Origin of the sequence: Alcaligenes sp. SORT26 (assembly GCF_017377875.1) — a bacterium.
GTDB lineage: Bacteria > Pseudomonadota > Gammaproteobacteria > Burkholderiales > Burkholderiaceae_B > Alcaligenes > Alcaligenes parafaecalis.
Map to the genome: position 1 here is coordinate 576,716 of NZ_CP070975.1, position 55,681 is coordinate 632,396.

Below are 55,681 nucleotides of genomic sequence, written 5' to 3' on the forward strand. Positions count from 1 at the left end.
GATCTGATTGAACTGATTCGTGGCAAGAAAGTGATGGTTGGCGCGATTGATGTGGCGACCAATACGGTTGAAACGGCGGACGAAGTAGCCAACACGCTGCGTAAAGCACTGAAGTTTGTGGATGCTGACAAGCTGTATCCGTCCACCAACTGCGGCATGGCACCTTTGCCACGCGCAGTGGCACGCGGCAAGCTGCATGCCTTGAGCGCCGGTGCTGAGATTGTTCGTAAAGAATTGTTGGGCTAAGACGCCTTAGGGCATCGTTTAGTCTCGTAGTTCAAGCTGCCCCCAGCAACAGTGATGGCCTTGCCATCACTGTTGCTGGGGGCAGTTCTATTTGGGCTGCGGATAGCTAGTGTGATGCGTCACGGCTAGAGTCACGTCGACTCGTTTTCCAGGACCCTTCAAAGCATATTAAATACGGGCTTCCTGGATACTCCGTTCAACGAGCTCCGCATAAATCGCTTCTTGCCCTGCTGGATACACTGGCAGCAAGGTTTCCCGCCGTTTCTGCGCATCGAAAAGTGATTCCACCAGCCAGCCCACAAGGTATAGAGAAGCCAGGCATCCGCCTGCGTTGGCAAGCTTGCCGTAACAGACCAAGGCTTGATCGACGGGTTCCAGATCCACATCCTGCAATAAAGCGCGCGCATCGGGGTGGGTGGTTGCCCTGCGTTGGGGTAGCAAGCCCAGGCGCTCCAGAAAAAACACACCTGCACAAATCGAGCCTATGAATTGACGCTCGGGGTTCAGGTGCAGATTGGGTAGAAAGTCAGGATTGCTCATGGCCGCTGGCACTCCCTTTTTACCGCTGCTGAACAAGACCGCATCGGCTTGGCTGGCTTCGGATAGAGGTCCCTGTGTCTGTATTTCCAAACCATGCGCAGATCGTAAAATAGGTGCCGCACCCAGTATCCTGACGCGCCAGTCTCGTGTGTTTCGACCTAGCAGGTCCCACATCAGAAACAGATCTATGTCCGTGAATTGGTCGAAGGCAATCAGTGCTATTTCTTTCATTACAAGCTCCATGAAAAAGCCGCAATCCCTGTTCTTGCGGCGGTCACCGTGAAGCTTCGTAGTCTATTTATTCACTAATCACCCTACACAGGCTGTATGTTCCCGTGATGCGCAAGTTGACGAGAGGCGATTGGATTGAGGCAGGTTTGAAAACCCTGGATCTGGAAGGCTATATCGGCGTTTCAGGGGAGCGGGTTGCTCGCCGCTTGAATGTGACGCGCGGATCGTTCTATCACCATTTCCGCAATCGCGAGGACTTTGTGCGGGCACTGCTCTCGACCTGGGAGCATGACTACACCGCTTGCATGTTGGAGTATGCGGCGCAGGGGCAGGGGGCGGTGGAGGTTTTGAAGCGCTACATTCATATCGCTGCCGATAAGCAGCCTAATCGAGAAGTGGCCATTCGTGCATGGGCTTTGCACGATCCTTTGGTGGCGGAGTATCAGTCGCGTGTCGATGCCACGCGTCTGGCCTTTGCGATCAAGACCTCAAAAAGTGCTTTTCTACTACCCAGGCATTCAGAGATTGTGGGGGAGATGGCGCATCTGTTTTTTATAGGTGGGCAGCAATCTGGGGTGCGTCACAATGCGGCTCGCTTCGGGAGTCTGCTGGGTGGGGCTCTGGAAATCTTTCGCAACCGCTCCAGGGTTTAGGGCGGATCAAGCGAGGAGGGCGGGGCCGGGGAATGGCTTGAGCAATGAAGGGTTTTTACAGTCTACGCACATCAAAAATTTGATGTTTTCAGTCTGCCCGCGATGGTGAAAGACGAGCCCCCTCAATACTTGCGATTAAAGAAATCTTGTCCGCCGTAAAGAAATGAACTAGGATTCACTCATGTAATGAATACGAGTTCACTTCTTTATGGCTTACCGTCAAACCCCCGCTGTTGAAGCCCGCCTGCAAGATAATCGCAGCCGTATCCTGGAAGCCGCTCGTGCTTTGGTGAGCGAAGGCGGTTGGCAGGAGGCGCAGGTTGCCAGTGTGGCGGCCGCTGCCGGTATCGCGACGGGAACGGTCTACCGTTACTTCCCGTCCAAGGCGGAACTGTTTGCAGAAGTCTTGTCGCTAGTGTCTCAGCGCGAGGTGGATGTGCTGACAGACATCGCCCAGGCTGACGGTTCCTCTACCTTGCGCCTGCATTCGGCCGTCTCCACCTTCGTCAAACGCGCCATGCGCAATCCCCGTCTTGCCTATGCCTTGATCGCGGAGCCGTGTGACAAGGAGATTGACGCTGCGCGCCTGGTTTACCGCGCGGCGATCAGCCAAGTGATTCATTCCATTGTTTCCATGGGTCAGGACGCCGAAGAAATGCGTCGTGATGTGCAGCCTGATATTGCGGCCACTGTCATTGTGGGCGGCTTTATGGAAGGCCTGATTGGCCCACTTTCTCCCTTGAGCCGTCAGCAGCACGATGGCACGGACAGTTACCAGCGCCAAGTGGCGGCGCTGGCTGACCAGATTGCCCAGATGGCTTGTGCCAGCGTGGCAGTCCTTTCTGCCACGCCTTAGAAAAACAGATCGGAGACAGACATGAATCAGCCCCTTGCCAGCAGTATTTTGAATGCTCCAGCGGATCGTTACAGCACACATCAGGTTCTGAACCAGGCCTTGCCTGCCAGTGGCTTTAACGCTTTTACGGGCGATGCGATATTGCAGGCGGCCATAGCACGGGAAGCGCCGTGGGCCGCGTCGCGTTGTCAGGCTTTGGGGGCGGTGGCCGGTGATGAAAGCGTGCAGGAACTGGCTCGTTTGGCTAACCGTCATTTGCCTGAATTAAAAACGCACGACCGTTTTGGCAATCGAATTGATTGGCTGGAGTTTCACCCAAGCTGGCACGAGCTGATGGGGCTGGCTTGGCAGCATGAAGTCCCGAATTTGAGCTGGCGCACGCAAGAGAAAAACGGTCACTTTGCGCGTGCGGTGTTGTCGTATCTGTGGAATCAGGTGGAGCACGGCACAGGCTGTCCGACCGGTATGGCGTATGCAGCCTATGCAGGTTTCGAGGCCGAGCCCGCTTTGGCCGTGTGGGCGGACAAGCTCAAAGGCACTCGCTATGAATACAGCCGTCGGGAAGTGGGGGAGAAGCCCTCTGTGGTGATTGGCTATGCCATGACAGAAAAGCAGGGCGGGTCTGATTTGCGCGAGACACAGACCACGGCGCGTTTTTCCCATAGCGCGGATTATCACGGTGCCACGGCACATTGGTATGAGCTGACCGGGCATAAATGGTTTTGCTCCGTGCCGCAGTCGGATGGCTTTTTTACGCTGGCCAAAGTCAATGGTGGCGTGACATGCTTTTTCTTGCCGCGCACCTTGCCAGATGGCAGCTATAACCGCTTTTTCGTGCAGCGCCTGAAGGACAAGGCCGGGAATAAATCGAATGCTTCCAGCGAGGTTGAATATGCAGGAACGCTGGCAATTCGGGTGGGGGAAGAAGGGCGCGGTATTCGGGAAATCCTGTCGCATTCGCATCTGACAAGATTGGATTTTGCGATTGGTTCAGCAGGCTTGATGAGGCAGGCACTGACCTTGGCCTTGCGCCACACCACATCACGCAAGGCATTTGGAACCTCCATTGCCGACCGCCCCATGATGAGCAATGTGCTGGCCGATATGGCGGTGGAAGTGGAGGCGGCGACCTTGATGGCATTGCGGGTGGCCAAGGCAACGGATCAGATACCAAGCAGCGAACACGAGAAATTCCTGGCCCGTGTAGCGACACCCGCCGCGAAATACTTCAATTGCTCGCGAGCGCCTTCCATTGCGAACGAGGCTTTGCAGTGCCATGGCGGGAACGGCTTCATCGAAGAAAACCCGATGGCGCGTGTGTACCGCGAAGCCCCCTTGAACAGTGTCTGGGAAGGGACGGCCAATATGATGTGCATGGATGTACGCCGTGCCATGATCAAGGACCCGCGCACGGTGGAGGCGGTATTCAATGAGCTCAAACCCTTGGCCGGGCAAGATCGGCGGTTTGATGCACTGGTGCAGCATACCGAACGCATCGTGCATGCGGCGATCCAGGATGAGTTCCTGGCCCGTCCCATGACTGAAGCTGTCGCCCGTGTGTTGCAGGCGGCAGAGCTGATGCGATATAGCTCTCAAGAGGTTGTGGATGTATTTTTAAGTACGCGTAGTCCAGGGCAAGTAGGTGCCTGGGGGGCGCATTACGGCACCTTGGCGATGACAGTGTCGCCTGCGACAGCGCAGAAGATTGTGCTTCGGGCTAGCGTGTCGGATTGAGCCGCAATGGCTAAACAGGCCGAGGCGCTTCGTGAGGGCTCGGCCTGTTTCTGACCCTTAGCCTGCGGTACACACTCGCAGCCGATGCCCGTCCAGATCCAGTGCCACAAAGGTACGTCCGAACACAGCCGTTGCAGGCTCTTGCTCGATCTGTATGCCCGTAGCGACCCAGTCCTGATAAAGCTGATCCACGGCTGCGTCATCATCGGCTAGAAACGCGAGTTCGGATCGATGCCCTGTCCCGGACGATACAAAGCTGGCAGCCTGGGTAGACCATAAGCCCAGCGTCAGTCCTGTGTTCAGTTCAAAAGCGACATAGGTGGGAAAAGACTCGGTGGGGGCTTTCTTGAGCAGTTTTTCATAAAAAATGCGGCTGGCTGCTGGATCTTCAACATAGAGAAGCAGCAGGTTTGGGTGTTTCATCGTCAGTCCTTTGTGTGATTGATCCGATGATTATGGGTGACCATGCTGCCAAAAAATGGCAGTATCCAGCATGGCCCGAGCAGAACGACTTCTTTCTCTTTTACAAGTACTACGCCGACACAAGCGTCCGGTCAGCGGTGCGCGGCTGGCGGAGGAGTTGGGTATCAGCATTCGTACCTTGTATCGGGATATCGCTTCTTTGCAGGCGCAGGGGGCAGATATAGAAGGCGAACCGGGGGTGGGCTATGTCTTGCGTCCCAGCTTTATGTTGCCGCCTTTGATGTTTTCTCAGGCAGAGCTGGAAGCCTTGCTGCTGGGGTTTCGCTGGGTAGAAAAGTTCGCAGACGAGCCTGTCACCAAAGCTGCTGCGGATGCGATGGCCAAGATTTCGGCTGTGCTGCCTGATAGCCTGAAAGACAGCCTGGAGAGCACGGCCCTGCGGGTCGGGCCCAGATTGATTCAGGATGCAGAAGTCGTTGACCTAGGTATCGCACGTACAGCAATTCGCCTGCAACGCAAATTGCACATCAGGTATGTGGATGGGGCAGGCCAGAGCTCGGAGAGGGTAATCTGGCCCTTCGCCTTGGGCTACTTCCAACAAGTTCGGATTTTAGTAGGCTGGTGTGAGCGTAAAGAGGATTTCCGTCATTTTCAGACGGACCGGATACAGGTTTTGTTGAGCCTGGAAGAGCCATATCCCCGGCATCGAGCGGACTTGTTTGCACAGTGGCGAGCAACACAAAGCGATCTACGTGGCTTGCCTGACATCTGACGCTCAGGATTTGCTCTTCAAGTTCTATATTGTTCGTTTATTGCTTCAAGCCCTCCTGACAAGAGGGTTTTTTCTTGGTCAATTATTGTTATGTTATAACATCTCAAAAAATTGGCGAGAAATCCTCTGGAACGGATCGCCCACTGATGCATTAAGGACGAAGAGAAATGACGATAAGCCCCGACAACAGCACGGCTGATCACACAGCCCGAATTCCCGTAACGGTCTTGTCCGGTTTTCTGGGGGCGGGCAAGACGACTTTGCTGAATCACATCCTGAACAATCGCGAAGGCCGCCGCGTCGCCGTCATCGTGAACGATATGAGTGAGGTCAATATTGATGCTGCTCTGGTTCGCGACGGCGGTGCTGAACTATCGCGCACGGATGAAAAGCTGGTGGAAATGAGCAACGGCTGTATTTGCTGCACCTTGCGGGAGGACTTGCTGCTGGAGGTCGACCGTCTGGCCAAGGAAGGACGGTTTGATCAGTTGGTGATTGAATCCACTGGCATTTCAGAGCCACTGCCCGTAGCCGAAACCTTTACCTTTGAAGGCGAAGATGGCCGTTGTCTGGGTGAAGTCGCTCGGCTGGACACCATGGTCACGGTGGTGGATGCCTTTAATTTTCTGCGTGACTACCGTTCGCAAGACAGCATCCAGTCTCGTGGAGAATCCTTGGGTGAAGAAGACGCGCGTACCGTTGTGGACTTGTTGATTGAGCAGATCGAGTTCTGTGATGTGTTGGTTCTGAACAAGATCGATTTGATCAGCGAACCAGAACGTGAGCGCCTGATGGCGATTCTGAATAGCCTGAATCCCCGCGCTCGTATTGAAACGGCCGAGTTCGGCAAGGTGCCCTTGGACCGCGTACTCAACACCGGTTTGTTCGATTTTGAAGAGGCTTCCAGAGCCCCAGGCTGGTTGCAGGAATTGCGCGGCACTCACACCCCGGAAACGGAAGAGTACGGCATAGGCAACTTTGTTTACCGCGCCCGCCGCCCGTTCCACCCGCAGCGTTTTCTGGAGTTGGTCGAAAGCGAATGGCTGGGCGTGGTGCGCTCCAAAGGCTTTTTCTGGTTGGCGAATTTCCCTACCTTGGCGGGCTCCTGGTCACAGGCCGGGGCCGTTGCCCGCTACCACGTGGCGGGTTACTGGTGGGCCTCCATGCCGCCCGAGCGTTGGCCGGAAGATCCCGAAGCGCTAGCCCTGATCAAGGAGAAATGGGATGAGCAAGTAGGGGACGCACGTCAGGAACTGGTGCTGATTGGCATGGATATGGACGAGGCTGCATTACGAGCCCGTTTCGATGCCTGCTTGTTAAGCGATGCAGAAATGGCCAGTGGTCCCAGTACCTGGACAACATGGGCGAATCCGTTTTCAGACTGGCCTTGATGGGATTGAGGTCTTGCCAGCCCTTTGAACCCTTGGCGCTCAGGCCTGCGCAGCCCCCGCCAGTCGCGTAGAACGATGCTCCCGATATGCCGCCGCCAAGGTCCTCAAGGCTTCCCGCGAACGCTGATCTGTCAGTGTCGAATGCAGCACAATCCGGGAAGGGGGCAGGGCAGGCAGTCCCAGACGCTGGCCCACATCAATCGCATCTGGCGGTGCCAGGCGGCACGAAAATGCTGCCACCGCCAAACCCGCCGAGACTGCCGCCATCACGGCGGCATGGCCTCCACCTACAAATACTTCATTCCATTCAATCCCGGCAGTGCTTAAGGCGTGTGTCGCAATATCCCGCACGCCACAGCAGGGGGCCAGGGCGGCCAAGCGTAATGGCTTGCCTTCTTGCTGATGAAAGCAGGGTGCCGCAAACCAGGCAAAGTGTTCAGGCCCCAGGTCCTCTCCATCACGGCGATGATCTTCTTGCCGCACGATGACGGCGTCCAGTTCGCCCTTGTCAAAATCCTCCAGCAAGCGATGCGAGCTTTCCAGACGGACTTCAATCGTCAGGGCGGGGTCTCGCTCATTCAAACGGGACAGCAAGGTAGGAACTTCCGGCCCGGCAACGTGCTGGGCAATCCCCAAGCGGAAGCGGCGGCAATCGCAGAGTAGGGCGGCTCTGGCGCGGTCATGCGCGGCAATGAATTCACGTGCGGGATTAATGAACACCGTACCTTGGGCAGAGAGCCGCACCAGTCTTGGAGTGCGTTCGATCAGTTTGTAGCCCAGGCGTTCTTCCAGGCGTTTCAGCTTCACGCTGATCGCGCCTTGTGTGGTGCCCAAGGCTTCGGCGGCTTTGGTAAAGCTTTGGAACTCGGCAATGCTCACAAAAGCCTGTACGGACTCCACATCCAGAATGGGGCGGCTCATGATCTATCCATATTTGTTGTTTCTGATATACCCAATCATAGCATTGATGAATGGCTGTCCCGTCCCTACTATCTCTCCTGACTGAGCGGTGCCGGGCTGCTTGGTTTTGGCATCTACGCCGTGGTTCGCCGGGACGGCGACGTGTATTGACGACTTTTTGGAAAGATAACGATGACTCCCTCTATCCCGTGTCAGGGCCGCTATGCCTTGGCCGCTGTGTGCTTGTCGGCCTTGATGCTGGGCCTGGAAATCTCCAGCGTTCCGCCGATCTTATCCACCATTGAACAGGTCATGGGGGCCAGCTTTCGGCAACTGCAATGGGTGATGGCCGCCTACACCATTGCCATGACGACCATTCTGATGGGCGTGGGTACTTTGGCGGACCGCTATGGCCGCAAGCGCATTTTTACGATCGGGATTGTGGCGTTCGGAATCACCTCCCTGGTATGCGGGCTGACGGAAAGTGCCGCTGTTCTGATTGGCGCTCGTTTCCTGCAAGGCTTGAGCGCCGCCATGATGCTGATCTGTCAGATTGCTATCTTGTCGAATCAGTTTCGAGACGGGCAGCAGCGTGGCAAAGCCTTTGCATGGTGGGGTGTGGTCTTTGGGGCAGGACTGGGTTTTGGTCCGATAGTGGGTGGTCTGATTCTGTCTTTGGCCAGTTGGGAATGGGTGTTTTTGATTCATGCTGTGTTGGCTATTGTGACCTTGTTGTTGGCGCGGGCCGGTGTCCAGGAATCACGTGACCCCCAGGCCAGCAGCCTGGATGTAGCGGGAATCACGACCCTGTCGCTGGCCGTATTTTGTCTGGTGCTCTTTGTGACTCAAGGCCCCGTGTTGGGTTTTGCCAGTGTGCAGGCTTTGAGCATTATTGCCCTGTCCGTTTTGAGCCTGATCGCCTTTGTTTTCGCAGAGCGCAGAAGTGCGCGTCCCATGCTGGAGTTTTCCGTATTTCGCATCCGTCGTTTTTCCGGCGCCTTGCTGGGCTCAATGGGAATGAACTTCAGCTTCTGGCCTTTTATCATCTATCTGCCTATCTACTTTCACGTGGGGCTGGGGTATGACAGCGTGCAGACCGGGCTGGCTCTGCTGGCCTATACCTTGCCGACCCTGTTTGTCCCACCTTTTGCAGAACGGCTGGCACAGCGTTGGCAAGCGGGTGGCGTCATCACGTTGGGTCTGGCCTTGATCGGCCTGGGTTTTGTAGTGATGAAAATAGGCAGTGTTTCCGATCAGCCGGGCTGGCTGATTCTGCCAGGCTGCGTGCTGGCCGGGATTGGTCTGGGTATGGCCAATACGACGACCACCAATGTGATTACCGCCTCGGTGTCGGCTGAGCGAGCCGGTATGGCCTCGGGGGCAGATACCAGTGCCCGCATGATCTCCTTGGCCTTCAATATTGCTGTGATGGGCTTTGTATTGGTGCAAGGCATCATGAGCGATCTGCGTAGTCGATTGGGTCTGTCTGCCGACAGTGAGCTGCGTTATCTGGCCGAAAAAGTAGCCTCGGGCGATGTTAGCGCTGTGTCGCAAAGCAGTGTCTTGCTGGTTCAGGCCGCCGATCCTGTAGAGGCGGCCCATACTGCCCTGATTGCCGGGTTTGGCTGGGTCATGGTGTACGGCGCATTGGCCGCGTTTACCTTGGCAGCCTTGAGCTTTATGGTCTTTGGGCCTGCCAAGAAGGTCGCTCGGATGGACTGCAAGGCGAAGTGCGAAGCGGCTTAGCTCAGTGCAGGGTTGGGGCGTGTATCTGGCCAGCAAGACGCGATCTGTTCTGTCGCGGTTTACCCTTGATCAAGCCATCCATCACCTGTGCTACCATCGCCGGGCATTCTGGCTCGGGCATGGTGCCCGTCCGGGAATTTGCCTGTCCGCGTTTGCCGGACAGTGTTCATTGCATGGCTTATGAGCTCTCCTCTTTGCGTTGCAACATCGGATTCTTCGGCTTTGCGTCAGGTCGTCATCCTGGTTTTTGAAGGGGTGACCTTAACGGACGTCTCTGGCATCAGCGACGTCTTTTATATTGCCTCGACACATTTTCCAGCGGTGACCTTGCCAGGCTATCAGGTGCTTGTGGCGTCCTTGCACGGTGGACCGGTACGGACATCCTGTGGGGTGGTGATTGCGACTGAGCCTATCGCCCAATGTGCAGCGCAGTGCATTGATACCTTGGTTGTTCCCGGTGGTGGGCCGCCGGAACAGCCGCCCATACCGCCGGATCTGGTGGCCTGGTTACGTCAGTATGGGCACCTGGCTCGTCGTGTTTGCGCCGTGTGCACGGGAGCGTTTTTAGTGGCTGAAGCGGGTCTGGCAGACCAACGTCGTTTGACGACGCATTGGCAGGCGGCGCAAGTGCTGGCGGCTCGTTATCCGGCGGTTCGGGTGGAGCCCGAGCCTGTGTTTGTCCGCGATGAAAGCCTATGGAGTACCGCCGGGTTCAGCGCCGGTGTGGATATGGCTTTGGCTTTGTTGGAAGAAGATCGAGGTTATGACGCCGCCATGGATCTGGCGCGTTTGCTGGTGGTGTTTTTAAAGCGCTCGTCGGCACAGTCTCAGCATTCCGATACCCTGTCCAGCCAATGTGGTGTGCTGGCCGACTTTGGGCGTTTGCATGCCTGGATGGCCGACAACCTGGGAGCAGATTTAAGCATCGAAGCTCTGGCCGAGCGTGTCACGATGAGTCCACGCACCTTTGCGCGGCGCTATGTAGAAAGCGTGGGCCGGACCCCCGCTAAAACCGTAGAACTCTTTCGGGTGCAGGCAGCGCAACGCTATCTGCAGGAAGCCCGTTTGTCCTTGAAGCAAGTGGCCGCTCTGTGTGGCTTTAGCAGTGCGCAGCATTTGCGCAGAGCCTTTGCTCGTCACGTGGGCTATACCCCCGATTAAGTGCATCAGCAGCACTCGCTAGCGCTGTTTGGCAGAATCTGACTGCTTTTTGTCCGTGATGAGGAGTGCGAGCCAAGTACAGTCCTCATCAGATAAAAAGAAATGGAGACAGTCAGATGAGTAGTACGCTGAGGACACAGGGGGCAATGGCGTTTGATGTGACTGCTAGCTTGCATGGCAGGCAGGCATCGCGTGATCGTGAGCCATCCGGCTTGAGGCAGTCGCTGTGGGCGCTGGCGGATAGCAATTCAAACAGTGATGGGCGTTTGCGACCCTGGCCGCATGTCCGTTGTGCCTGTCATATGGGCGGGGCTGATTTTCTGGGCATGCTCGATGCCCATGCCAGCTTGCCGCAACGACAGCAAGGCCAGTCCTGGACCCAGCCGGGCCGTTTGACCCAGCCCTTTCATTGGACCTGTGGGGCACTGTTCTGGCAGCGCCTTCTGGCTGGGCAGACTACGTTTTCAATGAAACAAGCTGGCTTGGCGGAGGCGGTACGAGCTGCCTTGTTGCAGGAGTCAGAGGCCCCAACAGGCCAGCAGTCGGTACAGGCCAGCGCTCCTGCCTCGTCCGGTGCTGAACACCGAGATCCCGTTACTGGCCAGGGCCCCAAGCAAAAGGGGCAGTCTGGTTTGGCTGATACCGTTCTGGTGCATGGACGCATTTTTACGGGTGACACCGATTTGCCGTGGTGCGAGGCGCTGGCTATCGCAGATGGCCGTGTGCTGCTGGCGGGTAGCGTGTCGCAGGTACGGCAGCGAGTCGGGCCGACTACCGAGGTGATCGACCTGCAGGGCAAGCTGGTCATTCCGGGCTTGAACGACGCACATATGCATCACACACCGGACCCAGTCGGGATTCGTTTGCCTATCGACCTGGAGGCCGATCCTTCGCTGGATGTGCTGGTTTCCTTGTTGCAGACCGCCGTGGCGCAGTCTCCGGCAGGGACATGGATTTATGCAACGCTGGGTGCGCAGTTGATTAACGAGCCCCAACTTGCCCGACTGCTCCTGGATGAATTGGCTCCCCTGCATCCGGTGCTGTTTCTGGGCATGACCAATCACACCAATGTAGTGAACAGCGCTGCCATGACTCGTCTGGGTCTGGACGATGACGCGCCAGATCCCGTGGGTGGGGTGTATGAGCGCGTGCCTGGCTCTCGTCGTTTGTCGGGCCGTATCCATGAGTACGCCTCCTGGTCCCCGCAACGCTGTTTTGCGTCCATGGCCACTGTGGAGGAGGGCGTCGCCAGTTTGCAGACCTTGGCAGAGGATTGTCTGCGCTGGGGGATCACCACGATCCAGAACATGACCTGGACTCCCCCCGAGCGCTATATCGCGATGCTGCAAGCGGCTGCCTTGCCGATTCGAGTCCGGGTGATTCGTTTTCCACCGTCCGGACATGCGGGTCGTTTAGCCAGTGATGGGCAAGGCTTGCCACGACACCCCGGTGAGCGGATTGAATTTCATGGAAGCAAATGGATTCTGGATGGCACCCCGATTGAAGGGGGCGCGGCGGTAACGCAGGCTTATACAGGCTCGGTCGCGGCCAAGGCTACTGAGGCTTTGCATGGGGTCGAGAACTTCTCTCGCCAGGAAATTGCTCGCATGTTGCAAGAGAGTCTGCAAGCCGGGGAGCAGTTGCTCTTGCATGCGATTGGAGATCGAACGCTGGAGAGTGTCTTGTGTGTGCTGGAGGAGTTTGAGCCTCAGGTCGATTGGCGTGCACGTGCCTTGCGTATCGAACATGCAGATGGTCTGACCCCAGCGCAATTGACGCGTTTGTCGCAGACGGGGGCGATGGTGGTGCAGAACCCGACTCACTTCTGGTTCTATGCCGGTGACACAGGGTTCTCAGGTTTTAGCGGTGCGTTTCAGAGCCTGGAGCAGGCCGGAGTACCGGTAGCGATTGGGTCGGATGGGCCATTGAATCCCTTTTTGAGCTTGTTCGCGGCGGTTGACCATCCCGCTCGACCGGGCGAAGCCATGACGATGGAACAAGCTGTGCGTGCCTATACCTATGGCAGCGCGATAGCCGAGGGGCGTGGAGCGGATAAAGGCCGTTTGTTGCCCGGCTGCATCGCGGATCTGGCCGTACTGTCGCAAGACATTTTTAGCGTGTCCCCTGACACCTTGCCGCAAACCTGCAGCCTGCTCACGATGGTAGATGGGCAGACCGTCTACCGCAGCGCCGCATTCTAAATCTATTTTTCAAGGAGAAATTCATGACCGATCAAGCACAATTGCAGCGCGCCATTCAAGCGGCAGAAGATCAATTGGCCCAGGCTCTGGCCAGCCGTAATGTTGCGACCTTGCTGACCCGCTATACCGATGACATTCATCTGATGCCTCATGGCACGCCTACCCTGGTGGGCAAGGCGGCGGTGGGAGCCTATTTTGAAGAAGTCTTTCGCCTGGGGATTTGCGGCGCGCAATTTGAGAGCGTATCGGTGGAAGGAGCGGGAGATGAGGCGCGTGAGATTGGGCGCTACACCTTGTACGCCGGGCCTTCGCAAGATGAGCGAGTGGTGGCACAACAAGGTCGCTACCTGGTGATCTGGCGCAAGGTCGAAGGGGAATGGTTGCTGCATTGGGATATGTTCAATGCGGAGCAAGTGGAAACCCAGGTTTGATGCGCAACAATCAGGCCGAAGCCGAAGCCGAAGCCGAAGCCGAAGCCGAAGCCGAAGCCGAAGCCGAAGCCAAGGGTAAGAATTAGAACAGTATACGAGTGGGGATGACTCCCCACTCGTATTGGGCTCAGAACGAAGCCACTATTCCGTGGCTTCGTTTTTTGTAGGGCTATTTGCCGCAAGCAAGGCAACCAGAATCAGCAGCACGCAAACCAGTACATAAGGGACACCGGGGGAAACTTCATACAGCAAGCTTCCAACTAAAGGACCCAACACAATGCCCAAGCCTTGTGCGGCCCCAATGGACCCGGCTGCGGCACCTTGTTCATGGGGTTCGACGGCATTGGCCGCCAGGGCCGAGAAGGCCGGGAATATCCAGCCCATGCCGCCTGCTGCAAAGAAGTAGCAAAGCATCAGTGTCCATTGGCTATCGACCAAGGCCACGGCACCAAAACCAGCGGCGCTGATCAGTCCTCCGACACGAATCAAGCGCTGTGGTGTCCAGGACAGTCTGCGCACAATAAGCTGCGAGGTAATCAGGCCCACACCCACCAAGGTCAAGGCAAAACCAGCGGCTTGGGCCGCGGCTTCCGGCTCCAGCCCCAGGCGGTCAATCGCAAAGAACCCGACCGCAATTTGGCCGACCGCCACACTGAACATGGCAGCAAAGGCAACCAGCATGGCTTGCCGTAGTCGAGGATCACCCAAGCGCAGGTCTACCGGTTTGATATCGGTGCTGGCCTTGTTGTGGGGCAATCGTTTCCACAAGATGCCTAGCGCCAGCAAGGGCAATAAGGCGGTGAGGTATAGCGGCAGATCCAAACCGTATTGAGCCAGCATGGCCGCCATGGCGGGGCCAGCGACCAGGCCAATCCCATTGGCGGCGCCTAAGGAGGCCATGACATTGGCTCGCCGTTCGGGGGCAACGTGATCAGCAATCAGGGCTTGGCTGGTGGTGGGAATCGCTGCGAAGAAACCACCGACGGCTCCTCGGCTAAGTAAAAGCCCAATAAAAACCAGCCAGGGGGAGGCTCGCCAGTGCAGGGACAAAATCAGGACGGCGCACATGGCCCAGTACGCCAGCATGAAGCCGCCTACGCCGGTGAGTAAAACGGGTCGTCGTCCACGCTTGTCACTGAGTGCGCCCCAGGGTCGGGATAGCAGCATCCACAAAACGCCACCGACGGTAACGACGGCCCCGGCCTGCCATGGGGGCAGATGCAGAGAGCGGGCAATGGGCCCGACCAGGGACACAAAAGCCATCATGGCCATGGTGCAGCTCATGTAGGCCAGCATCAGGGGCGTTAAAGGGAGGGGAGCAGAGGGTTCGGGCTGGGGGTGGGTATCCGCAGGGGCGGATAGGGGCTGATCCTGGGGCATGGGAGGTGTGGTGCTGCTTATGTTGAGGGCTAAAAACCGTCTCAAATGATATTGAGATTCAATATCATTACCTAAGACGTGGAATTACACCAGCAGTTTATGAAAAAAGTTGGGCCAGGGCGGGCACGCTGCGGGGAGCAACACTGGATATCAGTGCGTGATGAGGTCCAGGAACGAGAGGCCACAAACAAAACACCCCAAACCCGGGAGGGTTTGGGGTGAGGATCAACAAGGCCAGGTCATCGTTCGGGATTGCAGCAGTTATGCCTAAACCCAGCAGCCTGGACTGGTAGCAGAAGCATCGATCATGCCTTCGCCAGGTCTCCCAGTTTCTTCTGACTATTAGAGCGCCAGAAGGAGTAGGTCAGCCCCAGCATCAGCAGTACGCAGGCAATGATAAAGACCATGCTGATCGGGCGTTCCAGGAAGATCATTGGATCACCCCGGGACAGCAGCAGGGCACGGCGGAAGTTCTCTTCGACCATCGGCCCCAATACAAAGCCCAGCAGCAAGGGTGCCGCTTCAAAACGCAAGCGCATGAAGAAGTAACCCAGCACACCAAACAACAGCACGATGTTCACATCGAACAGGTTGTTGTTGGTGCTGTAAACGCCTACGCAGACAAAGAACAGGGCGGCAGGGTACAGGTACTTGAAGGGCACGGACAGCAGGCGGACCCACATGCCGATCAAGGGCAGGTTCAGCACCAGCAGCAGGATATTGCCTACCCAGAAGCTGGCGATCAAGCCCCAGAACATATCGGCATGCTCGACCACCATTTGCGGGCCGGGCTGGATACCGTGAATGATCAGCGCACCCAGCATCAAGGCCATGACCGGGTCGCCGGGAATGCCCAGGCTCAAGGTAGGAATGAAGCTGGTTTGAGTGGATGCGCTGGTGGCGGCTTCCGGGGAAGCAATGCCTTCAATCGCACCACGCCCAAAACGCTCGGGGTTTTTAGCCACTTTCTTTTCAGTTGCGTAAGCAATGAAAGAGGCAATGGTGGGGCCGGTGCCAGGCAAGATTCCGAAGGCAGCGCCAATGGCTGTCCCGCGAACCAGAGCCCCTCTGGATTGCTTGATGTCGCCTTTTTCTGGACGCAAGGAGCGGCCTGAGACTTTACCGATGGTTTTGGTGTGGCCGCTATTGATGCGGTTAATGTTCTTCAGAAAGTCAGCAATCCCGAACAGCCCCATGGCCAGCGCCACAATCTGCAAGCCGTCCTGCAGTTCGGGGATGTTGAAGTCAAAGCGCGACACACCGCTGTTCACGTCCGTGCCCACCACGCCAAAGATCAGACCCATCACCACCATGGCGACGCCCTTGATGGCCGAACCTTTTGCCAGCGTGGCACCGGCCAGCAGGCCCAGCATCATCATGGAAAAGTATTCGGCGGGGCCGAATTTGAAGGCCACATTGACCAGGACAGGCGAGAACAGAATCATGGCCAGAATGCCGATGGTGGCTCCAAAAAAGGAGGACAACATCAGCATGAACAGCGCCGATCCCGCCTTGCCGTTGCGGGCCATGGGGTTGCCGTCCAGACACGCCACTGCATGCGATGCCGTGCCGGGCAGATTCAGCATGATGGAGGTAATGCCACCACCGTACTGGGAACCATAATAAATACCGGCCAGCATGATCAAGGCAGCGGTAGGCGTCATGGCGTAGGTCAGGGGCAGCAAAATCGAGATCGCGGCCAGCACACCCATGCCGGGCAACACCCCGATCAGGTTGCCCATAAAGACACCAAACACGGCCCACATCAGGTTGTCCAACTGGAAGGCAACGCTAAAGCCGTGCATCAGGTTAGATAATATTTCCATGCCTTAACCCCAGGTGAACAGGGGGAACTGCAGCTCTAGCCCCCAAGAGAAAATAATCACACCCAGCAGCGTCACGAAGATGGACAGCAAGAAGGCGGTGATCCAGGAGTGTTCTTTGTCGCCCATAGCGGAGATGAACACCAGGGCAAGGGTGGCAGGCACCAGACCGCCGTAGCGACCCAGAATAATGAAGGCAATGATGCCGCCCACAATGGCCAGCCAGCCACGCCATTGCGGCGGGCCGTAGTCTTCTTCCTGCTCGTCGTCGTGTGCGGCGGTCTCTACAAACAAGTACAGAGCGCCCAGCACGATCATCACAATGCCCAGCAGAAACGGAAAGTAGCCCGGACCCATGCGGGCCATGCTGCCCAGAGAGTATTTCTGGCCCATCAGGACGGTGAAGACACCCACCCCCACCATGAGGCCTGCTGAATAATATTTTTGTCTGCTCATGAATCTCCTCATTCCCTTAAAGCAAGCATGATTTTTATAAAACCCAGAAAGAGCGTTTAAAAATCAGGCTAGCTTAGCGGAGGGGGCGAGGAGCTAGGGTGACAGTTTCATTACCTTTTGGTCATGTTTGAAATGAGCGGCAAGCATCAGGAAGAAAGCAAAACTGTCACCCGTAAACCGGGTTTGGCGTCAGAGAAAATCATTTCGCCACGATGCAATTCGATAATGGCAGCGACACTAGTTAATCCCAAACCAAAGCCTTCGCTTTCATGATTGAAGCGATAAAAATATTTGCCCACATTGTCATATTCGCTTTCAGGTACTCCCGGGCCATCATCTTCCACAGAAATGGCGATTTTATTATCAGCCAATTTTTTGATTTCTACGCTGGCATGGGAATGAGCATATTTCACTGCATTATCCACCAGGTTGGCTAAAGCGCTGGCCAATAAATTGCTATCACCATTAATAGTGACTTTATCGATTTTCTTTTTTTGAAGTGTGATGCCTTTTTCTTCAGCAAAAAAGCTGTACAGATCCAGGACGTCTTCTGCAATCACTTCCAGATCGCAGGCCTTGAAGTTTTGCCTTTGCACGCCTGCATTCAGCTCGGCAATCTGCAAGAGCTTGCCCAGCAACACGCTCAGATTCTCCACCTCTTCAATGGCTTCTTGCTGTGCATCCTGCACGTTTTGGGGCAGGCCGGGCAGTTTCTGTGTCTCGCGCAGCTTGCCTACGATACGGGTCAAGGGCGTGCGGATATTGTGGGCCACCGTGTCGGAGATATGCCGAGCGCCTTGCATCAGGCTCTCGATCTTGTCCAGCATACGGTTGATGTCGTGGTGGATCAGGCCAAAGACGTCCTCGCTCTCGGAGGTGATGCGCTTGGAAATATCACCGGCGCCCACTTGTTCGGTCAGCAAGCGGATGCGGCCCACGCGATATTTCAGTTCGCTGCTAAATACATAGGCTCCCAGAATCACCAGCATCAGAGCCAGAATCATGGACGTCACAATAATGCGGCTGAGCATGGCACGCAGCTCGTTCAAGTTGCCCAGCTCATGCCCGACGACCAGAGTTTCGCCACCGGACAACTTGGTAACGCGGACATTGCCCTCGGACAAGGCATCGATATGCTTGATCTGGACCTCCACCACCTGCCGCTCGGGCAGATTGTCCAGCCCTGGAATCTCGCTGATATTGCCGACCAGTGTGTGGTTGTATTCATCCAGCAGCAGGTAAATTTCCTGGCCCGAATCAATGCGGTCGGACAGGGTCAGCTCGATCATGCGCAGGATCTCTTCGCGCCCGCCCACTTCGTAGGCAATGCTGAGCCGCTGGACGGCAACATTGATTTGCCGCAGATGCTCGTCACGCAAGGCCCCAAAGACCTGGACGTAGAAAAAACCGATTAGAAACAGCGTGGTAAAGATGGCCAGGATGCTGTAATTCAAGGTCAGCCGGAAGGAGGTGGACTCCCACAGCCGTTTTATGAAATCAATCATCACAGCGTTTCAGTTTGAGGCCATCGATGCTTTCTTTATCACTCAGCACATAGCCCCGGCCGCGTACGGTATGGATTAAGGGTGTGGCGCCTTCTTTATCCACCTTGCGCCGCAAACGGCTGACCAGCACGTCAATCACATTGGATTGGGGGTCGAAGTTATAGCCCCACACGACCTCCAGCAACATGGTGCGGGTGACAATCTTGTGGCTGTTCATCAGCAGATAGGAGAGCAGCTTGATTTCGCGCGGCTGCAGCTCCAGAACTTCCTCGCCACGGGAGATTTTCTGGTTGCGGATATTCATTACCAGATCATCAACCTGCAGGCTCTTGATTTCGGCGCTGTCGCTACTGCGCCGTATCAAAGCGTGTAATCGAGCCGCCAATTCCTGGAAGGAAAAAGGTTTGATTAAATAATCATCGCCACCCGCTTTCAAACCATCGACTTTATCGTCTACGCCCGATAAGGCACTTAATACCAATACGGGGACTTTTTTGCCTAAAGATCGCAAGGTAAAAAGAATAGAAAGACCATCGACATTATTGGGTAACATGCGATCAAGAATAATCACATCCCAAACGTCTTTCATGGCATTTTCCAAACCAGAAACGCCATCGTAACTGGTCACTACCGAATAGCCAAGTTCGGATAAGCCATTTACTAAATAGCGGGCATTTTCTCGGTCGTCTTCAATCAGTAAACAATTCCACATTGGGCTTCCAGGCGATGTATGAACAGGCTAGTCCATCTATTAAATGAATGGATTGATAATAAATGGTGATGTGTAGAAATAGGAAAACATGACCAAACGGTAATGTTTGATGTCAGATAGCAGGAAATTCTGTTCATCTGATTAGGATTGGAAAATACCTTGGCCTGTATGGGTAATTAGTCAGCACATCATTCTAGTTAAAATTTTAGTGGTGTCGGGCTGAAAAGCTGAAATGATGGCCAGAAATGGATTGTAGGCGCTTGTAGAGTCCAGGAGGCCCGAGGTGCAATCTGAGTCTGGGATGACGCGCATGTGCCCTTGGAGATGGCCGGAAGGTGGAGCCTGGCTGAGGCTTGCTGTCCAGCATCAGGGGCTTTGTATGTTAGAGGTCCGGCTAGCGCCTACCTGTTTTTCCTGCCAAAAAAAATACGTGCCCAGCCAAACTTGGCATGGGCACGTATTTCGATGCGAATCAATTTCTGATGTTTACCGCGATCAGGGCGGGGTTGAGGCTTTAAAAGCTCAAGCGCACCAGGCCTTCTTTTGTACCTTTGGCGGCATCTTCCCCATTTTTAATCGTGACGTAGACATCCCCAGTGCTGGGGTTCAGGGCCAGGCTATTCGGGTGGGCGGGCAATTCGATGCTGTGTAATTGCTGGCGGGTTTTGTTGTCATAGACTTCAACCGTGCCTGCCTCTCGGGTGGTGACGTACAGGCGTTGGCGCTGTTCATCCAGCAGCAGGTCCAGAGGGGCTTTGCCGGTGGGGATGCTGTGCTCTACCTGCCCGTTATCCGGGTTGATCACAAGCACGCGATTGCCTTCGCCGCGCACGCTGTATTCCAGTTTGCCTGCATTTTTACGCATGGTGTTGGTGCGTTCGTCCCCCACATCGGTGGCCAGCACGCGGTGGTTTTTCTGGTCGAACTCCAGGTTGATCAGTTGGTCTGCCGCGACTTCGGCCTTTTTGCTGACGGCCAGGCTGCCGGTGTCCACCGTAAAGAGCTGGCCCTGGAAGTTGGACACGTAAAGTGTGTTTTCGGCTTCATTCAACACTGCGCCACGGGCTACATAGCCAAAGCCGGGAATCTCTTTTTCTACCGTCATCGTGTCCAGGCTGATCACATACAGCACGCTGTCCTGGAACCACAAACCGGGGGCAAAGAGGCGATTGTGTTTCTTGTCCAGAACCAGCTCACGTGGGTAGTGGGTGTACAGCTCCATCTCTTTACCATTCGGGCCGATGCGTTTCACTTTTTTGGCCAACTGCACGGTGTTCAGTACAGTTTTCTTTGCGGTGTCGATAACGGTAATCGAACTGTCGACGGCATTGCCTACATACAGGCGGTCGGCAGCGTCATCCAGCGTCAGGGCGAAGGCTTTGCGCTCCAGCGGCAGATGGCCTTTTACGGCCAGGGTTTGTGGGTCCAGAAAGTAGATGGCGCTGGGGGGTGATCCTTCCTCGAAGTTGCCTGCCGAAGCGACATAAATCGTGTTGTGGCGAGCGCTGAATGCTACCTGGTATAGACCTTCAGCCAGATTGATCCGCTCTGCACGGGGAGCGGCTTGCTCTGTATGGCTGGCTGCTGCGGTATCGTTACGCGCATTGTGGGTTTGAGACGATTCAGGGGTGGCGCAGGCGACCAGGAGCACGGCGGCGCAAAAAATGGCGGTGAGTTTAAAAGGGGAATGTTTCATGGCTAACTCCTTATGAAATCTACAGTGAATAGTTCAGCGTTGGCGCTTGAGGCGATCAAACAGGACCAGGCTAATAAAGACCAAACCGGCGGCAATGCTGGTGTGGCCGCTATAGGCAACCAGTCCAAAGCCCCAGCCCATGGTCTGGGCGCACATCAGCAGGGCGATGAGCAGGCATAGCCAACCGACGCAGCGCAAAAGCACGATGCGTGGTTTGGAGAGTTCTTTGTCGAACAGATCCATCTGATGGCGGTACATGGCCAGGGCCAGGCACAGGAAGCCGAGCAGGCAGGGCAGGAAAATCAGGCTATGTGCCAGCAGGTCTATCTGGGAGGGGCTCATGGTGTTTGCTCCTGCATGTCTGCTGCTCCTGGCTGTGCAGACGGTGTCGAGGCTGCGGCTTTTTTGCTTGGAGGTGTCTTGGGGGCGGGTTTGCCTTTGGCTTTATGACGTGTGACGCGGCGTGCCATATAGGCATGCAGGGCCGCAAACACCCACAGGCTGATATCAAAGCTGGCGAATAGCCAATCTCCGGATTGCAGGCTGTTAAACAGGTGCCGATCGGTCTGAAAGAAGTTCAAGATAGGCAGGGCCACCAGCAAGGCCGTCGCCACCCACAGCAGTTCCAGCCAGGCACGTCGTGCCGGGCGCAGGCAAGACCAAAGCAGGGTGGCCGCCCAGACAATGAAAAAGCCGTGCACTTCCCATTGAGCACGTTGAGCCATGTCCAGTGGCAGCAATCGGTTCAGCCATAAAAAGCTGGTCGTGGCGACGGACAGGCCTGCAATGCTGGCAATGTTCAGGCGCTCCACCAAAGCAAAGCCAAAGTAAGGTTTGCTGGGGTCAGCCAGCTTGCTGCGCCGCTTCACCGTCCATAGCACCAGACCAGTGCCCACCATGGCGGTACCGGCCAGACTGACCAGAAAGTAAAACCAGCGTGTCGCAATGTCGGCAAATCGACCCAGATGCAAGCCATAAAGCACGCCTTGCGTCGTGGCCGCTGGTCCGGAAGACTCTTTGGCGCTGATCAGTTCGCCGCTGACTCCATCAAACAAAAGATAGTGCGGGGTAATGGAAATACGCTGGGCCTGCTGACGAGCAATGGCGACACGGGCATTGCTGTCATTGGCCAGATTCACCTGTACCGAACCCACGCTGTTCTTGCCCCAACGCGCTTCTGCCTGTTGCACCAGATCGCTGATCGGAACCAGAGTGGCGGGCGTGCCTGAAGGTTGCCCACCGGGCAGAAAGAAGCGCATTTCACTGTTGACGGCGGCGCGGTCCTGCATATTGGGCAGTTGCTGCATGCCCCAGGGCATGTACAACAGCATCAAGGTGATCAGGCCACTCCAGGTAATCATGAAGTGAAATGGCAGGCCAAATACCGACAAGGCATTGTGTGCATCCAGCCAGGAGCGCTGGCCTTTGCCCCAACGGAAGGTGAAGAAGTCGATAAAAATCTTCTTGTGCGTAATCACCCCGCTAACAATGGCGATCAGCATGAACATGGCAGACAAGCCTGCAATCCAGCGTCCCCACAAGGGCGACATATAGTGCAGGTTGAAGTGAAAGGCGAAGAAGAAGTCCCCACCCTCGGTGTCTCGGATGCTCAGCTTTTGCCCATTGTTCGGATCAAAAATGGCACGATCAAAAGCGGGGCGATTCGCGTCCGATCCTGGTGGGGTACGCCAGAAAGCGCTGGCCAGGGGATTGCGGCTGGTAGGCAAGCTCATCAGTACCAGAGGTGTGCCCGGGTCTTGCTCAATAATCGTATCCAGCACGTTCTGCGCGACCTGCGCGGCGGGCTGTTCCGCAAGTTGGTGCAGCTCCGGGCGCATATAGGTGGAGAGCTCTTCGCGGAAGTACGACACTGTACCGGTCAGGAACATGGCGTACAGAATCCAGCCTACCAGCAGCCCCGTCCAGATATGGACGTTGGACATGATCTGGCGCACCCCTTGAGGTTTGCTGACTTTGGGGCGTTTGGCGTTTGGGGTGGTGGTCGTCATAGCGTGCCCTCCATCCCGCTTTGTGCCGCAATGGCTAGCAGGCAGAGCACACAGCCGACCAGCAGCCAGACCCAGGCTCGGGTGGCAGAACGCGCCAGAAATGCCCACAAAGCGCTAGCTGTCCAGATCAGAAAGCTGAACTGCGCACCCCACAGCACGGCCTCTGGCCGGGAAGTGGGCAAAGCCAAGGTCGCCACTGAAAACAAGGCTGACAGCACATAGCCGCCCAGGCTGGCGGCCAAAATGCGCGAGAGCAGAGGCAACTGAGCCCGTACCTTGGGCAGGCTCAGTGTGTGTAGAAAAAAGTCTTTCATGAGGGCCGATCTTAGAAATCGATTTGCATCGACAGGCGATAGCTACGAGGGGCACCAATAGAGGTTGATCCATTCCAGACGCTGGACCAGTAACGCTTGTCGGTTGCGTTGATCACGTTGGCGCGGAAGGTGACTTTATTGCTGGCAATTTTGGTGGTGTAGCGCAGACCCAGATCCAGGCGTGTCCAGCTCGGTATTTTCTGGGTGTTTTGGGTGTCTACCCATTGCGAGCCTGAATGCATGGCCGAGGCAGACAAGGTCAGATTGCGGTTCCAGATGGTGTCCCATTCCAGTCCCAGGGACGAGTTCCAGCGTGGTACGCCAATGGCTTGTTTGCCATTCAACAAACCACCATTGGTTTTGGTGGAGACGGCATCGGTATAGACCACGCCACCCAATAGACGCAGCCCCGGGGTCAGCTCGCCCGCAATCGTCCATTCAATCCCGCGGTTGCGTTGCTCGCCATCGGGCTTGTAGGTATTGGTGGCCTCATTCTTGGTCATGCTGGGCTTGGCAATTTGAAAAAGGCTCAGCGTGTTCAGGACGGTATCGTTGTCCCACTTCAAACCTACTTCGTATTGTTTGGTCTTGTAGGGCGAGAAGACTTCGCCAAAGTTGGCGGCAGAGGCATCCGTGACAGAACCCCCTTGGGACAGACCTTCGATGTAGTTCGCATACAGGGAAACGGGGGCATCCCAGGGTTTGACGACCAGGGCGATGGCCGGGGTCAAGGCGTGTTCGTCATAGCGGTCGGTTACAGCGCCACTGGCGTTAAAGCCTTTTTGCTGGACACGCTGAAAACGCATGCCAGCCGTCAGCAGCAAGCGATCATCAAAAGCGGACAAGGTGTCTGCCAGGGCCAGGCTGCTCAAGGTGGTTTTGCCGGTTTTGTAGACAGCAGGTTCGTCTACATCCAAAGGTGGGGCCGGGTCATACAAATTCGAGGCCCAGGCTTTGGAGGCTGCGGCCGCACCGGATTCCTGGGTGATCATATTGGCGCTTAACACCACATGGTGGCCAATCGAGCCGGTGGAGAATTCGCCTCGTGTACCCATTTCCAGCGCATTCACATCAAAGTAGTTTTTGATATTCATGCCCAGGGCGGTGTAGTCCCCGTTTTCTTTGGCGCGTTGACCAAAGGCATTGTTCAGATAGCCTGAACCTTTTTGGCGCTTGGTGCCGCCCATGACAAAGGCGGTCCAGTTGTCCGTAATATCAAACTCGGCCGAGCCAATAATGGCTTTGCTGGCGGAGTTGCTATAGGCGTTGGGCAGGGTATTTGTTTTGGGGTTAGGCGGGGTAGGGAATTCGCCGGGTGCAAAACTGGTCAGAAAAGGGGCACCCCCGCGCTGCTTTTCATTGATGTCATACATATCCAGCGAGGCGCGCAAGCGGTCGCCCTGATAGTCCAGCGCAATAGCACCCAAGCTACGGTTTTCGCGTTGGCCGTGTACATCCAGATTGCCATCGGCTTTGACGCCGTTCACACGTATGCCGAATTGATCGTCCTCGCCAAAGCGACGCCCAAAGTCGATGTGTCCGCCCAGATTGTTGTGAGACTTCAGGGTCGTGGTGAAGCGAGTGATCGGCTCCGAGGTCGCTCGCTTAGGCACCAGGTTGACGACACCCCCGACCGAGCCGCTCAAGGACATGCCACTGAGCAGGGCGCCAGGCCCTTTCAGTACTTCGACACGTTCCAGCAGTTCGGTAGAGGTTCGGTTATGGGGCACCAGACCGAACAAACCGTTCCAGGCCAGCTCATGGCTTTGGGTCCAGAAGCCGCGCACATAGGTGTGTTCACCCAATCCGCCTTGCGGGAACACGCTGCGTACCGACGGATCGTGGCGCAGTACTTCGGCCACCGAGGTCGCTTGCTGGTTTTCAATGTATTCAGAGGTAAAGCTGGTGGTGCTGAAGGGCGTATCCATCACGTCCTTATTGCCCAGCAAACCGACGCGGCTGCCCGAGGCGATCTGACCACCGGCATAGGCGGCGGGGGCATCGGAGCGGGAGCTAAGAACCGTAACGGCGCTTAAGGTCGTCAGATCCGCACTCGTGGTGGTGGCATCACGCAGCGTAAAAACCTTGTTACCCGAGGCCAGAATCTGGATGTTCGAGCCTGCCAGAATCTGTTCCAGTGCCGCATGGGGGGTATAGCTGCCGGATATGGTGCGGGAGGTTTTGCCTTCCACCAAGGTGTCGGAAAACAGCAGTTGGCTGCTAGACTGACGCGAAAAATGTTGCAGTGCCGCCGACAGCGATTGCGCCGGAATATTGAAGGACTGGACGGCTTCCTGAGCACGGGCTGGGCTAGCGACCGCCAACACACTGAGGGAGGTTGCCAGCAAGGTAGTGAGCAGGCCGGGTTTCAGAGTAAAGCGGGTCTGGCTGACGGACGCAAGGCGGCAGGCGCTCAAGGCCAGACACCATTGGCGAAATGACTTCATGAAGGTCTCAACTATCAAAATCAACGATATAGCGGTCCACCGCAGGGCGGGCACGCATTCCTGTTTTGTAGAGCGCTAGTAGCGGCAGGGGAGGCACAGGCCGTCACTTCGCAAGAGGGCAATGCTCTAGCGCGTCGTACAGGATGAAAGAGTTGAGTTCAAAGCCATGGAAATCGTCAGCTCAATAGAGGATGAACAGCCCCTGACACAGGCCGCCGACGCATTGGACGGGCAGCGAGTGCAAAAGGGCTGATAGCCTGGAAAAAGCAGGCCATATCTATAAAGATGAAGCGCGGACGAAGTAGGCTACAAAAAGAGTGGTTTAGATTGTAAATATTTGTATCTACTTGGCGGAAATCCGATAGCCCTGGGCCCCCAGATTCTCTACCTGAACCGGCAGGAGTTGAGCCAAGGCATCCAGAAAGTCGGCCGGGTGCTGGGTGTTGGCAAAGCCGGAAACCGGGTAAGAGCGGATTTGTGTCCCTACCAGTTCAATAGGTTGCGTCATATAGCCTTGCAGTTCATCAATGACTTCATACAAGGGGGTGCGCTTGAAAATCAATTGCCCGCTTTGCCAGGCGCCCGCGCGATCCGGTGTGCTGGGGCTGGGCTTTTGCAGTCCGGTGTCGGTGCTGATGCGCAAGGCATCCCCGGCTTTCAGGGTTGTGCTGTGGTTTTCTCTATCGCCCGTGCTGTTCACGCTGACCACCCCTTCACGCACGCTGACATAGACCCGCGACGGAGCCAGACGCACATTGAAGGCCGTACCAATCACGCGTACTTGCGTGTTTGCACTTTTGACCACAAAGCGGTGATCGCCTTGTGGGGCGACCTTGAAGAAAGCCTCGCCTTGCAGCAGCTCCAGACTGCGCTCATGGGGGCTGTACTCCACCTCCAGGGTGCTGTTCTGATTCAGGCTGACCACACTGCCATCGGGCAAGGTAATGTCGCGTTGTTCTGCCTGTGCCGTTTCCACATGCTGGGTGTATTGCGGGCTGTGCTGATACCAATACCAAGTGGCAATTCCCAGGGTGGCACAGAAGCTCAAGGCACCGCCCACTACGGGTCGCCAATGCAGGCCCAAGCGATCACGCCACGTTGTTTTGGGACGGGGAGCGGGTACAGCGGTGGCCTTGCTAGAGGCCTTACTGACCGGAGAGGCGGGCCGTTTCACCTGATCGAACATCGTCCAGGTCTGGCTGATGGCTTCATAGGCCTGTTGGTGACGTGGGTCTTGCTGCAACCAATGCTCAAAAGCGATCTTGTCTTGCGCGGTCCAGTGCTCGCTGTCTTGCTGACGCGTCAACCAGTCCGAGGCCGCTTCGTAAAACAGGGCGACTGATGGATCATGACTCATCGTCTGTTTCCTTGGAAGAGAGCATGGACAGGGCGTGTTCGGCCGAGTAGTCCATCCGCAGACGGCAATAGGCCACGGTTCTGGAGATATATCGGCTGACCAGGGCGCGGGAAATCTTCAATTTCAGGGCAATTTGTTCGTAAGTCAGGTGGTCGAAACGGTGCAGAGAAAACGCCTCGCGTTGCAGCTCCGGCAGTTCTTGCAAGGCTTGCTCGATACGGTTCAAACATTGCAAGTGTTCGGTACGTTGTTCTGGATTGCTGGCGCTGTATTGGCTGGGGGCTTCATTGTCTTGCGTTTCATCGTCCAGCGATACCATGGCCGGGCTGCGGCTTTGCTTATTGCCCGTTTCGCGCACGATATTAATGGCAATCTGCGTCAGATACGCCTTGGTGTTGTCCGGGGCCTGCGTGTTGCTGGACGCCGACCAGCGTGCAAAGGATTCCTGCGTGACATCCTCTGCATCAGCTTCATTGCCCAGCTTGCGTTTCAGGAAACGGAATAAGGGCAGGCGCAGCTTCAAATAGGCCTGCTCCAGCAGTTCATCACGTGTGCTCATGAGTGAGTCAGCACAGGTGTGTCGTCCACTGGCAAACAGACGTTTGCACAGCAGAAGACGGTCGAGAAAGACAAAGCGGCAAGAGCAAACATAAGGGGCAGACAGCGGCGCAGGACAGAGACAGGAATGAATAATAGCAATTATTCTCATTTACGACATTGCCAACTTGCTGAACCTTGACGCTGAACAGGCCCCAGAATGAGTCTTTGTGGGTGTATCTGAACCGCCTTTATTTCACGGCCAAGCTTGCATTCTGCTCCCACAGTGCATGGAAATGATGAATGGGGCCTTGGCCTAAACCGACCTGTAACTGGTCAGCCGCTGCGATGGCACCATTCAGGTATTTTTTGGCCAGACCTACCGCTTCGGGCACGCTTCTGCCCGGTAGCAGGGCGGCAATCGCAGAGGACAAGGAGCAGCCCGTGCCATGTGTATTACAAGTAGGAATGCGGGGTGTCTGAAAGACATGGCGCTGGCTTTGGCTCTGGCCCTGGCCCTGGAGTAAATCCACACTGTCCGGCCCATCCAGATGGCCGCCTTTGAGCAATACCCATTTGGGTCCCAGCAAGCACAGCTCGTGTAGATAGGCGTGCATGTCTGCCAAGGAAGCAGGTTCCGGTTTTTGCAGCAGATCACCTGCTTCGGGCAAGTTGGGGGTCAAAACGGTACACAGGGGCAGCAGCTTGTCGCGCAGGACAGACACGGCTTCGGGGCTCAGCAATCGATCGCCACTTTTGGCGGCCATCACTGGGTCCAGAACAATCGGGCAGTCCAGTCCCCGGCGTTGCAGGCGATCCGCAAGAGCTTCGGCAATGCCGACATTGGCAATCATGCCGATCTTGATGGCATCCACTCGCACATCATCAAAAACCGCGTCTAGCTGCTCGGCCACAAAGTCCGGTTCCAGCGCGACAAAACGCCGGACACCTTGCGTGTTTTGCGCGACTACGGCGGTAATGACACTCATGCCGTAGGCACCCAAGGCATACATGGCTTTCAGATCAGCCTGAATACCGGCGAGCAGGTCAGTACCCGTCCCTTCGCCGGCATGACCCGGATCAGGTTCAACGGGTCACTGCGGTGCAATCTGGCCAGGCAGTTTCTCAGCCTGCTCACCAGGCTCCCCTCAGATTGGAACATCGTTTCCTTAAAAACGATCTGGGCGAGTATACCTGTGCTCGGTCTACAACTCGTCCGTCAGGAATTGCGCTCGCCCAAGCCAATATCTTCCTGCACCCGTTCACCAGATTTAAAGCTGGTTGCGGTAATTGGCAGGGGTTTGCCCAAAGCTGCGGCGGAACAGGCTGATAAAGGCGCTGGGGCTGGAGTAACCCAGATCGTAGGCAATGGTGGCCACCGGAATACCGGCTGCCAGCATTTCCAGGGATCGCATCAGGCGGGCGCGTTGTCGCCAGGCGGTGAAGGTAAAGCCGGTTTCTGTCACAAAGCGACGGCTCAGGGTACGCAGGCTGACAGCGGCCCAGTCCGCCCAATGTTCCATCCCCTGATTGTTGCTGGGGTCGGCAATCAGGGCACGGGCAATGCGCTGTAGCCGAGGATCTTGTGGCAGGGGCAGGCCAAATGGCTCAATCGGCAAATTGCGGATTTCATCCAGAACAACGGCGGCAATATGCGCTTGTACGTCAGGTAAAGGGGCGGCCGGGACCAAATCCCAGGAGCAGGCTCGCAAGACGGATTCGCGCAGCAGGCCTGAGGTACGCAGGGTGCAGGCTTGTTGGGGCAGGTCGGAACAGGCAGCTTCATCCACATAGACGCTCCAGCCGTGAAAGGGGCCGTGTGACTGGCCTGAGTGCAGCACATGTGGTGGCAGCCAGACCGCATGGATGGCGGGGACTACCCAGACAGCATCTTCCACGCCTACGGACAGCAGGCCACGCAGAGACCCGAACAGTTGTCCGCGTGCATGTTGATGCGGTCGGGAAGACAGCTCCGAGTCGTGATTCCCCATTACCGCAAACAGAACGGGATCCTGGGGGAAATTCAGAAAATCATGCAGACCAATCTTGCGTTCAGGCATGGCGTAATTTTGTTATTAATTGACCGATATAGTGTACAGCCGCCAAAACCTTTCTGCTTACACTGAAAACCTTGATCCATAAGGAGCGACTGATGCAAGCACAAGACATTCTTCCCGACCATGCCAATGAAGTTCACATTGGCGGGACGACGATCCGCAAAGGAACGGTTGGCGCGTTTTTGCATAATGCCGCCGTGTTGCGCCAAGCAGAGCTTGGTGACGCACAACGTCAGCAGGCGTTGAACGATATTCTGACTGCTTTACCTGCCCTGAAAGCACTGGGCTTGTTTGATGCCTTGCAGATTCGAGATCCACAATTGCGTGATTTTGTGGAGTCCCGGCTGTGATGAAACATGAGGGCGCAACCGTCCGACCGTACTTGTTGCGCGATATTGCCTGGCTGTATGTGCCCAGCGGTTTGATGCATGCCTTTGGGGGCGCACCCCGTTCAGGCGCTCGTCGCTTTGACGTGGGCTGTCTTTATTGATCGCAAGGAGAAGTCATGCAAGTGGATGACAGCCAGTTTCCATTGGTGTTTTTAAGAGAGCACGACCAGACGCAAACGCCGCAACAAACCCAGGCTCAGTTGGAGGCCTTGTTGAACCGGGGGCAGCGCTTTGTCTTGTTGACGGAACGTCTGGGTGGTGAGGATCAGGCCCAGGCAGAAAGCCATGAGGAACGCAAGCAACGGGCTTTGTTCTTCAAACAGAATAAGCAGCGTTTGAAGGACTTATGCGCTGGTATGGTTCTGATCAGCAAAGGGCGGGCGATTCCGGCAGCGGCTCGCTTGGCACAGCAAACCTTGGGGCGGGTGTTAGGGCTACGTTTTGCTTTTGTCGTGGACGAGGGCGAAGCCCGGCTTGAAGCTCAGCGATTGCTGATGCCTTGATTCAATCAGGATGGTGCGGGTCTGCGGTAGTGGCTTTGCACCCTGTATCGATCTCCCCAGGCCGCTGATGCGGCCTTTTTTACGTGTGGATGAAAGCGGACGGTTTGAGATAAAAAACCTGCCCGGTGCAGGTTTTAGTGTTCATTGACTTATTTTTCTATAAAATATACGGCGTATATATAAAGGAAAAATGATGAGCACAGTAAAGAGCACCGCACACGTTTTCATCGGCACCAGCCTGGACGGATTCATCGCCAAACCGGACGGGGATATTTCCTGGTTGCTGGAGCGCAGCGATCCTGCGGAAGACCACGGCTATATGGCTTTTATTGCGGATAAAGACGCGGTTGTGATGGGGCGTGGGACCTACGAAAAAGTCCTGACGTTTGACGCCTGGCCGTACGAGCTGCCCGTGGTGGTCATGTCCAAACAATTGGCGGACACGCCTGTTCCTGAACATTTGCAGGGCAAAGTCCGTTTCTCCCAGCAAACCCCCGAGCAAGTCATGGAACAGTTTGCGGCTGAAAAGCGGCAGCGTATTTATGTAGATGGTGGCCAAGTCATCCAGTCCTTTTTGCGTGCCGGTTTGGTGCAGGACATGATCTTGTCCACCATGCCTGTGCTGATCGGTGAAGGACGCCGACTGTTTGGTGGCGTGAAGCAAGACATGGATTGGAGCCTGGTTTCCAGCCAAAGCTTCCCCTCGGGGCTGGTGCAATCGCGCTATCAGCTCAAGTCATGAGCCGTGGACGAGGCCGTCCAGCTGGGGGAACCGGCCTGACGCTGGACCATATTCTGCAAGCGGGTCTGGAACTGCTGGACGAAGGCGGTGAGCAAGGCTTGAGCATGCGCGCCCTGGCATTCCGCCTCGGTGTGACCCCCATGAGCCTGTACAACCATGTGCCCGACCGGGCGGGTTTGCTGCGCCTGCTATCCGGTCGGGTGTATGCACAGGTTCTGGATGGGCTGGAAGAGGCCGAAACCAGCAAGGCAGAACTACGCGCCATTTTGTTGCGCTATCACCAGGCGGTTGGCCGTCATCCCCACCTGACCTTGGCTATTTTTAGCGATCAGCAGGCCTTTGCCGGGGTAACGGCCAAGATTACCCAGCGCTTGCAGACTCTCTTGGCTGACAGTGTGGGAGAGCCTGAGTTGTGGCTGGGCATATTGGTAGACCATGCTCATGGCAGCGCGTTGGCTGTATCCATGACGCCCGATGAGTTGACGCCACCTTTGTATGAGCAGGCCCTGGATCGCTTGTTAAGGGTGATGAAGGGCTAGTTCTGGTGCATTTCACTTATTGGGCTTGCAGATCCAGCGTGGTATCCAGGTGTATGCGTTCAAAGTCTGAAATCAGCACTTGAATACGAATGTTCCAACTGGCCAGATGGGGCAGCTCAATCGTGGAGACCTCCCATTGATCCTGCGAAGTGGGCTGGGCAGGGAAGGTAATCGACTCCACTCCGGCTTGAGGATTGCTGAAAATGACCTCGACTTCCTGAGCCTTCAAGGGGCTGAAATCAGCTTCGTATAAGGCCACGGTCAGGCTGGCGGGGTGTTGTGCGCTGGCCGGGAGATAGATCAGGTCTGCCATCCCTGCATCAGTATGGACATGAGTAGAAATGCTGGGGGCGGCAAGCTGAGCCAGGGCACGTGGGGGCGGGGTAAAACGCCACAAGGCAACGACAGCCAGAATCAGCACGACCAGCACATACTCCAGGTGAATCACCCGCCGCATTGCTTGCCGTGCATGGCTATCCTGCTGCAAGACGGCTTGAGTCAAACGGTAGCGGTTATAGGCTCCCAATCCCAGCAGAAGGGCGACCAGTATCAGCTTGATTCCCAGTACCTGCCCATAGGCGCTTTCCCATAGAGATGAGAGCTGATCGAATTGCACATAGATCAGCGCAGCACCACTCAGGATCAAGATCAATAAAACAGTGGGAATCCAGCGGGAGAACATAGTCAGGAGCCGGGATTCTTGACCCTGCTTCAGCGCGTAGGCCAAGGGCAAGAAAGAGCCTATCCAGAGCGTCACGGCCACAACGTGCAGCCAGACACTGGGCCGGGATAGCCTGGCGGGTTCTGCCGTGCTGGCATGACCACTGGCAGCCAGGGAGCCGCCCAACAGAATCAGGGCTAAAACAGCCAGCCATTTTTGCTTCTTGGGATGGGGGAACGTCCAAGAAAGGGCCGCACAGGCCAAGGCTATCCATCCCAGCAGGACTGCCAAGCCCATCGAGGTTGAAGCGGCTGTTTTCCAGGCAGTACCGCTTAACAAGGCAGAAAGTGGCAAGTCCAAGGCATCAACACCGACCAAACCAAGGTTCAGCAGTAAGGCGATGGCACCCAAGGCCAGCATGATGGGGGCAAGGCGACCGGGTCGCACAGCGGAGTCCGTTGAAGTGCTTATCTGTGCCCGGTAGAGAGCCCACGCTATGCCGGTGAACAAACCCAGATAGCCCAAGAGACGGGACAGCCAAATCAAGCTATTTCTGACAGGGCCGTTGCCGTTGCTATCAAGTTGGTTTGAACTACTAGGCACACCGACAGAAAACGTGAGCATTCCGCCTACGGGATGGCCGTCCGCAGAAATGACCCGCCAACTGAGTCCATAGGTGCCTTGATCTTCCAAGGGGGGTAATGCCAGCTCCAGCCCATTGTTTTGCATCCGGGGTTCTTCCAGGGATTCGGTAGAGCCGTCGGGACGAATCAGCTTCATCAATAAGGGTGAGACCGATTCATTAAAACTGAGTGAAACGGTTCTGGGGTGCTGGGACAAGATGGCGCCACTATCAGGGCTGCTGGCAACTAAAGAGGCGTGGGCATGAAGTATGGGAGCCCAGGTCAGTAAAAGCAGGACCGCAAGCAACATCGCTAGCGAGTGGCAAGCCGCTCGCCCACGCAGGATCTGCGTATGCATAGGATCTCCTTCAGGCTGATGCACAGAACTTATGCGCATCAGCCGCCGGTGTATTAGGGCTTGGGCAGCAGTTGCAGGGCAGGAGCGGGGGCGTCGGAGTGGTCGGCTGCTTCCTTGGTGCCAGGAGCTGCCTGATCAATCCAGCGTTCTACGCCTTGCTCACATTCCTGAACGACCGGGAAGTAGAGCGTGCTATTGGGCTTGAGTTCATCGGCCAGGTAGCTGATGAACACGAACTCGTCGTAGTGTTCGTCCTGCAAGGGGCCGCCAGCCCAGACGACTTCCTGAACGCCAGAGCTGACCTTGGCGCCCCAACGGGTGTAAGCCTGTTTGTAGTCACCTTTGACGGTTTCCAGTGTCCAGCCTGCTTTGGGTTGTGGTTTCACACCGACCACCCCTTCGGGAACACGGACGCGGATTTTGGTCGTGGCAGAGCCTTTGCAGCCATGCGGCACGGATAGAACAGCCTTGTAGCTGCTGCCTACTGACGCTTGCTTGGTTTGCAGGGAAACGTGAGCAACAGCGGAAGACGCGAACAGCACAGCAGCCATGCCCAGAATGGCACGGGAAGACGTAGAAGAAATCGACATGAAAAACCTCGGCTAGATAGAAAAAGAAAGACCGTCAAAGGACGGGGATATATCAAGCGAGGGATACGGGTGGGGCGCGTGACCCTAAAGGTGGGCCTTGTGCGGGTAGCGGTGGCCGGGTTTGATTGCTTTCGACCAGTAAAACCGGTCGATACGTAATCAGGCTGATCAGAACAGGTGCATCCAGCGTTGGCAATAAAGCGGGAGAAGCCGCGATGCCAAAGGGGCAGTCCTGCTGCGTGTGATGGGTATTGGAATCCGCTTGACCATCCTGGCCGATCAGATCAATCCAGAGCGTATTTGCTGAATTGCCCGCAGTACAGAAGGTAATGGCAAAACCATTGTCTTGTGCAGAGCGGGTAGGCATATAGCCCGCCGGTACGATGGCGCGACAGACGTAGGCCAGCAGAGCCAGGCAAAACAGAAGTTGCCAAACTCGGATTTCGCGTAAAACGAAACGGGGACCCAGGGCGCGCATGCGGAAAAGTATATTACAAAACCGGCGGCTGACTGATGAGGGGCTTGCCAGTTATCTGGCGCCAAACTTTAAGTGAATTTGGATTTGGATGGTTTGCCGTCGCCGTTTTTGTCAGTAGGGCGTTAAGCGTCCCCATGTTCAGTCACGCATAAAAAAAGCCGCGAACATGGCAGGCGGCTTTGGTCAGGCAAGGCAAAGCAGTGCTTAGGGAAAACCGGCGCATTGCTTTACAAAAGCAGGCCGTGAGGCCAGGCGGTGGTAGTAGTCTTCAGTCGCCTTGAGTACTGGGCGATCAAACGGCGTATTCAACCAGCGGTGGATGGACAGGCCCAGAATAATATCGGCCAGGCTGAACTCTGATCCGGCTGCATAAGCGGGGGTCTGCGCCAAGTGCTTGTCCAGAACGGACATTACCTGCGTCCAGGCTGCCAAGGAGGCCTGAACCTGTGCCGCATCCTGATGCTTGGGCGATTGACGAACCAAACTCCAAAACGCATAAGTCCAGGTCGGGTTCAGCTCGGACGCCTGCCAGTCCAGCCATTGATCCACTTTGGCTCGTTGCCAGGCATCTTGCGGATACAAGGCGGTGGGTGCTTGGCGATTAGCCAGATAACGCACAATGGTATGGGACTCCCACAGCACGCGATCCCCATCCAGCAGGACGGGGATTTTGGCGTTGGGGTTCAGCGCACGGAACTCGTCCGTGTTCACGTCCTTGAAACCCATGCCCCAATCCTGCCGCTCAAACTCCAGATTCAGCTCCGCGCAGGTCCACATGACTTTGCGCACATTGATGGAGGATTCTCTGCCAAGAATAGTCAGCATGATGGGGCTCTCAGGTGATATTTACTTGCTGGCGGGCAGCAGTTCGTCACGGCGTTCGATAATGCGCGAGATCAGGCCATATTCAATGGCTTCCTCGGCACCCATCCATTTGTCGCGCTCGATATCGTCACGCACACGCTCGATAGGCTGGCCGGTTTCACGGGCAATCACCTGGGCGATACGTTCGCGCGCTTTCATGATTTCCTGGGCTTGAATGGCCATATCGCTGGCCTGACCACCTGCGCCACCGCTGGGCTGGTGAATCAGAAAGCGGGTTTGTGGCAGGCACACGCGGCGTTCGCGGGCTGCACCCAGGAACAGGTGGGTGGCAGCACTGCCAACCCAACCGGTACCGACCATAGTGACGGGCGAGGAAATAAAACGCACCACATCATGGATGGCATCGCCCGATTCCAGGTGGCCACCGGGGGAGGACACAATCATGGTGATGGGGGCGGTGGATTCGGCATCCAGCGCCAGCAGCTTGCGCACGGTTTCCGAGGCGAGCTTATCCGTGATGGTGCCAAAGACCAGCACAGTACGGGCGCGGAAGGCTTTTTCTTCCAGAAAGGCGCTGTCTTGAGGGCTGGTATCAGAGCGAGTTTCTTTTTCTTGGCCAAGCATGGGGAAAGACTCCAAGGGATAAGTGTTCTGTCTGCTAAGGAAAATCGATTGCTCGACTATATCCCGGCTGATGGTCAACCGGGCTTTCACTTGGCAATTTTTGTGGTTTTTTTTGTCCGGCCTGGTGGCGAACAATAGCGTTCAGAGCAGGCCGACCAATCAACAGCAGGGTGGTTTGCCCTGCATGTTCGTCATAGTCTCATGCTTGTTTGGTGCTTGATCGGGCGAACAAGACCTTATAGTCCTGCCTCCCGGATCGGCTTCACAGGATGGGTTGATCCACAAGGAATGGCCGGGCGTTGAGCCATCGCACAGAACTGCGCCAGTGTTATGGGAGCCCTGTCTTAAAAGCGCTTTTCCAGCTTCAGCGCGACTTCGGTTTGCTTGTACTTGAAGGCCCAGTCGATATTGCTGTTGTTGAAGGTGTGCTTCACATACAGATTGGGCGTAATGCCTTGGAACGCGAAGCGTGGCATGCCCACGTTCAGGATATAAATCTGCTGGCGATCCTTGCGCAGCCCGCCCAAGAACAAGTCTTCGGCATCGTGACGAGTCTGTCGGTACAGTGCCGTGGCGTTGATGTTGAAGCCCGCATCAAAGGCTCTGTACATTCCCAGGTTCGCCATATAACTGCGGCTTTGTGCTGTTTGTTGAGACTGAAGATTACGGGTGTAATTCAGTCCTCCGTAAACCACGGTTTTGGCGTCAATCAGATACGAGCCGTACAAGCCTATCTGGTTCTCTTTGACGCCTTCAAAGTACTGCCGTAAATCACCTTTGTAGGACAGGCTCTTGTGTTGCGCATTCACGCCCACTTGCAGCCTGTCGCTAAGATTGTGCTTCCAGTCCACGCGCCCGCCCCAGGACTGATAGCTGGTGCGACGGTTGGTGTAATTGTTCTCGAACAGGGGTGTAATCGACAGATCGTTTTTCGCGTCCTGATAGTTGTAGCCTGCATAAATAATGCTGGTGTTGTCGCTGTAATAAATATTATTGGGCTCGGCTTCCTTATGCTTGTCGTACAGGTTGCCGTAGCTCAGGCCGCGCAGCAGCAGATTGTGGTTGCCGCTTAGCTGGAAACGCCGGTTCAAGGTCAGGTCATAGACCATGGCTGTGGATTTGACCGGGTCCGGCATTTTGCGCACCGACGGAAAGCACCCAAAGAAATAGCAGGTGAAAAAGGTGTCTTCCTGGCCGTTTTCTTTGTTGATATTGCTGTTGTAGCCCAGGCCAATCGAGGCTGAACCGTGCCAGGCATTGCGGTCCTGCAAAGCACCCTGGAAACCTTCAATCACGGGCCGTACTTCTTCTGGAATCCCGGCAGAGGAAATCTGGCTGAACAGTTCTTTGGCTTCGCTGGATTGATAGTCCTCGAACAGCACGCGGGCCAGCTCCAGCTTGGCGCGCATCATGTTCGGATCACTGGCTTGAGCCTGGCGCAGCTTGCTGATAGCCAGGCTGTGATTATCCTTGCTACGGGCCACCATCCCTTGAGCCATCAGCACCAAAGCAGGATTGTGGCCGGGCAGCTCCTGATACTTTTCTACAAACTGATCCACCTTGGCCCACTGCTGCAGATTGATGGCGACATAAATGGCCGGTTCCAGATCAGTCAGCGTGGCATCGACGCTATAGGTTGTGCCGTTGATGGTGATCAGGGCCGACGGGTCTACATCGGGCGGGGTTTCTTCCACTAAATGGGAGCGTTCGCGTTCGTTCAGATTGCGGTCGATTTGATTCAGAAGTCGGCGCGTATCGTCGTCGTTGGCTTGCACCGCGCTGGATGCCATGGCCAGCAGCAGGCACAAAAGGGGAAGGGCTCGCCCATGCATGAATGAAAACCTTGCAAGAAAAAGGGGAGATGGACGCAGGGTCCGGAGAGAAAGGGGATCGAGCGTGTCGATCCCCCTTTTCTTATGGCAACACTAGGGTGTTGTCAGCTTAGGGCTGCTGCTTTGCGCCACCGAAAGCCATGTCACGAGCACCGTTGATGGAGTCGTAGTAGATACCTGCCAGGGCGTCTGCCGCTGCCCCGTAAAATTGACCACGAATCTTCGAAGCGTCGTCAAAGTCTTGAGCGAATGTACCGTTTGAGTAAATGGTCGCGTCATCAAAGAGAACGCTACCAACAGCACCAGACAGTGTGCCGCTGCCACCACCGTAATTGGCGGTCAGGACGCCAGTAGAGATACCGCCCTGTGTGCCGGGGTTGTACTTGGTAATACCCACAACGTCGTATTTCACGTTAACCAAGTTGGGCATGGCAGTGGTGGGGTTCTCGCCCGTGTAAAACACGGTGCGATCAGCGCTGTTCATGTTCAAGTCGGTGCTGCTGCCTTGGCTAGGGTTAGCGACGCGCGGAGCCCACTCACCAAAATACACGTCTTTGCCAGGGACCTTGGCGACGACTTCACCACCGAAATGTGGGTAGCCAGGCAGAGGGTTGTTCATTTGACGATAAGCGTAGACTTGCGTGCCTGCACCAGTACCGCTGCTAATAGTGTGACGCCAAGTTTCCGAGATTTTTGTGCCAGCAGGCATTTCAATGTAACCATGGCCGTCTGTATTGCCTAGCACCTGATTTGTCTGCCAAATGGGGCCGCTTTTGAAGCTGACCACACCCGACTGATCGGCTGGGTTCGCAGTGTAGGGATCGGTGCCGGGCATGGAGATGCCTGCTTCGCCGATAGCCATCATCGTGGAGGGTTTGTCAGCAACGACAAAACCTTTGGAAGCGCCACCTGCGACGGGGGCGGCGAAGCTGCTGGCGGAGGCCAGCAGGAAAGCCGAAACAATAGCCAGTTTTTGTACATTCAGACTTGCTTTCATTACGAACTCCATTAAGTGAAGAAAAAGGGCGTTTTTACAAAAACGACCAAAAAAACTGATTAACTTAAAAACGTGCTGTCATGCCGACGCGCACCGTTCGTCCAGGGGCCGGAATAGAGGTACGGGCCATGGGGTCCAGGTAGTACTGATTGGTTAGGTTGCTGATTGCCACGTCTACATTCAGGTTCTTTTGCACCTGATAGCTGGCGTAGGCATCAAAGACCAGGATCGGGTTCCAGTAGTTGGCTCGGTTATAGGCCCAGCCCATAGATCCAAAGGCACCCTCATCTTTGTTTTTGGCTGCGCTGTGATAAACGGCGCGTGCGCCTAGCAATAGTTTCTTTTCAAGGAGACGAGCACCCACATCCAGATTCAATGAGTACTGAGGTTGCAGGCTGGTTCTGGCAAAAGTGCGAGGGAAGCCACCGTCTACGCAGCCAGGCATGCTGCGACTACCAGGCGCTCCAGGAATGGGATTAAAAGTTTGTGCGTAGTCGTGGTCGCACAGTTGTTGTTTCAGGCGGTACGTACCACCAAAGTTGGCAAAGTATTTGCCGCTATCCACCCGAGCTTGCAGTTCAATGCCGGACATTTTTTTCTCGGCAAACTGCACGATATTGAAGTCCCAGTCTCGGTCTATATAGTCTTTGATGCGGTTATTGAAGTAGTTGACCCTGATGTCTGCGTAGTCCAGGCTGGGAAAGTAGCCGCTCAGGTTGTGTGCATAACCAATTTCCCAGTTGTAGGCATGCTCCGGGCTAACTGCGACACCTGTGGAGCTTTTGCTGCTGCCTGCCATTGCCATGGAGGATTCAAACAGGCTAGGGAAGCGGACAAACTCGTTGTACCGCGCATAGATACGGATATCGTCTGTGACGAAAGCAGTCAGCCCAATATGAGGAACCCATGCATGATCCTTTTGTTTTTTGGGTTCTTCCCATTTATTGGCAATTTCAGTTTTGTCTTGATAGACAGGTTTCCGGTTATTTGTTGAGGTGATGTATTTGTCGACTGACCCCGTTTGACCTTGGGCGTTGGTAACTTTCTCGCTCGCGTCAATTTCGCCATTGGTAAATGGATTATTAGCCGTGAATCCTGTATGAGTTTGGCCTGACGGGACAAAAACAGATTCGTCAATGTAGCGATAGCCATCAATTTTTCCGGCATCCAGTCTGAATCCCATATATTCTTCAGCTGATTTCAGCGGACCGTCGACATAACTAGGATCTATGCTGTTAAGAAACTCCCAATTCCGCTTGTATTTCTCATAGCGAGGAGTGAGCTCCTGAATGATTTGATCGTTGTAGGCCGTTACTTCTTGATCGGTCATCAATCGTTGGATTTGATAGTTGTAGCCTTTGAGCGCAGGTTGAATAGCCCAATCCTTATGTTGCTGACTACGCATCTCGGCCAGTTTGTCGTCATACGACCAGTAATCGCTGTAACGAGCGCCTGCATTCACCTGCAGCCAGTCAATAGGGCGCCAATCAAAATTAAAACCAAAGTTCCATTGTTGGCGGGTGCCCGAACGCGGCCCCATATGGTTTATGCCCCAGTTCAGTTCAGTCAGGTGCGCGAGCTTTTCCGAAGCATCATGTTGCTTGAGCTTTTCACGCGTAAAGTCTGCCTGCAGGCTCAAGTCCAGGGTGGGGTGTAAGGCCATTTCATTGCTCAGGTTCAAACCTGTACGACGGTGGTCGGTAATTTGCAAGGCGCGAGGCACAATGTTGAAACGGCCATCCGCATTGGACTCTTTATCGGGTGGAGTCGTAGGGACGTTGGCACACATGGGTAGATCTCTGCCCAGGACGTGGCAATCCGTATAGTCATCCCACGCGTTATCCCGACCATTCCACCCGTCGCCTTGAGTGCCATAGATAACGTCGCCGTTCTGATGGCGTGCACTGTCGCTTTGGGTAATCCAGGCGCCCGCTTTCAGGTTGATGAAACGGTTGCCTTCGGGGTTCCAGGAGTAGTTCAGATTCCAGGTGTCTTGTTTGACCTTGCTATAGGGGTTCTCGTTTTGCAGAACCTTTTTTTCGCCCTGACCATCCAGCGCATGCACGGCCCAGACCACGTTCCAAGGCACACTCTCACCAAAGGTATGGTTGCTGCGCATGTAGCTCATATCAATGGCTTGATCGTGAGGTAGGCGCAATGTGCCTTTCAGCAGCGTGGTTTCCAATTCACTGGAGGTATTGAGGACCTCTTCACCGGGGCGGAAGTATTTGGCGATGTAGCTGATGCTTGGGGATGAGAAGCCCGGCCTTTTATCGTTCTTGGCATCTTCCTGCCACGAGTCGTGCTCGTATTTCTCGCTACCCTTTTTACCGCTGTAATAGTTGCCGCGACTGCGGTAGCTGTATGCAGCCAGCAGATCAAAGTTCTCTTGTTTGGTCGCGATTGCCAGGCGGTAGGAGTGGTCTTCGAAGTTGAAGTTCTTGCCGCCATTGCCTTCTTTAGGCATACGCTCTGGCGAAACGGACCCCGGCAGAATGACGCCGTTGGTACCACCCTTATCAAATACCGCGCCAGGGATGTCTCGGTAGTCTTTACCGAACACTCCAAACGAGCGCTCATTCGGCTTGGTCGAATTCGTCGCCGTTTCCGCCTTCAGCTCAATCCCGAAGGTCTCACCCGGTTTAACAATATCCTCCACCTGCAGCGTACGGATCTGCACCGATCCGCCAATCCCGCTGGCTCCCGACGTCGCCGACACGCCTTTTTCCACCAGAATGCTGCTGATCATGTTGGGATCAACATAGTTGCGATTGGCGACCCCCGCCGGTCCCAGCCAGACTGATGTGGCCTGTTCCGTTCCGTCAATCGTCAGCGGGATACGGCCTTCACCCTGGATACCGCGAATGTTCGGGTCCAGCGCGCCGCTATTGCGCGAGTCCCCCGCATAGACACCGTTCAAACCCTTGAACAAGTCCCCCACGGAGCTGCCCTTGTACAGCTCGATTTCTTCTTTGCCTGCGTACACATTGGAGACGTCTTTCTCGAATACATCGGCCTTACCCGCCTCATCGCGGGTTTCGCGGACGACGGTAATAGTGTCCAGACGAGTGGCTCGGTCCGTGTCTTCCTGGCTCTCGTCCTGACGGGAGGAGGGCGGGGCGCTGCCCACGCTTTGAGCCTGTGTCTGCCCGGCCCAGGAGGCCAGAATCAGGGCATACACCAGCGGCTTGAGCGCATGTTTTTTGTGTAGGGGTGAAAGGGTGACGGACATAAAACGAACCAAGGCTCCATGCAAGAAGATGACAATCTGTCGGGGAAAGAATCCCGTTTTTGTGTTTTGCTCACCACTTGTCTCAAAAGGTGAGGAAAGGCACGGGGATATTATTGACATTAATGCGAATAATTATCACTTAGATTGATATGCGGGACGGAGCAATTCCTATGCAGGACCTGAAAACGGCCGCACTAGTAGGAATTTGTCAAAGCAAAAGGGGAACTTTTCTGGAAGGGGCCGCAGGGAGCGGCCCTTGAAGAAGGGTAGGCCCCTAGGTGGGAAGGGGCCGAAAACAGCGCAAATACAAAGGCTTAAGCGCGTTTGTTGCCAAAGATGGATTTGGGCGAGCGACCAAAGTACCGCGTAAAGGCAACGGAGAAATTATTGGGGTATTTGTAGCCGACTTGCCAGGCAGCCTGGGCGACTTGTTGACCAGATTCCAGCAGCGTATAGGCCTTGCGCATACGCAGCTCCAGCAGCAAACCGATAGGCGTGTTGTCGTACAGATAACGGAAGCCTTCTTTAAGCTTGTGTTCGTTAATGCCTACCGTCGTCGCCAGATACTCCACAGTAATTTGCTGATCCAGTTGCGAGCTGAGCAGATTGCGCGCCTGTTCTACCCGCTGGATGTCATCCACAGACAAGGGGGCGCCTTTGGCGGCGTTGGGTGGAGCCAGACGGTTGAATTGCTCGGCTAGCAAACTGAGCGCATGGATTTGCAGGTTCAGCCTGTGATTATGAATCGGCTGCTCCGGGCTGCATGGCTGCATATACCGTGCCAGTGCGGCCGCATGGGCCATCGTGGCCTGACTGCTGGCCTGAAAAGACAGGCGATGCAGTCCCACGCAATCGAGCAAATGGGTAGCACGTTCGGGACCGACGTATTTGTTCAAGGCTGCTTCGCTAATCACCAGTCGCAGTTGCGACACGGATTCATCCTCCTGATAGTGGCGTTCCCCACGCAGGGAACGGAATGCGGTCACCGTGGTGTGGCCCGCTTTAAATAGCAGATCTGAACTCTCCCGACCCTGATAGGCCGACTGTCCTTGCAGACCCACGGTCACCACAATGACACGGCCCGCATGGGGGCCGTTACTTTCTTCAACCAGCGTTCGGCTGGGGTGATAGTGCAAACGGCCCAATAAAAAGCCTTGTTCCAGTTCCACGCATTCGGAATAGCAGTGGCCCAGTTCCTCGGGTAATTGCAGCCGGACTCGGCCATCGCTCAAAGCGCGGCATGACCTGGGTTCATCCGTGGTTAAGCGATAGCCAAATTTGCGCGTACTCATCATTTCTCCTGCTAAAAGCGCCTCGCATATGAATTGCTCCGTTCAGCATAGATCTTAATGCAAATAATTCTCATTAAATATATATCATTTCTAGCTGTCATGGCAGAGGGAAGGGCCATTGTGGAATTTACGGAGGTAGAAAACAGTGCTGGATCGATCGCTTAGAGAGGTGGTTTTGTCAGAGCAATTGCTGGAGTCGCATGCTCTGCAAGCCTGTTGGGACGCGCAGTTGGCAGGCTTGAGTGCAGATGCCTTGAACCTGGCGTTGGAGCACGGCGTGTTTGCACATCTGGATCAGTTTATCGCTGCTGAAGAACTTGCGCAGGTGCTCAAGTGGGATGCAGACAACACCAGCTACTTGCTGGAATTGCTCTGGAGCCTGGAGTTGCTGGAGTGTCAGTGGACCTGTCCGCGACGCTATCGCAGCCTGCCTAAATCGGCCCGTTATTTCAATCCCAACTCGGCGGAATATTGTGGTGATGCCTTGCTGTTTAGGCACGGCGTGCTGCGGCAGGTGGGCCTTCAGTTGGATGAGTTGGTACGCAATGGCAAGTCGCCTCCGGCAGACCCGAAACTGGTTCAACAAGGCTGGGCGGCAGCAGCACGTGCGCAAATTGCCCAAGAGCAAAGCGCAGTAACAGCGAATGTGGCCTGTGAGATTTTTGGGGCGGTGCCAGAGTTCTGGCAGGCGCAGCGATTGCTGGATCTGGGTGGTGGCCCAGGTCTGGTCGCCATTGCCTTGGCACAGCAACAGCACGATTTACATGCTGTGGTCTTTGAGTACGAAGCGGCGGCAGCCGTGGCTCAGCAACGAATTCTGGACGCGGGCCTGGAGACACGTTTAAGCACCATGGCGGGGGATTTGCTGGTGGACGATTTTGGCTCGGGTTATGACCTGATCTGGTGCTCCTCTGTGCTGCATTTTGTGCCGGACATTCCTGCTTTGCTGGCTCGCCTGTATCGCGCCTTGCGCCCCGGTGGTGTGCTGGTGTGCTGTCACGCCGAAGTGCATACCGAGGTCAGCAAGGCCAAACGGATTTTGCATTACTACCTGCATATGCGCATGCAAGGTCGCCAGGTGCTGCCGGAAGGGCAGTTGGCTCGGTTACTGGAACAAGCTGGATTTGATGAGGTTCAGCAGTTTGATGAGGTGCGCTTTCCGGTTGCGCCCGTCACTGCATTGATTGCGCGCAAAGCGTGCAAAGGGTGATGAGAATGAAGACGTGGAAAGCGTGGGGGGCACAGTTGCTGTTTGGCTGGATGAATCTGGTGCTGGCCGTCCCCAGTATTTACCTGATGTTGGGCATGCCTTTGGTGATGCGTCAGCATGGCTGGTCCGGCACCGAGATCGGCTTGTTCCAGTTGGCGGCTTTGCCCGCCATTTTCAAATTGGTGCTGGCCATGCCGGTGCAGCGTGTTCGCCTGGGAGGCGGGCATTTTGTGCATTGGCTGTGGTTGATGGCGGTGCTCTTGCTGGCTTTGTATGTGGGTATCGGTCGTGAAAACCTGATCGATCAGCGCGCCACGCTCTTCGCACTGACCTTTGCGATCAGCATCGTCGCTACCTGGATGGATATTCCCCTGAATGCCTTGGCGGTTCAGTATTTGCCGCGTGAAGAGCAGTTGCGGGCAGGCAGTATTCGTTCTGCGGCCTTGTTCCTGGGGGCGATTGTGGGTGCTGGCGTGATGGTGCTGGTGCAAGCACGATGGGGCTGGCAAGCGCCGTTTGCCTTGATGGGTTTGGGCCTGGTGATAGGCTGCCTGCCTTTTGCTTTTCTGCGTTCCAAGGCCGGTTTGCAAGCGGCTGAAACGGAGCAGACACCGCCCGGCTTTGTGGCAGATTGGGTCAGCTTCTTTGGGCAGGAAGGCGCCAAGCAATGGACCAGCCTGCTGCTGACCAGCTTCCCGTTTATCGGCGCAGTCTGGTTTTACTTGAAACCCTTGATGCTGGATCAGGGCATGCCTTTGGAAGAGGTGGCCTGGACCGTAGGGATTGCCGGGGGTATTACGGGCGCGATATTCAGCCTGATTGGTGGGCGTCTGGCTTCCTTCCTGGGCGCGGCACGAGCCATTCCTATCTATCTGCTGGCGGCGCTGCTGTCCTTGATTTTGTTGATGGTGTCGGTCTGGGCAAAACTGGGGCCCGCCTGGCTTATCAGCAGTGCCATGTTGATTGCTGCCAGCATGGGGGCTGTCTCTGCCTTGCTGTTCGGCCTGACCATGTTTTTCACCCGTAGACAGCGCAATGCTTCCGACTACGGTTTGCAGTCGACCATTTTCACCTTGGCGCGCATGGCTGTCCCGATTGCAGCGGGCATTTTGCTGGATCGCTTTGGGCAGGTCGTCATGCTGGGTGTCTTGACCTTAGGCGTTCTGTTTGCCTTTGTACTGGCTTGGCGCGTGCGTCACAGCGTCGGTGCCAGCACCGAAGTTTTGCTGCGCAGCCAGTAAATCCTCTTCTGAAAACGCCATCGCATCAGGCTTGCGTTGGCGTTCATCGTTTTTGCTCCGTTTTGCATAGAAATTAGAGCTCAAAGGCCATTGTGTCATTTTCAGACATATTTGAGAATAAGTCTTGTTCGTATTCATATGTATTTAACCAGGAGTCATTATGACCTTGCCCCCTTTAGTTGAGCCCGGTGAGCCTTTAAGCCGTGAAGAGGTTAACCGTTATAGCCGTCACCTCTTGATTCCCAATGTGGGCATGGAAGGCCAGCGCCGCATCAAAAATGCCAAAGTGCTGGTTATCGGGGCAGGGGGCCTGGGCTCGCCCACCTTGCTGTATCTGGCTGCTGCCGGGGTGGGCACACTGGGCATCATCGACTTTGACCGAGTGGACGAATCCAATCTGCAGCGCCAGATCATTCACACGGTAGACAGCATTGGCGAGCTGAAAGTGGAAAGCGCCAAACGGGCAATTCACAAGCTCAACCCCCACATCAAGGTAGAAACCTATACCGACCGCCTGGAACCGGACATGGCGGTGGAATTGTTCTCGCGCTATGACCTGATTCTGGATGGCACCGATAACTTCGCGACCCGTTATCTGGTCAATGATGCGTGCATGCTGGCTGACAAACCTTATGTCTGGGGTTCGATCTTCCGCTTTGAAGGCCAGGTTTCGGTGTTCTGGGAAAACGCGCCCGGTGGTGTGGGCCTGAATTACCGCGACTTGTATCCCGAACCACCTCCACCCGAGCTGGCTCCTTCTTGCGCGCAGGGCGGTGTGTTTGGTGTCTTGTGCGCCTCCATCGCCTCCATCATGTCGACCGAAGCCATCAAGCTGATTACCGGCATTGGTGATCCACTGATCGGCCGCCTGATTGCCTATGACGCGCTGGACATGCGCTACCGCGAATTGCCTATCCGTCGTCTGCCCAATCGCAAGGCGATCACTGAGCTGGGTGACTATCAAACCTTCTGCGGCCTGAATCCACCTGCTGATGCGATGGTGATTCCCGTACCGGTGATGGATGTGCTCCAGCTTAAAGAGCGGCTGGACCAGGATCAGGCTCCGATTCTGATTGACGTGCGTGACCCCAATGAATGGGAAATCGTCAACATTCCTGGTGCGATTCTGATGCCCAAATCACCCACTGTTGCTGCCGAAATTCTGGCTGCTTTTGGTCCGAATGCGGATCTGGTTATTTCGTGCCGCTCCGGTGCTCGCTCCAAAACTGTTTGCGAAGAGCTGATCAAGTTGAACGCGGCCAAGGTACGCAATCTGGAAGGCGGCGTACTGGCCTGGGTGGAGCAGGTCGCTCCCGAATTGGCGTCTTACTAAGTTCGGGAAGGAGCACATCATGGCCTTGCAGATTCGTCGTTCTGCCCTGGAGCAAGTTCTGAATCATGCCAAGCAGGATCACCCCATCGAGGCATGCGGACTGATTGCCGCCCAAGAAGGCTCGCTGGTGGCCGAGCGCGTGCTGCCCATGCAAAACCGGGCCGCTTCGGACGTGTTTTACCAGTTCGATTCACGTGAGCAATTCCAGGTCTATCGCCGTCTGGATGAGGACGATCAGGAGTGCTGCGTGATCTATCACTCCCATACCGCCAGCCAGGCCTTTCCCAGCAAGGACGACATTGATTTTGCAGGCCATCCCGAACTGCATTACCTGATCGTGTCCACCTGGGACCAGGCCACGGTGCCGGTTCGATCCTTCCGGATTATCGACGGCGGCGTCACTGAAGAAACCATTGTCATCGTCTAGCAAGCCGCGTATCCCGGCTGCCACAAAAAATCATTTCCAAGGAGTTTAAGCATGTCCATTTCAGTCTCTATTCCGACCTTGCTGCGTCCCCTGACCAACGGCGAGAAAAAAGTACAGGCCCAAGGTGCGTCAGTGGGTGAAGTTATTGAACATCTGGAAGGTCAGTTTCCCGGCATCAAGGCACGCCTGATGAACGGCGAAGACCTGCATCGCTTCGTGAACATCTACGTGAACGAAGAAGACATCCGCTTTAGCGATGGCCTGAAAACCGCGACCCGCACGGGCGATAGCCTGACGGTACTGCCTGCTGTTGCAGGGGGCTAAGACCACGCGGTCTGGGTTTTCATGGTGCAAGTGCTGGTTTTCTGAATCAGCACTTGGCGTGCGCATCACTCTGGTTTGGAACTATGTCTGAATTACTACATGGCTGCGGATTGAGCTGGCAGATGGGGAAACAGCCCCCGTATTGGAAGGGCTTGCCTATCGCTTTGGGGCGCCAGGCCCGATTGTTGGGCCTGACCGAGCAAGGCTTGTCCGCCGCTCAGCAGGACGAGGCGGTTTTCAGCCTGCATTCGCCTGATTTTGGAACGATTAGCACGCGGCTTGAAACTGAATCGGGCGGCATGACACAAGCGGCCATCAGCGAGCTGAGCATGCAGGCTGCCAGCGGCATTTTGTCTGTACATGGACGCTCCAGCGGCCCCTCCGGCACGCTGGGTCTGGATTACTTGGCGGTGTTAAGTTCGGCCATGAGCTTGCAAGCCACATTGGCCGCTGCGTTGGGTCAGTTGCGTGGCGGGCGTTTTTCTACGGTGTCGGTCTCGCCCTTGGGCTGCGGCTTACTGAGCATTGGCCAGTATCTGGCGGGCGCGACAGTCAGCCAGGACCCGGAGCAGTTATTGGCAGGCAGTTATGACGCCGGTTTGCGGCCGCCCTTTATCTCGCAAGACGGTGTGGTCTTTGAACTGGAAACCTTGGACCCCCGACCCTGGCGTGCATTTTGGGAGGCAGTAGGGGTTCCTGCAGACTTGGCAGGTCAGGCGTGGAAAGCTTTTTTGCTGCGCTATGCCAAAGCCGTGTGTCCCATGCCCGCCGCATGTTTAAGCAGGTTGCAAGCGCTGAATTTTGCTCGCTTGCAGGAGCTGGCTTTACAGACAGGCATGGCGATTTTGCCGGTGCGCACGCCAGCCCAGCGTCAGATGGATGGTGATTACGCCGCCCTGGCTGGTTTATGGCAGCACCAGGGGCAGGCGGCTTCTGGTTCCTTGCGTGCCTTGCCCTCGAATGCGGATCTGCCCTTGCGCGGTTTGCGAGTGGTGGAGTCATGCCGCCGAATTCAGGGCCCAATTGCCGGTCACTTGCTTGCGCTCCTGGGGGCCGAGGTAATTCGTCTAGAGCCTCCGGGCGGCGATCCTTTGCGTGCCATGCCACCGTGTGTGGATGGTTGTTCTGTACGGTTTGATGCGCTGAATCAATTAAAGACCGTGCAGGAAGTGGACATCAAGTCAGCCGAAGGCAGGCAGGCTATCTACGAACTGGTGCGCGAATCGGATGTGTTTCTGCACAACTGGGCACCGGGCAAGGCGGCTGAACTGAAGCTGGATGCTCAGGATTTGCATGCCGTGCGCCCCGATCTGGTTTACGCCTATGCCGGAGGCTGGGGGCAGGAGCAGGTGGATGCCCCGGGTACGGACTTCACGGTGCAAGCTTGGTCGGGCATTGCCCACACCATCTCTCAAACCTCGGATGCGCGGGGTGGGTCCTTGTTTACGGTGCTTGATGTGCTGGGCGGGGTGATGGCCGCGCTGGGTATCAGTGCCGCCTTGCTGCGCCGGAGTCTGACCGGGTCGGGCCTGCGCGTAGACAGCTCCTTGTTGGCCACGGCCGACCATCTGGTCCAGGCCGTCTCTCCCATCAGTAAAACCGGCGTTTCTGCGGTGTTCCAGACAGGCGAGGGCTTCATCGTCATCGACTGCCAGGATCAAACGCATCTGAACGCGTTGGCCGGGTGGCTGAATGTGGCCCCCGATGCGGTCTGGACGGTCTTGCCGGATCGTCTTCTGTCCCAGTCTGCTCTAAGCCTGGAAACGCAACTGGACGTGCTGGGCATACCGGCTCGCACCGTTCATCGCAATCTGGCGCAACTGCGTGCTGATCCACGCCTGGCGTCTCATTTCCATGACAAGGGCTATTCGTCTGTTAATTCTCCCTGGAGGTTTTTATGAATCACGCTGGCATCATTGATCTGGTCCCTGCGTCATTGCGCCAACGCTGGATAGAGGACGGTACTTACCCGAACAAGCCGGTCTTTACGCTGTTCGCGGAAAAAGCCCAGGCTCATCCCGACAGGCTGGCCGTGCTCTCGCCCGAGGGTAACGTCAGCTACAGCGCCTTGATGGACGCGGCCTTGCGCCTGGCAGGCAGCTTGCGTCGTTCCGGCATTATGGCGGGCGATGTGGTGGCCTATCAGCTCAGCAACCATTGGGTGTGCTGCGCCATTGACCTGGCCGCAGCGGCCTTGGGCGCAATTGTTGCGCCATTTCCGCCCGGACGGGGCAAGCTGGATATTCAATCGCTGGTGCGTCGTTGCGATGCGCGGGCGGTGATTGTGCCGCATGAATATGCAGGCATTGATTTGTGCGAAGTCATCGAGTCCTTGCGGCCTACCTTGTTGTCCATGCGGGTATTGATCGTGCAAGGTCCATCCCGTCCCGGTTGGGTGACGCTGGATTCCTTGTTTGAGGGCGAGCCTTTGGCCTTGTCCGAGCTGCCTGAGGTGTCCCCCAATTCGCCAGTGCGTTTGCTGGTGTCTTCGGGCACGGAGTCCGAACCCAAGCTGGTGGCTTATTCGCACAATGCGCTGGTGGGTGGACGTGGCCGTTTCCTGCAACGTATCTCTCCCAACGATATGGAGTTCCGGGGCATGTACTTGGTGCCGCTGGGCTCTTCGTTCGGGTCTACGGCCACGTTTGGTGTGCTGTGCTGGTTGGGTGGATCTTTGGTGGTTCTGCCTAAATTTGATGTGCCTAGCGCCATTGCCGCCATCAATGCTTTCAAGCCCAGCTTTATCCTGGGCGTGCCCACAATGTTCCAGCGCATCGCCGCAGCGCCCGAACTGGAAAAGGCCGACAAATCCAGCTTGCGTGGTTTGATCGTGGGCGGTTCTGTCATTGACGAAGCGACGGTGCGCCGTTGCGTGGAAGCGTTTGAGTGCGGCTTTATCAGTTTGTATGGCTCGGCGGACGGAGTGAACTGCCATAACACGCTGGAGGACCCTATCGAGGTGGTCTTGAGCAGTGTCGGCACCCCCAATCCCCAGGTGTGCGAGATTCGCCTGATTGATGATGAAGGCGAAGAGGTGCCGCAGGGCGAAGTAGGTGAAATCACGGCACGCGGCCCTTTAAGCCCCATGCAATATGTGAACGCTCCGGAACTGGATGCGCAGTATCGGGACGAGCAGGGTTGGGTGAAAACAGGGGACTTGGGCTACATCAATGCGCAAGGGCAACTGGTGCTGGCGGGCCGCAAAAAAGACATCATTATTCGTGGTGGCGCCAATATCAGCCCCGTGCAGATTGAAGGCTTGGTGATGGCGCATCCTGATGTGGTCACCGTGGCTTGCGTGCCGGTGCCGGATGCGGATTTGGGACAACGCATTTGCTTGTGCGTGACGGTACGTGAGGGGGCGACGCGTTTTTCCCTGAAAGAAATTACCGACTTCCTGCGTGAACAGGGTCTGGAAGTGAACAAACTGCCTGAATATCTGCGCTTTTATCGCAGCCTGCCTTTGACACCGGCGGGCAAGATCGACAAACGGGCATTGGCAGCGGATGCGCAGGCTGTCGGTTCCAGCGCCCAGGCCAAGACGGGGATCGCAGCATGAGCCACATCCCCCTTTCCAGCGCCGCCCTGGGCCGCAAGCTGCGGCAGTTTGTGGATACAGAAATTATTCCCAACGAGGCCATTTTGGCCCAAGGGGATAATCTGGCCCGTGAACTGACCTTGGATCTGACGCGTCGTGCGCAACAAGCTGGCTTGTTTGGCAGCTTTTACCCCATGCACCGGGGTGGCCGCTTGAGCAGCCTGGTCGACTATTTGCCCGTCGCCGAACAGGAAGGCCGCTCTGAATATGGCCCCGGTATTTTCGGTGCAGACGCCACGCTGGATGCGTATATGTTGAGTCAGCACGGCTCGGCCAGCGTCAAACAGCGTTTTCTGACGCCCCTGATCAAAGGCGATGCGGTATCCAGCTACGCCATGTCCGAGCCAGACAGCATCGGCTCCATTCCCGCCACCATGCAATGTCAGGCTCGCCTGAAAGAGGGGCAATGGCATATCAATGGGCGCAAGTGGTTTATCTGCCGTGCCCAGGTCGCCAGCTTTGCCACCGTTGTGGCGCGCAGTTCGGACGGGCCAATTAACGAGTCCCTGTCCATGGTGATTGTGCCCACGGATGCCGTGGGCTTTAAGGTGGTACGGCCTTTGTCCCTGCTGGGACGGTATCAGGGCCAGAACGAGCTCTCTTTCAATGATGTGGCTGTGCCGGAAGACTATGTGCTGGGGACGGCCGGGCAGGGCATTGCTCTGATGCAAAAGCGTCTGGCCTTGGGGCGTATCTTGCGCTCGGTGCAGTGGCTGGGGCTGGCTCAGCGCAGTTATGAGGTCATGTGCGAGCGTATCCATTCCGAGCGTGGCGAGCTGGCACGTTTGGCGGACAAGCAGTTGGTTCGGGCGCGAGTCTACAAGGTGTACCGAGCAATCATGTCGGCCCGCTGCTTGCTGCGGGAAGCCGCGCTGAAGTTCGATGCCGGTTTGCCCAATTCGGTGGAGGTCAATGTGGCCAAGCTGGCGGCGTCTGATGCAGTTAGCGAGGCTGCTGATTCTGCTATCCAGATCATGGGGGCGGAAGGTCTGGCGGATTGGAGCCCCTTGTCGGGCATCTACCGGGCTGCCCGTACCACGCACATTCTGGATGGGGCCGACGATGCCCTGATCAGTACCGTCGGCAAGCACTTGTTGCAGGCCCAATACGCGATTCAGGAAACGGCAGACATGAACAAGGCGGTGGCATGACCGTATCCACCACGGCCTCCCGTTCGCCCTGGGTGTTGGCCAGCTTGATGACCCTGGCCATGGGCATGCCCATGATGGTGTTTTACGCCATCGGCGTCCTGGGCCCACAAATCATCCAGGATCTGGGTATCTCGCGTGAACAATTGGGCTGGCTGACGACCAGCACCTTTGGACTGGCTGCCTTGCTCTCGCCCTGGGCGGGGGCGTTGGTGCAGCGTATGGGTAATCGGCAAGGCTTGTTTTACTTGTTCTTGCTGGTGGCCCTGTCCTTTAGTCTGATCGCCGTATTACCCGGATTCTGGGGTGTGCTGACAGCCTTGTTGTTATGTGGGCTGGCGCAGTCCTTGGCGAATCCGGTAACCAATCAGGCGATTGCTCAACTGGTTCCGGCGCAACGCAAAGCGGGGATGGTGGGTATCAAGCAATCTGGTGTACAGGCGTCGGCCTTGTTGGCGGGTTTGGTTCTGCCTACGCTGGCTTACAAGCTGGGTTGGCGGGGGGCTTTTGTGGTGTGGGTGCCCGCCATGTTGTGCCTGTCTTATTTTGCCTTGCAGATCTTGCCGGTTCGGGCTCAAACCACACCTGTCGCGATGGCCTGGCGTCTGCTCTGGCCCAGCAAACAGCTTTGGCTGCTGATGGCGATTCAGCTTTGCGCCGGTCTGGTCCTGTCCTCCTTCATCACCTTTTTGGGTGTCTTTGCGCAGCAACTGGGTGTGTCACCGTACTGGATAGGCATGCTGGTCAGCGGCTTTGGCGTCATGGGCATTGTGTCTCGTGTATTGCTAACGCCTGTTGCCGCCCGGTTTGGGGACGAAACCCTCTTGCTGGGTATCTTGTTCGTCATCCCGATTGTGGCCTTGCTCTTGATGATGCTGGCCGCGCCTGAACGGCTCTGGCCCTTAGGGGCAGGGGTTCTGGCAATTGGGCTGACGCTGGTGGCCACTAATGCAATCGCCATGAGCATGTTGCTGCGCGATGCCCGCTTTGGTGCCCCCGCTCGCACGGCAGGTTTGCTGTCTGTCGGGTTTTTCGGTGGCTTCGCATTCGGCCCGCCTCTATTTGGTTTGCTTTTGAGATCACCCGAAGGTTTTGCTACCGCCTGGCCTTTCTTGATGGGCATCCTAGTGTGCGCCAGCTTGTTGTGCCTGGTTCTGTACCAAGTGCGTCGTTCGACGAAAGAGGATTGATGGGATGTCTATAGAAGCATTGGGAGCAGCCAGTATTACGTCCTTGTTTAGCAATATGGACCGGGTTGCCGAGCAGTGTGGCGAGCAGTTTCCCCTGTTTCGGCAAGATAAGGCCGAGCAATGGACACTGTCACGCCGGGGTTCCTGGTTAGGTGGTTTTTGGGCGGGGCTGTGGTGGCGACGCGCCTTGATTAGCGGCCAAGCCGAACATAAAGAGCAGGCCTTGCAGTGGAGTCAGAAACTGCAAGTCTGGATGGACGAGCCCAGCATCAATCGCAGCTTTGTGTTCTGGTATGGCTCTGGTTTGGGCAGTACCTTGCATGGAGATCAGCAGGCACTGGACTCGCTGAATCAGGCGGCGCAGGCCGTGCTGCAAAGCTTTGACGCTTCTAATGGTTTCTGGCCTTTGGGTTCAGGCATGGGTGGGGGTGAAGCGGGGCAACACATATTGAATGTCGATGCCCTGGCCCCCACGCTGTTGCTGCTGGATGCGCAGGGTGGCCCCGTGGCGCGTCAGTTGGGGCAATGGCATGTGGATGCCTGCTTGCGTTATCTGCAAAAAAGAACCGGGGCCTGGCGCGACACCGTGTTGCTACGCGGGCAGGAAGTGCTGGCTGAGAAGGGGGCGGAAACCTGGCAAAGAGGGCAAGCCTGGGCCATGTTGGGTATGGCTACCGCCGCGCGTTTGTACGATAAGAAATCCTATGCTCAAGCGGCGTTGAAGGCTTGCCATTATTGGCATGAGCATTGGGGGAAATATGCGCAGGGCTTGTTAAAGCAAGCAGAGCCTTCGGCACCTCTAGACCGATCTGCGTGGGCGATTGCCTCGCTGGCCATGCATGAGTTGTGGCGAGTGCTGCCAGACCAACAATGGCTGCAGGATCAATCACGCTTGCATTTGGATGCCTTGCTGACACCGGAGTTAAGTGAAACCGGGCGCTTTGTGGGGCATCTTTACAAGATTGCGCCGGGGCAGTCGGAGCTGGTGGAGTCGGCATGTGCCAGTTTCTTTTTATTGGAAGCCTTGCTGGCGCATGAGGTGCCTTCATAATAAGCAGATCCGGACTTGATTGCCGCTTGAAAGACCCACGACCCATGCATATCAGATTAGCTACACAGGCAGATTACGAAGGCTTGCTAGCCTTGGATAGCGTCGTCCCGCAAGAGCCTGAGCGTGCCGGGCAGATTCAGGTGTGGATTCAGCAATCTCATTGCCATGTCGTTGAGCGGGCGGGTGCATTGCTGGGCTATGGCGTTTTGAACTATCAGTTCTTCGGTCATGGCTTTGTCGAGATGTTGATGGTGGGGGAGTCTGGTCGAGGGCAGGGAGCAGGTTCGGCTTTGCTGCATTACTTCAGGCAGATTTGCCGTACAGACAAGTTGTTTTCTTCCACCAATCAATCCAACCGCATCATGCAGGGTTTGTTTTTGAAGCAGGGCTTTCAGCGTAGCGGCATCATCGAAAACCTGGATGAAGGAGACCCGGAGCTTGTCTATGTTTCCTTGTCCAACGCGCGGCTGGCTAGAGAGTCTGCTTGCAGGTCAAAACCGTGAATCGATTTTGACCTGTCCATGAGCAAGACAGCGAAACGCGTCAGGAGATCTGCAAAGATCCTGTTGCCCCCATCAGTAAATCAATGACATCTGGCGCGGTGATGATCTCAAAGCGGGGGTCCATTTGTTCGGCGCTGAGTCCGTTATGCACCATGCAAGACTTGCACACTGCCACACGTCCTCCTTGGTCCAGATATTTCTTCAAGAGCTCAGCCGCAGGCTCAAAAGGTGCGCCGATATTAATCGGGTCTGCCGCGCCGGGAACGCCCAGGGCGACGCCCTCGGCCATCAAGATCAGGCAGGCGCTATGTCCTTTTTGAACGGCATTGGTGGCCATGGTCAGTGCCACTGTCACCTTGTCGGGATTGCCCTGTGCATGGAAAAGCGTAGAAA

General features: G+C 56.0%; 53 protein-coding genes and 1 riboswitch (2 of these 54 cut by a window edge). Of the genes, 26 read left to right on the forward strand and 27 right to left on the reverse strand.

The features are described 5' to 3' along the window. Positions 1 to 246, forward strand: partial view of a methionine synthase gene (locus tag JYG33_RS02625; RefSeq protein WP_207874091.1) — the final stretch only. 783 nt of this gene lie to the left of the window's left edge; the window shows 246 of its 1,029 coding nt (coding positions 784-1,029); its start codon lies beyond the left edge, outside the window; its stop codon occupies positions 244 to 246. A gap of 168 nt (positions 247 to 414) precedes the next feature. On the opposite strand, the gene JYG33_RS02630 is transcribed toward JYG33_RS02625, so the two are convergent. Further along, the gene (locus JYG33_RS02630; protein WP_207874093.1) at positions 415 to 1,017 is read right to left on the reverse strand and encodes a DJ-1/PfpI family protein; all 603 of its coding nucleotides are present in this window, start codon (positions 1,015 to 1,017) and stop codon (positions 415 to 417) included. Between the two features lie 107 nt (positions 1,018 to 1,124). Here JYG33_RS02630 and JYG33_RS02635 point away from each other — a divergent pair, with 107 nt between their 5' ends. The 3 genes from JYG33_RS02635 to JYG33_RS02645 all read left to right on the forward strand — a co-directional run bounded on the left by JYG33_RS02635 (position 1,125) and on the right by JYG33_RS02645 (position 4,260). Further along, positions 1,125 to 1,670 (forward strand): TetR/AcrR family transcriptional regulator, encoded by a 546-nt coding sequence (locus JYG33_RS02635; protein WP_207874095.1) that lies wholly within the window; start codon positions 1,125 to 1,127, stop codon positions 1,668 to 1,670. A 208-nt stretch (positions 1,671 to 1,878) separates the two neighbouring features. Further along, the gene (locus JYG33_RS02640) at positions 1,879 to 2,526 is read left to right on the forward strand and encodes a TetR/AcrR family transcriptional regulator (RefSeq protein ID WP_207874097.1); all 648 of its coding nucleotides are present in this window, start codon (positions 1,879 to 1,881) and stop codon (positions 2,524 to 2,526) included. Positions 2,527 to 2,547: 21 nt separating this feature from the next. Next, positions 2,548 to 4,260, forward strand: a complete 1,713-nt coding sequence (locus tag JYG33_RS02645; protein ID WP_207874099.1) for an acyl-CoA dehydrogenase family protein — start codon at positions 2,548 to 2,550, stop codon at positions 4,258 to 4,260. Between the two features lie 57 nt (positions 4,261 to 4,317). Here JYG33_RS02645 and JYG33_RS02650 read toward each other — a convergent pair whose 3' ends face one another. Beyond that, positions 4,318 to 4,683, reverse strand: a complete 366-nt coding sequence (locus JYG33_RS02650; RefSeq protein WP_207874101.1) for a VOC family protein — start codon at positions 4,681 to 4,683, stop codon at positions 4,318 to 4,320. Positions 4,684 to 4,753: 70 nt separating this feature from the next. Here JYG33_RS02650 and JYG33_RS02655 point away from each other — a divergent pair, with 70 nt between their 5' ends. Beyond that, positions 4,754 to 5,455 (forward strand): YafY family protein, encoded by a 702-nt coding sequence (locus JYG33_RS02655; RefSeq protein WP_207875712.1) that lies wholly within the window; start codon positions 4,754 to 4,756, stop codon positions 5,453 to 5,455. A 167-nt stretch (positions 5,456 to 5,622) separates the two neighbouring features. Next, the gene (gene zigA / locus JYG33_RS02660; protein WP_207874103.1) at positions 5,623 to 6,846 is read left to right on the forward strand and encodes a zinc metallochaperone GTPase ZigA; all 1,224 of its coding nucleotides are present in this window, start codon (positions 5,623 to 5,625) and stop codon (positions 6,844 to 6,846) included. A gap of 39 nt (positions 6,847 to 6,885) precedes the next feature. On the opposite strand, the gene JYG33_RS02665 is transcribed toward zigA, so the two are convergent. After that, positions 6,886 to 7,767 carry a LysR family transcriptional regulator gene (locus JYG33_RS02665; protein ID WP_207874105.1) on the reverse strand — a complete coding sequence of 294 codons (882 nt, stop codon included), beginning with the start codon at positions 7,765 to 7,767 and terminating at the stop codon, positions 6,886 to 6,888. A 171-nt stretch (positions 7,768 to 7,938) separates the two neighbouring features. Between JYG33_RS02665 and JYG33_RS02670 the strand changes: the two genes are divergently transcribed. From JYG33_RS02670 to JYG33_RS02685, 4 genes are all read left to right on the forward strand, one after another. After that, positions 7,939 to 9,492, forward strand: coding sequence for an MFS transporter (locus JYG33_RS02670; protein ID WP_207874107.1), 1,554 nt, complete (start codon positions 7,939 to 7,941; stop codon positions 9,490 to 9,492). 180 nt (positions 9,493 to 9,672) lie between these two features. Then, a complete protein-coding gene (locus JYG33_RS02675; RefSeq protein WP_207874111.1) occupies positions 9,673 to 10,653 on the forward strand; it encodes a DJ-1/PfpI family protein in 981 nt (326 codons plus the stop codon). Between the two features lie 116 nt (positions 10,654 to 10,769). Next, positions 10,770 to 12,854 (forward strand): amidohydrolase, encoded by a 2,085-nt coding sequence (locus tag JYG33_RS02680; RefSeq protein WP_207874113.1) that lies wholly within the window; start codon positions 10,770 to 10,772, stop codon positions 12,852 to 12,854. A gap of 23 nt (positions 12,855 to 12,877) precedes the next feature. After that, positions 12,878 to 13,285 (forward strand): nuclear transport factor 2 family protein, encoded by a 408-nt coding sequence (locus tag JYG33_RS02685; protein ID WP_207874115.1) that lies wholly within the window; start codon positions 12,878 to 12,880, stop codon positions 13,283 to 13,285. 141 nt (positions 13,286 to 13,426) lie between these two features. Here the strand turns inward: JYG33_RS02685 and JYG33_RS02690 are convergent, their stop codons facing one another. The 14 genes from JYG33_RS02690 to JYG33_RS02755 form a co-directional block, all read right to left on the reverse strand. Continuing rightward, positions 13,427 to 14,665 (reverse strand): MFS transporter, encoded by a 1,239-nt coding sequence (locus tag JYG33_RS02690; RefSeq protein WP_207874117.1) that lies wholly within the window; start codon positions 14,663 to 14,665, stop codon positions 13,427 to 13,429. Between the two features lie 305 nt (positions 14,666 to 14,970). Further along, the gene (locus tag JYG33_RS02695) at positions 14,971 to 16,491 is read right to left on the reverse strand and encodes a tripartite tricarboxylate transporter permease (protein WP_207874119.1); all 1,521 of its coding nucleotides are present in this window, start codon (positions 16,489 to 16,491) and stop codon (positions 14,971 to 14,973) included. A 3-nt stretch (positions 16,492 to 16,494) separates the two neighbouring features. Beyond that, positions 16,495 to 16,944: a tripartite tricarboxylate transporter TctB family protein gene (locus tag JYG33_RS02700; protein WP_207874121.1), complete on the reverse strand. Its 450-nt coding sequence runs from the start codon at positions 16,942 to 16,944 to the stop codon at positions 16,495 to 16,497. A 146-nt stretch (positions 16,945 to 17,090) separates the two neighbouring features. After that, the gene (locus JYG33_RS02705) at positions 17,091 to 18,449 is read right to left on the reverse strand and encodes a HAMP domain-containing sensor histidine kinase (protein WP_207874123.1); all 1,359 of its coding nucleotides are present in this window, start codon (positions 18,447 to 18,449) and stop codon (positions 17,091 to 17,093) included. Beyond that, on the reverse strand, positions 18,442 to 19,161 hold the full coding sequence (locus JYG33_RS02710; protein ID WP_207874125.1) for a response regulator transcription factor: 720 nt from the start codon (positions 19,159 to 19,161) through the stop codon (positions 18,442 to 18,444). The genes JYG33_RS02705 and JYG33_RS02710 overlap by 8 nt, the downstream gene beginning before the upstream one ends. A 514-nt stretch (positions 19,162 to 19,675) precedes the next feature. Next, positions 19,676 to 20,857: a YncE family protein gene (locus JYG33_RS02715; RefSeq protein WP_207874127.1), complete on the reverse strand. Its 1,182-nt coding sequence runs from the start codon at positions 20,855 to 20,857 to the stop codon at positions 19,676 to 19,678. 33 nt (positions 20,858 to 20,890) lie between these two features. Further along, positions 20,891 to 21,199, reverse strand: a complete 309-nt coding sequence (locus JYG33_RS02720) for a DUF3325 domain-containing protein (RefSeq protein ID WP_207874129.1) — start codon at positions 21,197 to 21,199, stop codon at positions 20,891 to 20,893. Continuing rightward, positions 21,196 to 22,866, reverse strand: a complete 1,671-nt coding sequence (locus JYG33_RS02725) for a PepSY-associated TM helix domain-containing protein (RefSeq protein ID WP_207874132.1) — start codon at positions 22,864 to 22,866, stop codon at positions 21,196 to 21,198. The genes JYG33_RS02720 and JYG33_RS02725 overlap by 4 nt, the downstream gene beginning before the upstream one ends. Further along, a complete protein-coding gene (locus JYG33_RS02730; protein WP_207874134.1) occupies positions 22,863 to 23,180 on the reverse strand; it encodes a DUF3649 domain-containing protein in 318 nt (105 codons plus the stop codon). Before JYG33_RS02730 ends, JYG33_RS02725 begins: the two co-directional genes overlap by 4 nt. Before the next feature lie 11 nt (positions 23,181 to 23,191). Continuing rightward, positions 23,192 to 25,627: a TonB-dependent receptor gene (locus tag JYG33_RS02735; protein WP_207874136.1), complete on the reverse strand. Its 2,436-nt coding sequence runs from the start codon at positions 25,625 to 25,627 to the stop codon at positions 23,192 to 23,194. Between the two features lie 343 nt (positions 25,628 to 25,970). Next, entirely contained in the window at positions 25,971 to 26,984 is a 1,014-nt protein-coding gene (locus JYG33_RS02740; RefSeq protein ID WP_207874138.1) for a FecR domain-containing protein, read from the reverse strand. Then, the gene (locus tag JYG33_RS02745) at positions 26,974 to 27,543 is read right to left on the reverse strand and encodes a sigma-70 family RNA polymerase sigma factor (protein WP_207874140.1); all 570 of its coding nucleotides are present in this window, start codon (positions 27,541 to 27,543) and stop codon (positions 26,974 to 26,976) included. Before JYG33_RS02745 ends, JYG33_RS02740 begins: the two co-directional genes overlap by 11 nt. 229 nt (positions 27,544 to 27,772) lie before the next feature. Then, the gene (gene thiD, locus JYG33_RS02750) at positions 27,773 to 28,534 is read right to left on the reverse strand and encodes a bifunctional hydroxymethylpyrimidine kinase/phosphomethylpyrimidine kinase (protein ID WP_207874142.1); all 762 of its coding nucleotides are present in this window, start codon (positions 28,532 to 28,534) and stop codon (positions 27,773 to 27,775) included. Positions 28,535 to 28,561: 27 nt separating this feature from the next. After that, a riboswitch (TPP riboswitch) is annotated at positions 28,562 to 28,680 on the reverse strand. A 112-nt stretch (positions 28,681 to 28,792) separates the two neighbouring features. Beyond that, on the reverse strand, positions 28,793 to 29,581 hold the full coding sequence (locus tag JYG33_RS02755; RefSeq protein ID WP_207874144.1) for a helix-turn-helix transcriptional regulator: 789 nt from the start codon (positions 29,579 to 29,581) through the stop codon (positions 28,793 to 28,795). Between the two features lie 92 nt (positions 29,582 to 29,673). Between JYG33_RS02755 and JYG33_RS02760 the strand changes: the two genes are divergently transcribed. From JYG33_RS02760 to JYG33_RS02780, 5 genes are all read left to right on the forward strand, one after another. Then, positions 29,674 to 29,928: a hypothetical protein gene (locus tag JYG33_RS02760; RefSeq protein WP_207874146.1), complete on the forward strand. Its 255-nt coding sequence runs from the start codon at positions 29,674 to 29,676 to the stop codon at positions 29,926 to 29,928. Further along, positions 29,925 to 30,068, forward strand: a complete 144-nt coding sequence (locus tag JYG33_RS02765) for a hypothetical protein (protein WP_207874148.1) — start codon at positions 29,925 to 29,927, stop codon at positions 30,066 to 30,068. The genes JYG33_RS02760 and JYG33_RS02765 overlap by 4 nt, the downstream gene beginning before the upstream one ends. A gap of 15 nt (positions 30,069 to 30,083) precedes the next feature. Continuing rightward, the gene (locus tag JYG33_RS02770) at positions 30,084 to 30,470 is read left to right on the forward strand and encodes a hypothetical protein (protein ID WP_207874150.1); all 387 of its coding nucleotides are present in this window, start codon (positions 30,084 to 30,086) and stop codon (positions 30,468 to 30,470) included. A 193-nt stretch (positions 30,471 to 30,663) separates the two neighbouring features. After that, on the forward strand, positions 30,664 to 31,212 hold the full coding sequence (locus tag JYG33_RS02775; protein ID WP_207874152.1) for a dihydrofolate reductase family protein: 549 nt from the start codon (positions 30,664 to 30,666) through the stop codon (positions 31,210 to 31,212). Beyond that, positions 31,209 to 31,751, forward strand: coding sequence for a TetR/AcrR family transcriptional regulator (locus JYG33_RS02780; RefSeq protein ID WP_207874154.1), 543 nt, complete (start codon positions 31,209 to 31,211; stop codon positions 31,749 to 31,751). The genes JYG33_RS02775 and JYG33_RS02780 overlap by 4 nt, the downstream gene beginning before the upstream one ends. A 16-nt stretch (positions 31,752 to 31,767) precedes the next feature. On the opposite strand, the gene JYG33_RS02785 is transcribed toward JYG33_RS02780, so the two are convergent. The 9 genes from JYG33_RS02785 to JYG33_RS02825 form a co-directional block, all read right to left on the reverse strand. Then, complete coding sequence (locus tag JYG33_RS02785) at positions 31,768 to 33,393, reverse strand: CopD family protein (protein ID WP_207874155.1); 1,626 nt, start codon at positions 33,391 to 33,393, stop codon at positions 31,768 to 31,770. A 53-nt stretch (positions 33,394 to 33,446) separates the two neighbouring features. Beyond that, positions 33,447 to 33,983, reverse strand: coding sequence for a DUF1775 domain-containing protein (locus JYG33_RS02790; RefSeq protein ID WP_207874157.1), 537 nt, complete (start codon positions 33,981 to 33,983; stop codon positions 33,447 to 33,449). Between the two features lie 52 nt (positions 33,984 to 34,035). Next, on the reverse strand, positions 34,036 to 34,461 hold the full coding sequence (locus JYG33_RS02795) for a DUF2946 family protein (protein ID WP_207874158.1): 426 nt from the start codon (positions 34,459 to 34,461) through the stop codon (positions 34,036 to 34,038). A gap of 204 nt (positions 34,462 to 34,665) precedes the next feature. Beyond that, the gene (locus JYG33_RS02800) at positions 34,666 to 35,286 is read right to left on the reverse strand and encodes a glutathione S-transferase (protein WP_207874160.1); all 621 of its coding nucleotides are present in this window, start codon (positions 35,284 to 35,286) and stop codon (positions 34,666 to 34,668) included. A 21-nt stretch (positions 35,287 to 35,307) separates the two neighbouring features. Further along, complete coding sequence (locus tag JYG33_RS02805; RefSeq protein WP_042479978.1) at positions 35,308 to 35,910, reverse strand: ATP-dependent Clp protease proteolytic subunit; 603 nt, start codon at positions 35,908 to 35,910, stop codon at positions 35,308 to 35,310. Positions 35,911 to 36,254: 344 nt separating this feature from the next. Beyond that, positions 36,255 to 37,742: a surface lipoprotein assembly modifier gene (locus JYG33_RS02810; protein WP_207874162.1), complete on the reverse strand. Its 1,488-nt coding sequence runs from the start codon at positions 37,740 to 37,742 to the stop codon at positions 36,255 to 36,257. A gap of 109 nt (positions 37,743 to 37,851) precedes the next feature. Next, positions 37,852 to 38,739, reverse strand: a complete 888-nt coding sequence (locus JYG33_RS02815; protein ID WP_207874164.1) for a Slam-dependent surface lipoprotein — start codon at positions 38,737 to 38,739, stop codon at positions 37,852 to 37,854. 64 nt (positions 38,740 to 38,803) lie between these two features. Further along, the gene (locus tag JYG33_RS02820; RefSeq protein ID WP_207874166.1) at positions 38,804 to 41,971 is read right to left on the reverse strand and encodes a TonB-dependent receptor; all 3,168 of its coding nucleotides are present in this window, start codon (positions 41,969 to 41,971) and stop codon (positions 38,804 to 38,806) included. A gap of 314 nt (positions 41,972 to 42,285) precedes the next feature. After that, complete coding sequence (locus JYG33_RS02825; RefSeq protein WP_207874168.1) at positions 42,286 to 43,263, reverse strand: AraC family transcriptional regulator; 978 nt, start codon at positions 43,261 to 43,263, stop codon at positions 42,286 to 42,288. Between the two features lie 169 nt (positions 43,264 to 43,432). Between JYG33_RS02825 and JYG33_RS02830 the strand changes: the two genes are divergently transcribed. The 11 genes from JYG33_RS02830 to JYG33_RS02880 all read left to right on the forward strand — a co-directional run bounded on the left by JYG33_RS02830 (position 43,433) and on the right by JYG33_RS02880 (position 55,288). After that, positions 43,433 to 44,473 carry a class I SAM-dependent methyltransferase gene (locus JYG33_RS02830; protein ID WP_243430328.1) on the forward strand — a complete coding sequence of 347 codons (1,041 nt, stop codon included), beginning with the start codon at positions 43,433 to 43,435 and terminating at the stop codon, positions 44,471 to 44,473. A 5-nt stretch (positions 44,474 to 44,478) separates the two neighbouring features. Further along, positions 44,479 to 45,714 (forward strand): MFS transporter, encoded by a 1,236-nt coding sequence (locus tag JYG33_RS02835; protein ID WP_222668227.1) that lies wholly within the window; start codon positions 44,479 to 44,481, stop codon positions 45,712 to 45,714. Between the two features lie 160 nt (positions 45,715 to 45,874). Beyond that, positions 45,875 to 47,047: a molybdopterin-synthase adenylyltransferase MoeB gene (gene moeB / locus JYG33_RS02840; protein WP_207874174.1), complete on the forward strand. Its 1,173-nt coding sequence runs from the start codon at positions 45,875 to 45,877 to the stop codon at positions 47,045 to 47,047. A gap of 19 nt (positions 47,048 to 47,066) precedes the next feature. Then, on the forward strand, positions 47,067 to 47,474 hold the full coding sequence (locus JYG33_RS02845; protein WP_207874176.1) for a M67 family metallopeptidase: 408 nt from the start codon (positions 47,067 to 47,069) through the stop codon (positions 47,472 to 47,474). 51 nt (positions 47,475 to 47,525) lie between these two features. After that, positions 47,526 to 47,798, forward strand: coding sequence for a MoaD/ThiS family protein (locus JYG33_RS02850; protein WP_207874178.1), 273 nt, complete (start codon positions 47,526 to 47,528; stop codon positions 47,796 to 47,798). 83 nt (positions 47,799 to 47,881) lie between these two features. Beyond that, complete coding sequence (locus JYG33_RS02855; protein ID WP_243430258.1) at positions 47,882 to 49,699, forward strand: CoA transferase; 1,818 nt, start codon at positions 47,882 to 47,884, stop codon at positions 49,697 to 49,699. Beyond that, a complete protein-coding gene (locus tag JYG33_RS02860) occupies positions 49,696 to 51,357 on the forward strand; it encodes a class I adenylate-forming enzyme family protein (protein WP_207874180.1) in 1,662 nt (553 codons plus the stop codon). The genes JYG33_RS02855 and JYG33_RS02860 overlap by 4 nt, the downstream gene beginning before the upstream one ends. Then, a complete protein-coding gene (locus JYG33_RS02865; RefSeq protein WP_207874182.1) occupies positions 51,354 to 52,547 on the forward strand; it encodes an acyl-CoA dehydrogenase family protein in 1,194 nt (397 codons plus the stop codon). The genes JYG33_RS02860 and JYG33_RS02865 overlap by 4 nt, the downstream gene beginning before the upstream one ends. Further along, a complete protein-coding gene (locus tag JYG33_RS02870) occupies positions 52,544 to 53,734 on the forward strand; it encodes an MFS transporter (RefSeq protein WP_207874184.1) in 1,191 nt (396 codons plus the stop codon). The genes JYG33_RS02865 and JYG33_RS02870 overlap by 4 nt, the downstream gene beginning before the upstream one ends. Before the next feature lie 4 nt (positions 53,735 to 53,738). Then, positions 53,739 to 54,785 carry a hypothetical protein gene (locus JYG33_RS02875; RefSeq protein WP_207874186.1) on the forward strand — a complete coding sequence of 349 codons (1,047 nt, stop codon included), beginning with the start codon at positions 53,739 to 53,741 and terminating at the stop codon, positions 54,783 to 54,785. 44 nt (positions 54,786 to 54,829) lie between these two features. Beyond that, positions 54,830 to 55,288, forward strand: a complete 459-nt coding sequence (locus tag JYG33_RS02880) for a GNAT family N-acetyltransferase (protein WP_207874188.1) — start codon at positions 54,830 to 54,832, stop codon at positions 55,286 to 55,288. Positions 55,289 to 55,328: 40 nt separating this feature from the next. Here JYG33_RS02880 and JYG33_RS02885 read toward each other — a convergent pair whose 3' ends face one another. Then, positions 55,329 to 55,681, reverse strand: the 3' portion of a protein-coding gene (locus JYG33_RS02885) for a DsrE family protein (protein WP_207874190.1). The gene runs 22 nt beyond the window's last position; only the last 353 of its 375 coding nucleotides appear in the window; its start codon lies off the right edge, out of view; the stop codon is at positions 55,329 to 55,331.

What these genes read in the sequence shown, in the direction of transcription:
- JYG33_RS02880 (WP_207874188.1), top strand. Translation starts at nt 54,830, where the DNA reads ATGCATATCAGATTAGCTACACAGGCAGATTACGAAGGCTTGCTAGCC.
- JYG33_RS02850 (WP_207874178.1), top strand. Translation starts at nt 47,526, where the DNA reads ATGTCCATTTCAGTCTCTATTCCGACCTTGCTGCGTCCCCTGACCAAC.
- JYG33_RS02735 (WP_207874136.1), bottom strand. Translation starts at nt 25,627, where the DNA reads ATGAAGTCATTTCGCCAATGGTGTCTGGCCTTGAGCGCCTGCCGCCTT.
- JYG33_RS02805 (WP_042479978.1), bottom strand. Translation starts at nt 35,910, where the DNA reads ATGCTTGGCCAAGAAAAAGAAACTCGCTCTGATACCAGCCCTCAAGAC.
- JYG33_RS02730 (WP_207874134.1), bottom strand. Translation starts at nt 23,180, where the DNA reads ATGAAAGACTTTTTTCTACACACACTGAGCCTGCCCAAGGTACGGGCT.
- JYG33_RS02690 (WP_207874117.1), bottom strand. Translation starts at nt 14,665, where the DNA reads ATGCCCCAGGATCAGCCCCTATCCGCCCCTGCGGATACCCACCCCCAG.
- JYG33_RS02825 (WP_207874168.1), bottom strand. Translation starts at nt 43,263, where the DNA reads ATGAGTACGCGCAAATTTGGCTATCGCTTAACCACGGATGAACCCAGG.
- thiD (WP_207874142.1), bottom strand. Translation starts at nt 28,534, where the DNA reads ATGTATGCCTTGGGTGCCTACGGCATGAGTGTCATTACCGCCGTAGTC.
- JYG33_RS02685 (WP_207874115.1), top strand. Translation starts at nt 12,878, where the DNA reads ATGACCGATCAAGCACAATTGCAGCGCGCCATTCAAGCGGCAGAAGAT.
- JYG33_RS02650 (WP_207874101.1), bottom strand. Translation starts at nt 4,683, where the DNA reads ATGAAACACCCAAACCTGCTGCTTCTCTATGTTGAAGATCCAGCAGCC.
- JYG33_RS02665 (WP_207874105.1), bottom strand. Translation starts at nt 7,767, where the DNA reads ATGAGCCGCCCCATTCTGGATGTGGAGTCCGTACAGGCTTTTGTGAGC.
- moeB (WP_207874174.1), top strand. Translation starts at nt 45,875, where the DNA reads ATGACCTTGCCCCCTTTAGTTGAGCCCGGTGAGCCTTTAAGCCGTGAA.
- JYG33_RS02715 (WP_207874127.1), bottom strand. Translation starts at nt 20,857, where the DNA reads ATGAAACATTCCCCTTTTAAACTCACCGCCATTTTTTGCGCCGCCGTG.
- JYG33_RS02815 (WP_207874164.1), bottom strand. Translation starts at nt 38,739, where the DNA reads ATGAAAGCAAGTCTGAATGTACAAAAACTGGCTATTGTTTCGGCTTTC.
- JYG33_RS02745 (WP_207874140.1), bottom strand. Translation starts at nt 27,543, where the DNA reads ATGAGCACACGTGATGAACTGCTGGAGCAGGCCTATTTGAAGCTGCGC.
- JYG33_RS02720 (WP_207874129.1), bottom strand. Translation starts at nt 21,199, where the DNA reads ATGAGCCCCTCCCAGATAGACCTGCTGGCACATAGCCTGATTTTCCTG.
- JYG33_RS02870 (WP_207874184.1), top strand. Translation starts at nt 52,544, where the DNA reads ATGACCGTATCCACCACGGCCTCCCGTTCGCCCTGGGTGTTGGCCAGC.
- JYG33_RS02630 (WP_207874093.1), bottom strand. Translation starts at nt 1,017, where the DNA reads ATGAAAGAAATAGCACTGATTGCCTTCGACCAATTCACGGACATAGAT.
- zigA (WP_207874103.1), top strand. Translation starts at nt 5,623, where the DNA reads ATGACGATAAGCCCCGACAACAGCACGGCTGATCACACAGCCCGAATT.
- JYG33_RS02775 (WP_207874152.1), top strand. Translation starts at nt 30,664, where the DNA reads ATGAGCACAGTAAAGAGCACCGCACACGTTTTCATCGGCACCAGCCTG.
- JYG33_RS02760 (WP_207874146.1), top strand. Translation starts at nt 29,674, where the DNA reads ATGCAAGCACAAGACATTCTTCCCGACCATGCCAATGAAGTTCACATT.
- JYG33_RS02835 (WP_222668227.1), top strand. Translation starts at nt 44,479, where the DNA reads ATGAAGACGTGGAAAGCGTGGGGGGCACAGTTGCTGTTTGGCTGGATG.
- JYG33_RS02755 (WP_207874144.1), bottom strand. Translation starts at nt 29,581, where the DNA reads ATGCCTGAACGCAAGATTGGTCTGCATGATTTTCTGAATTTCCCCCAG.
- JYG33_RS02655 (WP_207875712.1), top strand. Translation starts at nt 4,754, where the DNA reads ATGGCCCGAGCAGAACGACTTCTTTCTCTTTTACAAGTACTACGCCGA.
- JYG33_RS02785 (WP_207874155.1), bottom strand. Translation starts at nt 33,393, where the DNA reads ATGCATACGCAGATCCTGCGTGGGCGAGCGGCTTGCCACTCGCTAGCG.
- JYG33_RS02780 (WP_207874154.1), top strand. Translation starts at nt 31,209, where the DNA reads ATGAGCCGTGGACGAGGCCGTCCAGCTGGGGGAACCGGCCTGACGCTG.
- JYG33_RS02705 (WP_207874123.1), bottom strand. Translation starts at nt 18,449, where the DNA reads ATGATTGATTTCATAAAACGGCTGTGGGAGTCCACCTCCTTCCGGCTG.
- JYG33_RS02675 (WP_207874111.1), top strand. Translation starts at nt 9,673, where the DNA reads ATGAGCTCTCCTCTTTGCGTTGCAACATCGGATTCTTCGGCTTTGCGT.
- JYG33_RS02680 (WP_207874113.1), top strand. Translation starts at nt 10,770, where the DNA reads ATGAGTAGTACGCTGAGGACACAGGGGGCAATGGCGTTTGATGTGACT.
- JYG33_RS02865 (WP_207874182.1), top strand. Translation starts at nt 51,354, where the DNA reads ATGAGCCACATCCCCCTTTCCAGCGCCGCCCTGGGCCGCAAGCTGCGG.
- JYG33_RS02820 (WP_207874166.1), bottom strand. Translation starts at nt 41,971, where the DNA reads ATGTCCGTCACCCTTTCACCCCTACACAAAAAACATGCGCTCAAGCCG.
- JYG33_RS02845 (WP_207874176.1), top strand. Translation starts at nt 47,067, where the DNA reads ATGGCCTTGCAGATTCGTCGTTCTGCCCTGGAGCAAGTTCTGAATCAT.
- JYG33_RS02695 (WP_207874119.1), bottom strand. Translation starts at nt 16,491, where the DNA reads ATGGAAATATTATCTAACCTGATGCACGGCTTTAGCGTTGCCTTCCAG.
- JYG33_RS02790 (WP_207874157.1), bottom strand. Translation starts at nt 33,983, where the DNA reads ATGTCGATTTCTTCTACGTCTTCCCGTGCCATTCTGGGCATGGCTGCT.
- JYG33_RS02635 (WP_207874095.1), top strand. Translation starts at nt 1,125, where the DNA reads ATGCGCAAGTTGACGAGAGGCGATTGGATTGAGGCAGGTTTGAAAACC.
- JYG33_RS02860 (WP_207874180.1), top strand. Translation starts at nt 49,696, where the DNA reads ATGAATCACGCTGGCATCATTGATCTGGTCCCTGCGTCATTGCGCCAA.
- JYG33_RS02710 (WP_207874125.1), bottom strand. Translation starts at nt 19,161, where the DNA reads ATGTGGAATTGTTTACTGATTGAAGACGACCGAGAAAATGCCCGCTAT.
- JYG33_RS02795 (WP_207874158.1), bottom strand. Translation starts at nt 34,461, where the DNA reads ATGCGCGCCCTGGGTCCCCGTTTCGTTTTACGCGAAATCCGAGTTTGG.
- JYG33_RS02645 (WP_207874099.1), top strand. Translation starts at nt 2,548, where the DNA reads ATGAATCAGCCCCTTGCCAGCAGTATTTTGAATGCTCCAGCGGATCGT.
- JYG33_RS02640 (WP_207874097.1), top strand. Translation starts at nt 1,879, where the DNA reads ATGGCTTACCGTCAAACCCCCGCTGTTGAAGCCCGCCTGCAAGATAAT.
- JYG33_RS02700 (WP_207874121.1), bottom strand. Translation starts at nt 16,944, where the DNA reads ATGAGCAGACAAAAATATTATTCAGCAGGCCTCATGGTGGGGGTGGGT.
- JYG33_RS02740 (WP_207874138.1), bottom strand. Translation starts at nt 26,984, where the DNA reads ATGAGTCATGATCCATCAGTCGCCCTGTTTTACGAAGCGGCCTCGGAC.
- JYG33_RS02800 (WP_207874160.1), bottom strand. Translation starts at nt 35,286, where the DNA reads ATGCTGACTATTCTTGGCAGAGAATCCTCCATCAATGTGCGCAAAGTC.
- JYG33_RS02770 (WP_207874150.1), top strand. Translation starts at nt 30,084, where the DNA reads ATGCAAGTGGATGACAGCCAGTTTCCATTGGTGTTTTTAAGAGAGCAC.
- JYG33_RS02875 (WP_207874186.1), top strand. Translation starts at nt 53,739, where the DNA reads ATGTCTATAGAAGCATTGGGAGCAGCCAGTATTACGTCCTTGTTTAGC.
- JYG33_RS02725 (WP_207874132.1), bottom strand. Translation starts at nt 22,866, where the DNA reads ATGACGACCACCACCCCAAACGCCAAACGCCCCAAAGTCAGCAAACCT.
- JYG33_RS02810 (WP_207874162.1), bottom strand. Translation starts at nt 37,742, where the DNA reads ATGCATGGGCGAGCCCTTCCCCTTTTGTGCCTGCTGCTGGCCATGGCA.
- JYG33_RS02670 (WP_207874107.1), top strand. Translation starts at nt 7,939, where the DNA reads ATGACTCCCTCTATCCCGTGTCAGGGCCGCTATGCCTTGGCCGCTGTG.
- JYG33_RS02855 (WP_243430258.1), top strand. Translation starts at nt 47,882, where the DNA reads ATGTCTGAATTACTACATGGCTGCGGATTGAGCTGGCAGATGGGGAAA.